At 54.9% G+C, this 57,671-nt stretch carries 53 protein-coding genes and 2 tRNA genes; 31 read left to right on the forward strand and 24 right to left on the reverse strand.

Annotated elements, in window-relative coordinates; genetic code table 11:
- Positions 1–492: 492 nt before the first annotated feature.
- From hisC to C4520_07245, 13 genes are all read right to left on the reverse strand, one after another.
- A complete protein-coding gene (gene hisC / locus C4520_07185; protein RJP22807.1) occupies positions 493–1,542 on the reverse strand; it encodes a histidinol-phosphate transaminase in 1,050 nt (349 codons plus the stop codon).
- Positions 1,539–2,837 carry a histidinol dehydrogenase gene (hisD, locus tag C4520_07190; protein RJP22808.1) on the reverse strand — a complete coding sequence of 433 codons (1,299 nt, stop codon included), beginning with the start codon at positions 2,835–2,837 and terminating at the stop codon, positions 1,539–1,541. Before hisD ends, hisC begins: the two co-directional genes overlap by 4 nt.
- A gap of 5 nt (positions 2,838–2,842) precedes the next feature.
- Positions 2,843–4,099 (reverse strand): UDP-N-acetylglucosamine 1-carboxyvinyltransferase, encoded by a 1,257-nt coding sequence (gene murA / locus C4520_07195; GenBank protein RJP22901.1) that lies wholly within the window; start codon positions 4,097–4,099, stop codon positions 2,843–2,845.
- A gap of 83 nt (positions 4,100–4,182) precedes the next feature.
- Positions 4,183–4,605: a preprotein translocase subunit SecG gene (gene secG / locus C4520_07200; protein RJP22902.1), complete on the reverse strand. Its 423-nt coding sequence runs from the start codon at positions 4,603–4,605 to the stop codon at positions 4,183–4,185.
- A 30-nt stretch (positions 4,606–4,635) separates the two neighbouring features.
- On the reverse strand, positions 4,636–5,397 hold the full coding sequence (locus C4520_07205; protein ID RJP22903.1) for a triose-phosphate isomerase: 762 nt from the start codon (positions 5,395–5,397) through the stop codon (positions 4,636–4,638).
- A gap of 62 nt (positions 5,398–5,459) precedes the next feature.
- Positions 5,460–6,401, reverse strand: coding sequence for a bifunctional riboflavin kinase/FAD synthetase (locus tag C4520_07210; protein ID RJP22809.1), 942 nt, complete (start codon positions 6,399–6,401; stop codon positions 5,460–5,462).
- Positions 6,402–6,431: 30 nt separating this feature from the next.
- Positions 6,432–7,340, reverse strand: coding sequence for a tRNA pseudouridine(55) synthase TruB (truB, locus tag C4520_07215; protein RJP22810.1), 909 nt, complete (start codon positions 7,338–7,340; stop codon positions 6,432–6,434).
- Entirely contained in the window at positions 7,337–8,320 is a 984-nt protein-coding gene (locus C4520_07220; GenBank protein ID RJP22811.1) for a bifunctional oligoribonuclease/PAP phosphatase NrnA, read from the reverse strand. Before C4520_07220 ends, truB begins: the two co-directional genes overlap by 4 nt.
- Complete coding sequence (rbfA, locus tag C4520_07225; GenBank protein ID RJP22812.1) at positions 8,310–8,675, reverse strand: 30S ribosome-binding factor RbfA; 366 nt, start codon at positions 8,673–8,675, stop codon at positions 8,310–8,312. Before rbfA ends, C4520_07220 begins: the two co-directional genes overlap by 11 nt.
- Positions 8,676–8,727: 52 nt before the next feature.
- The gene (locus tag C4520_07230) at positions 8,728–9,009 is read right to left on the reverse strand and encodes a DUF503 domain-containing protein (protein ID RJP22813.1); all 282 of its coding nucleotides are present in this window, start codon (positions 9,007–9,009) and stop codon (positions 8,728–8,730) included.
- Between the two features lie 3 nt (positions 9,010–9,012).
- Positions 9,013–11,361 carry a translation initiation factor IF-2 gene (locus tag C4520_07235; protein RJP22814.1) on the reverse strand — a complete coding sequence of 783 codons (2,349 nt, stop codon included), beginning with the start codon at positions 11,359–11,361 and terminating at the stop codon, positions 9,013–9,015.
- On the reverse strand, positions 11,354–12,637 hold the full coding sequence (nusA, locus tag C4520_07240; GenBank protein RJP22815.1) for a transcription termination/antitermination protein NusA: 1,284 nt from the start codon (positions 12,635–12,637) through the stop codon (positions 11,354–11,356). Before nusA ends, C4520_07235 begins: the two co-directional genes overlap by 8 nt.
- A 55-nt stretch (positions 12,638–12,692) precedes the next feature.
- A complete protein-coding gene (locus C4520_07245; protein ID RJP22816.1) occupies positions 12,693–13,169 on the reverse strand; it encodes a ribosome maturation factor RimP in 477 nt (158 codons plus the stop codon).
- Positions 13,170–13,472: 303 nt separating this feature from the next.
- Here C4520_07245 and C4520_07250 point away from each other — a divergent pair, with 303 nt between their 5' ends.
- Positions 13,473–14,402, forward strand: coding sequence for a PLP-dependent cysteine synthase family protein (locus tag C4520_07250; protein RJP22817.1), 930 nt, complete (start codon positions 13,473–13,475; stop codon positions 14,400–14,402).
- 21 nt (positions 14,403–14,423) lie between these two features.
- Positions 14,424–15,452: a glycosyltransferase family 9 protein gene (locus C4520_07255; protein RJP22818.1), complete on the forward strand. Its 1,029-nt coding sequence runs from the start codon at positions 14,424–14,426 to the stop codon at positions 15,450–15,452.
- Here the strand turns inward: C4520_07255 and C4520_07260 are convergent.
- Genes C4520_07260 through C4520_07275 form a run of 4 tightly spaced genes read right to left on the reverse strand, consistent with a single transcriptional unit; the run spans position 15,442 to position 18,407 of the window.
- On the reverse strand, positions 15,442–15,684 hold the full coding sequence (locus C4520_07260) for a DUF2905 domain-containing protein (GenBank protein ID RJP22819.1): 243 nt from the start codon (positions 15,682–15,684) through the stop codon (positions 15,442–15,444). The genes C4520_07255 and C4520_07260 overlap by 11 nt on opposite strands.
- Before the next feature lie 20 nt (positions 15,685–15,704).
- Entirely contained in the window at positions 15,705–16,655 is a 951-nt protein-coding gene (locus C4520_07265) for a hypothetical protein (protein ID RJP22820.1), read from the reverse strand.
- A 32-nt stretch (positions 16,656–16,687) separates the two neighbouring features.
- The gene (gene thiL, locus C4520_07270; protein RJP22821.1) at positions 16,688–17,839 is read right to left on the reverse strand and encodes a thiamine-phosphate kinase; all 1,152 of its coding nucleotides are present in this window, start codon (positions 17,837–17,839) and stop codon (positions 16,688–16,690) included.
- Entirely contained in the window at positions 17,724–18,407 is a 684-nt protein-coding gene (locus tag C4520_07275) for a DUF1318 domain-containing protein (protein RJP22822.1), read from the reverse strand. The genes thiL and C4520_07275 overlap by 116 nt, the downstream gene beginning before the upstream one ends.
- Positions 18,408–18,878: 471 nt before the next feature.
- Between C4520_07275 and C4520_07280 the strand changes: the two genes are divergently transcribed.
- Both C4520_07280 and C4520_07285 read left to right on the forward strand, forming a co-directional pair.
- Positions 18,879–18,952, forward strand: a tRNA-Arg gene (locus tag C4520_07280).
- A 118-nt stretch (positions 18,953–19,070) separates the two neighbouring features.
- A tRNA-His gene (locus tag C4520_07285) sits at positions 19,071–19,148 on the forward strand.
- Positions 19,149–19,216: 68 nt separating this feature from the next.
- On the opposite strand, the gene C4520_07290 is transcribed toward C4520_07285, so the two are convergent.
- Positions 19,217–22,144: an MFS transporter gene (locus C4520_07290; GenBank protein RJP22823.1), complete on the reverse strand. Its 2,928-nt coding sequence runs from the start codon at positions 22,142–22,144 to the stop codon at positions 19,217–19,219.
- A gap of 404 nt (positions 22,145–22,548) precedes the next feature.
- On the opposite strand from C4520_07290, the gene C4520_07295 reads away from it, so the two are divergent.
- The 26 genes from C4520_07295 (at position 22,549) to C4520_07420 (ending at position 47,535) form a co-directional block, all read left to right on the forward strand.
- Positions 22,549–23,673, forward strand: coding sequence for a GNAT family N-acetyltransferase (locus tag C4520_07295; protein RJP22824.1), 1,125 nt, complete (start codon positions 22,549–22,551; stop codon positions 23,671–23,673).
- A 218-nt stretch (positions 23,674–23,891) separates the two neighbouring features.
- Complete coding sequence (locus C4520_07300; GenBank protein RJP22825.1) at positions 23,892–24,641, forward strand: YebC/PmpR family DNA-binding transcriptional regulator; 750 nt, start codon at positions 23,892–23,894, stop codon at positions 24,639–24,641.
- A gap of 61 nt (positions 24,642–24,702) precedes the next feature.
- A complete protein-coding gene (gene ruvC / locus C4520_07305) occupies positions 24,703–25,209 on the forward strand; it encodes a crossover junction endodeoxyribonuclease RuvC (protein RJP22826.1) in 507 nt (168 codons plus the stop codon).
- Complete coding sequence (locus tag C4520_07310; protein RJP22827.1) at positions 25,206–25,841, forward strand: hypothetical protein; 636 nt, start codon at positions 25,206–25,208, stop codon at positions 25,839–25,841. Before ruvC ends, C4520_07310 begins: the two co-directional genes overlap by 4 nt.
- Before the next feature lie 8 nt (positions 25,842–25,849).
- A complete protein-coding gene (gene ruvB, locus C4520_07315) occupies positions 25,850–26,875 on the forward strand; it encodes a Holliday junction branch migration DNA helicase RuvB (protein RJP22828.1) in 1,026 nt (341 codons plus the stop codon).
- 79 nt (positions 26,876–26,954) lie between these two features.
- Positions 26,955–27,512 (forward strand): hypothetical protein, encoded by a 558-nt coding sequence (locus C4520_07320; protein RJP22829.1) that lies wholly within the window; start codon positions 26,955–26,957, stop codon positions 27,510–27,512.
- A 12-nt stretch (positions 27,513–27,524) separates the two neighbouring features.
- Positions 27,525–28,556 (forward strand): tRNA preQ1(34) S-adenosylmethionine ribosyltransferase-isomerase QueA, encoded by a 1,032-nt coding sequence (gene queA / locus C4520_07325; protein RJP22904.1) that lies wholly within the window; start codon positions 27,525–27,527, stop codon positions 28,554–28,556.
- 17 nt (positions 28,557–28,573) lie between these two features.
- Positions 28,574–29,701, forward strand: a complete 1,128-nt coding sequence (locus tag C4520_07330) for a tRNA guanosine(34) transglycosylase Tgt (protein RJP22830.1) — start codon at positions 28,574–28,576, stop codon at positions 29,699–29,701.
- Between the two features lie 20 nt (positions 29,702–29,721).
- Positions 29,722–30,066 (forward strand): preprotein translocase subunit YajC, encoded by a 345-nt coding sequence (yajC, locus tag C4520_07335; GenBank protein ID RJP22831.1) that lies wholly within the window; start codon positions 29,722–29,724, stop codon positions 30,064–30,066.
- Positions 30,067–30,214: 148 nt separating this feature from the next.
- A complete protein-coding gene (gene secD, locus C4520_07340; GenBank protein RJP22832.1) occupies positions 30,215–32,863 on the forward strand; it encodes a protein translocase subunit SecD in 2,649 nt (882 codons plus the stop codon).
- Between the two features lie 7 nt (positions 32,864–32,870).
- Positions 32,871–33,749 carry a carboxylating nicotinate-nucleotide diphosphorylase gene (gene nadC / locus C4520_07345; protein RJP22833.1) on the forward strand — a complete coding sequence of 293 codons (879 nt, stop codon included), beginning with the start codon at positions 32,871–32,873 and terminating at the stop codon, positions 33,747–33,749.
- Between the two features lie 11 nt (positions 33,750–33,760).
- The gene (locus tag C4520_07350; protein RJP22834.1) at positions 33,761–34,768 is read left to right on the forward strand and encodes a biotin--[acetyl-CoA-carboxylase] ligase; all 1,008 of its coding nucleotides are present in this window, start codon (positions 33,761–33,763) and stop codon (positions 34,766–34,768) included.
- A gap of 2 nt (positions 34,769–34,770) precedes the next feature.
- Entirely contained in the window at positions 34,771–35,538 is a 768-nt protein-coding gene (locus C4520_07355; protein RJP22835.1) for a type III pantothenate kinase, read from the forward strand.
- A gap of 95 nt (positions 35,539–35,633) precedes the next feature.
- On the forward strand, positions 35,634–36,284 hold the full coding sequence (lptC, locus tag C4520_07360; protein ID RJP22836.1) for an LPS export ABC transporter periplasmic protein LptC: 651 nt from the start codon (positions 35,634–35,636) through the stop codon (positions 36,282–36,284).
- Positions 36,281–36,817, forward strand: a complete 537-nt coding sequence (locus tag C4520_07365; GenBank protein RJP22837.1) for a hypothetical protein — start codon at positions 36,281–36,283, stop codon at positions 36,815–36,817. The genes lptC and C4520_07365 overlap by 4 nt, the downstream gene beginning before the upstream one ends.
- Positions 36,814–37,608: an LPS export ABC transporter ATP-binding protein gene (gene lptB / locus C4520_07370; protein ID RJP22838.1), complete on the forward strand. Its 795-nt coding sequence runs from the start codon at positions 36,814–36,816 to the stop codon at positions 37,606–37,608. The genes C4520_07365 and lptB overlap by 4 nt, the downstream gene beginning before the upstream one ends.
- Before the next feature lie 219 nt (positions 37,609–37,827).
- Positions 37,828–38,391, forward strand: a complete 564-nt coding sequence (raiA, locus tag C4520_07375; GenBank protein ID RJP22839.1) for a ribosome-associated translation inhibitor RaiA — start codon at positions 37,828–37,830, stop codon at positions 38,389–38,391.
- A gap of 18 nt (positions 38,392–38,409) precedes the next feature.
- Positions 38,410–39,372, forward strand: coding sequence for an HPr kinase/phosphorylase (locus C4520_07380; protein RJP22840.1), 963 nt, complete (start codon positions 38,410–38,412; stop codon positions 39,370–39,372).
- Positions 39,369–40,232, forward strand: coding sequence for an RNase adapter RapZ (rapZ, locus tag C4520_07385; protein RJP22841.1), 864 nt, complete (start codon positions 39,369–39,371; stop codon positions 40,230–40,232). Before C4520_07380 ends, rapZ begins: the two co-directional genes overlap by 4 nt.
- Before the next feature lie 26 nt (positions 40,233–40,258).
- The gene (locus C4520_07390) at positions 40,259–40,540 is read left to right on the forward strand and encodes an HPr family phosphocarrier protein (GenBank protein RJP22905.1); all 282 of its coding nucleotides are present in this window, start codon (positions 40,259–40,261) and stop codon (positions 40,538–40,540) included.
- Positions 40,537–42,303, forward strand: a complete 1,767-nt coding sequence (gene ptsP, locus C4520_07395; protein ID RJP22842.1) for a phosphoenolpyruvate--protein phosphotransferase — start codon at positions 40,537–40,539, stop codon at positions 42,301–42,303. Before C4520_07390 ends, ptsP begins: the two co-directional genes overlap by 4 nt.
- A gap of 20 nt (positions 42,304–42,323) precedes the next feature.
- Positions 42,324–43,223 (forward strand): alpha/beta fold hydrolase, encoded by a 900-nt coding sequence (locus C4520_07400; GenBank protein RJP22843.1) that lies wholly within the window; start codon positions 42,324–42,326, stop codon positions 43,221–43,223.
- Positions 43,213–44,214, forward strand: coding sequence for a hypothetical protein (locus C4520_07405; GenBank protein ID RJP22844.1), 1,002 nt, complete (start codon positions 43,213–43,215; stop codon positions 44,212–44,214). The genes C4520_07400 and C4520_07405 overlap by 11 nt, the downstream gene beginning before the upstream one ends.
- Before the next feature lies 1 nt (position 44,215).
- Positions 44,216–45,388 carry an ArsA family ATPase gene (locus C4520_07410; GenBank protein ID RJP22845.1) on the forward strand — a complete coding sequence of 391 codons (1,173 nt, stop codon included), beginning with the start codon at positions 44,216–44,218 and terminating at the stop codon, positions 45,386–45,388.
- A 4-nt stretch (positions 45,389–45,392) separates the two neighbouring features.
- On the forward strand, positions 45,393–45,851 hold the full coding sequence (locus C4520_07415; protein ID RJP22846.1) for a hypothetical protein: 459 nt from the start codon (positions 45,393–45,395) through the stop codon (positions 45,849–45,851).
- A complete protein-coding gene (locus tag C4520_07420) occupies positions 45,832–47,535 on the forward strand; it encodes a hypothetical protein (GenBank protein RJP22847.1) in 1,704 nt (567 codons plus the stop codon). The genes C4520_07415 and C4520_07420 overlap by 20 nt, the downstream gene beginning before the upstream one ends.
- A gap of 10 nt (positions 47,536–47,545) precedes the next feature.
- Here the strand turns inward: C4520_07420 and C4520_07425 are convergent, their stop codons facing one another.
- Positions 47,546–48,004 (reverse strand): cyclic nucleotide-binding domain-containing protein, encoded by a 459-nt coding sequence (locus C4520_07425; protein RJP22848.1) that lies wholly within the window; start codon positions 48,002–48,004, stop codon positions 47,546–47,548.
- Between the two features lie 409 nt (positions 48,005–48,413).
- A complete protein-coding gene (locus C4520_07430; protein RJP22849.1) occupies positions 48,414–50,639 on the reverse strand; it encodes a hypothetical protein in 2,226 nt (741 codons plus the stop codon).
- Between the two features lie 142 nt (positions 50,640–50,781).
- On the opposite strand from C4520_07430, the gene C4520_07435 reads away from it, so the two are divergent.
- Entirely contained in the window at positions 50,782–51,192 is a 411-nt protein-coding gene (locus C4520_07435) for a cobalamin B12-binding domain-containing protein (GenBank protein RJP22850.1), read from the forward strand.
- 16 nt (positions 51,193–51,208) lie between these two features.
- Here C4520_07435 and C4520_07440 read toward each other — a convergent pair whose 3' ends face one another.
- The 4 genes from C4520_07440 to C4520_07455 all read right to left on the reverse strand — a co-directional run bounded on the left by C4520_07440 (position 51,209) and on the right by C4520_07455 (position 57,576).
- Positions 51,209–52,156 carry a 2-dehydropantoate 2-reductase gene (locus C4520_07440; protein ID RJP22906.1) on the reverse strand — a complete coding sequence of 316 codons (948 nt, stop codon included), beginning with the start codon at positions 52,154–52,156 and terminating at the stop codon, positions 51,209–51,211.
- Positions 52,157–52,176: 20 nt separating this feature from the next.
- The gene (locus C4520_07445; GenBank protein ID RJP22851.1) at positions 52,177–54,303 is read right to left on the reverse strand and encodes a DUF1926 domain-containing protein; all 2,127 of its coding nucleotides are present in this window, start codon (positions 54,301–54,303) and stop codon (positions 52,177–52,179) included.
- Between the two features lie 76 nt (positions 54,304–54,379).
- Positions 54,380–56,560 (reverse strand): hypothetical protein, encoded by a 2,181-nt coding sequence (locus C4520_07450; GenBank protein ID RJP22852.1) that lies wholly within the window; start codon positions 56,558–56,560, stop codon positions 54,380–54,382.
- Positions 56,557–57,576 carry a DUF4931 domain-containing protein gene (locus tag C4520_07455; protein RJP22853.1) on the reverse strand — a complete coding sequence of 340 codons (1,020 nt, stop codon included), beginning with the start codon at positions 57,574–57,576 and terminating at the stop codon, positions 56,557–56,559. Before C4520_07455 ends, C4520_07450 begins: the two co-directional genes overlap by 4 nt.
- Positions 57,577–57,671: the final 95 nt, after the last annotated feature.

Genomic DNA, 57,671 nt, shown 5'->3' on the forward strand with positions numbered 1-57,671 from the left:
TGTCCTCCTCTCTTTGATTTCCCTACAACTACAACCAAAGATTGGAGCACAAAGCTGGCCGCTTTGTCTACTTTTACAGAAATTAGCCTACACTACCCACAAGGGATGTCTGGCGGCACTGATAGTCTTCGTAACGATCATCGCGTTTCTCGCTCTCATCCTTTTGGCCTAGATTGGTTTCATCTCCAAGTTCTTCCAGACGCCATAGTGTCCACCGGCCGGTGATTGCGTCCAAAAATTTTTTTCAAAGTGTTTCTTATCTCACTCAACAAGCCGCAAATTTCCTCATTTCCGGCATCTCATCACCCGAAATCGTACTTCCCACAGCAAGAGCCCTCGCGTACCAGGCGCCGAAATTTTAGACGCCGTAAGATGTCTGCAAATGGAGGCGCTGAGCAAGAAGGTTAGTAAAGAGGAGCAATCGAGACAGGGTCGCGCTACGATTGCTTTACATGCAGGCAGAGCGGATAAGATTGGAAACAATAAAGACTTTCACTGTCCGCTCCTCACAATGTCGCCTAATTCCGTCAGAAGCGCATCCACTTCGGCGTCAGTGCCGACAGAAATGCGCAGGCAATTCTCGAGCCGTCGGATCGGGAAATATCGCACCAGAATCTTTCTTCTCTTCAACTCTTCATATAAAGGGGATGCATTATCGTTGTATTTTGTCAGAACGAAATTGGCGCCGGAAGGATAGACGGTAAATCCTAATCCCCTGAGGCTTGCCGACATTCGCTCGCGAGTCTGAACAATCTTGCGCGCGTTCTCGCGCATATACTCAATGTCCTCGATGGCGGCCTCGGCCGCCAACTGGCTCAGGAGATTCACATTGTAGGAATCCTTCGTTTTCATGAGGTCGGCAATGACGTCCTCAGCCGCAAGCGCAAAGCCAACTCGAATTGACGCAAGCGAGAATGCCTTTGAAAACGTTCGCAGAATAACCAGGTTCGGGCACTCGGACAGGATTGGAATACTTGAGGTATCGCTGAAGTCGGCATATGCCTCATCCGCGACCACCAAACCGGCAAACGAATCGCACAGCCGCCTGATCACGTCGGATTTTACCGGCTTTCCCGTCGGCGAATTCGGATTGGCGATGAAGAAGAGCTTTCCGCTGCTGCGGAAAACCTCTTCCGACAGATCGAACTGTGCGTCGAGTTCGATCGCTTCGTGCTCGACCGCGTTCAGTCGCGCGAGCGTTTCGTAAAGCACGTATGTCGGGTACGTGAACAGAACCTTCTCATCCGGGTCCACAAAAGTTCGCACCAGCAGGCTCAGCACTTCATCAGAACCGTTGCCCACGAAGACCTGGGCCGGCCGGACACCGTACGCAAGGGCGATCTTCTGCCGCAACCGGCGGAAAACCGGGTCGGGATATTTGCGCATGCGATCGGGGCTTATCCGCGTCAAGACCTTGACGACGCGGGGAGATGGTGGGTACGGGTTTTCATTGGTGTTCAACTTAATGAAACCCTCTTCCTGCGGCTGCTCGCCCGGCACATAACCTTGCACGAGGTCGAGATGTCTTCGTCCAAATTTCATTTTTCGGTTCTTACCCTGATCGCGTTGGCGTGCGCGGTCAGTCCTTCAAGCTCGGCAATGAGGACGATGTCGCGAGCGTCGGCTCTCAATTTTTCGGAAGTATAGCTGACGACATTGGTGACCTTGAGAAAATCCTCAGCGGACAGCGGCGATGAGAATCTTGCGCGGCCGCCGGTGGGAAGCACGTGGTTTGGTCCGGCGAAATAATCGCCGACAGCATTCGGAGTGTGTTCTCCGAGGAAAACGACTCCGGCGTGCTCTATCTTTTCCAGCAGGCGCTGCGGGTTTCTGACGAGCAGCTCCAGGTGTTCCGGCGCTCGTCGATTTGCGAGCTCGACGGCCTCATCAATCGTTCGGCAAACGAGAACCAATCCGTTTCTGCGGAGCGACTCGCTGATGATGTGTCGCCGCTCCATCGCCTTCATTTGCATTCGGAGCTGGCGCAGCACGTTTTGAGCGAGCGCATCAGAGGTAGTAAGAAGGATGGCAGACGCCAGTTCATCGTGTTCGGCCTGTGAGAGCATGTCGGCGGCGACAAAGCGTGCCGAGGCCGAAGAATCGGCGATGATTACTATCTCGCTCGGGCCGGCCTCCATGTCAATGGCCACCTCTCCCGTCACAAGCCGCTTGGCATATGTTACGAAGATGTTTCCGGGCCCGACGATCTTATCTACTTTCGGAATTGTTTCGGTGCCGAATGCCAGAGCCGCGACAGCCTGCGCCCCGCCGACGCGGTAGATATCAGTTGCGCCCGCGATATCGGCTGCGACCAGGAGTGCCGGATGAATTGACCCTCCGCTCGATGGCGGGGAAACCATCACAATGCGGCTGCAGCCGGCCACCTTTGCCGGCACGACATTCATCAATACGGAAGACGGATAATACGCTTTCCCGCCGGGACAGTAGACGCCAACATTCGCGATCGCGGTTATCTTTTGTCCGAGAAATGAGTTGTCTCGTGCACGAGAGCCCCAGCTCGCGCGAAGCGATTTCTTATGAAACGCGGTTATATTGGCGTGCGCTCTCTTCAGCGCGCGACGGGTATCCGGCGGAATTTTCCCATAGGCCGCCTCAATCTCACGGTGCTCTATTCGAAATTGATCGGGCCTTAGCGTGATTCCGTCGAATTTTTTCGTCAGCCGAACGAGCGCCTTGTCGCCATCGCGCCGGACCGAGCGGACAACGGATTTTACGACCACTTCAATCCTGGCAGATTCCTCTTCGGCAAGTCTCGAGAAGAGTGCTTTTTCGAGATGCGAGCGCGACAGGTTTGACGTATCCAGTTTTGTCAGCATGCGATTCAGTCGGCCACCCGTCTTATGTCGGCCCCCAGCGATTTCAGTCGGCGCTCGATCTGATCGTATCCTCTATCGATGTGATAAATACGGGAGATCTTGGTCTCGCCGCGCGAGACCAGGCCCGCCAGCACGAGCGCCGCGCTTGCCCGCAGATCCGAGGCCATCACTTCCGCGCCGGAAAGATGACTGACTCCATTGATAATAGCGGTATTGCGCTCGATACGGATGTTCGCGCCCATCCGGTTTAATTCGGCAACCTGCATGAAGCGGTTCTCGAAAACCGTCTCGGTTATCGAGCTGATTCCCGGTGTTACCGACATCAGCGCCATAAACTGAGCCTGCATATCGGTGGGGAATCCGGGATACGGCATAGTTCGAATCTTCACCGGCTTCAGCCCGTCAGGCACGGAGACCGTGATCGAAGGCCCGTTGGCTTCGATATTCGCGCCGGCGTCGCCCAGCATCTTCAGAAATTCGCCCAGGTGTTCCTCGATCACTCCATCAACGGTGACGCGCCCATTGGTGATGGCGCCCGCCGTAAGATAAGTCCCGGCTTCGATGCGGTCGGGGATAATACAGTGCGTGGCAGAACCAAGGCCGCTGACGCCTTCTATCACTATTCGTGAAGTTCCCTCGCCCGTGATTTTCGCGCCGAGCGCCTTCAGAAATTTCGCCAGATCCTGCACCTCGGGCTCGCGGGCGGCATTTTCGATCACACTGGTGCCTTTGGCGAGAACGCATGCCATCAACAGATTCTCCGTCGCGCCGACACTCGCGTAGTCCAGGCAGATTTCCGCCCCGTGCAGCTTGCGGGCGGAAACCTGAACATAACCGCGGCCCGATTTCACCGATGCCCCGAGCGCCTCAATCCCTTTCAAGTGCAGGTCGATCGGGCGCAACCCGATGGCGCATCCGCCGGGAAGGGCGACTTTGGCTTTTCCCAGCTTGGCAAGGAGCGGGCCCATTACGAGCACGGAAGCGCGCATCGTCCGCACGAGTTCATACGGCGCGATGTGGTCCTTCAGGAGTTTGCAATCGACAGTGAGGGTTCCGGTGCCGACATCATGGACCGTTGCTCCCATATGCTCGAGCACTTTGCTCATGGTCACAATGTCACGCAGGACCGGTACATTTTCAATGACACATGGCTGATCGGCAAGAATCGAGGCGGTCATAATCGGGAGAACCGCATTCTTCGCCCCCCTGATTTTGACCCGCCCCTTGAGGGGCCGTCCACCGCGAATGAGAAAAGCATCCATAGAGATCGCCCGGCACGAATTGGACAGGTACAAAAACTGCGGGAAAGAAAGGTGACTTCCCATCCCGCATTCGAGTTCTTCGGTTATTCTTCGGCTTGCGCGGGTGCCGGCTGAGTTCCGGCGGCGGGCTGCTCCGGCGGCTGGGGAACGCTTTCTGCTCCGGGTTCCGCCGGCGGCGTCACGTCACCGGAGAAGGTTTCGATTGGCACACCCTGCAAAGGAGACGGGGGCACCGCCTCTTCCTGCAGAATATCGCTCTGCGGGACAGCAGTTTGATCGCCCCACGGCGAAATAATCGCCAACAGCAGCGAGGTCGTCATGAAAACAGCGGCAAGAACCCATGTGAGTCTGCCAATAAAGGTAGCACTCCTTGCGCCGAAGACAGTTTGGCTGGCGCCGCCCCCGAAGGCGGCTCCCAGCGACGCACCCTTGCCTGCCTGCAACAGGACGATGAGAATCAAACCGGTGCAGGCCAATACGTGTATGATCAAGAGAAGAATTCCAATCCAGGTCATCCTATACGCTCTCCATATGATTCATGATACGGCGGCTTCGCCCGCGCGTACTATTTGTACAAATGAGTCCGCAGTTAAACTCGCTCCGCCAATAAGGCCCCCATTGATATCCGGCTGCAGAAACAATTCCAATGCGTTTTCGGGTTTCACGCTCCCTCCGTACAGAATGGGAAGGTCGGACGCTGTGGCTGCCTTGAATCTATCCCGGACCAGCCGCCGGATTAGCGCGTGCACTTCTTGGGCCTGCCCGGGCGTTGCGTTCTTGCCAGTGCCGATGGCCCACACGGGTTCGTACGCAACAATCACCTGTGCAAATTGGTCCACCGCCACGTCATTCAACCCGCCTTCCACCTGTCTGACGATTACGGCTTCTGTCTGACCTTGTTCGCGTTGCGCTTCCGTCTCACCAACGCACATGATCGGCTTCAATCCAACTTTGAGGGCGGCATGAACCTTCTTGTTCACGGTCGCATCCGTTTCCCCGAAATACTGCCGCCGCTCCGAATGGCCAATGATCACGCAGGCGCAGCCGGCATCCTTCAGCATGGCGGCGGAGACTTCGCCGGTATAAGCTCCCTGTGTCTCCCAATGCATGTCCTGACCGCCCAGCAGGAGCCGCGAGCCTTTAATAATGGAAGCGACCTCGGCCAGGGCCGTAAAAGGCGGACACACGACAGGAGTAACAGCCGGTTTGATCTTGGAAAGTTGCTTTTTTAACTGCGTTGCCAGCTTGCCGGCTTCGTCAATGAGCTTGTACATTTTCCAATTGCCGGCCACTATCATCGGTTTCACGTCGCGCTTCTCCTCTGCGCCATCCGTTCCGGGTTCACAATCATAAAATTATATCACACGCTTTTGCTTTGTTCAACAAGGATGTTCCGGGCCTTCTCAACATCCTTTTTGATCTGTTCCACGAGGGCATCGACGGAAGGAAATTTCCTTTCGTCGCGCAGTTTCGCGACAAAAGTCACCTCGACCTTCTCATTATAGATGTCGTGATAGAAATCCATGATATGGACTTCAATCGTCCGCTTGCGCTCATTCGAGACGGTCGGGCGGAAGCCTATGTTCAGGGTGCCCGGCTTGCAGACATCCAGCACATTCACCCATACTGCATAGATACCATCGGGCGGAATAGCCTCGTGGCGCGGCTCGATATTGGCTGTCGGGAATCCCATCTCTCTTCCGAGACGTGCGCCTCCGACAATATCTCCGGTGATCGAGTACTTTCGCCCCAAGTACTTCTCGCTCGCTTGCAGATCGCCACAAAGCACGAGTTCTCGAATGAGCGTGCTGCTTATCGGCTGGCCTTCGATCTCCACCGGTTCGACTTGCTCGACTTCATACTGATATTTCCGGCTCAATTCGTCGAGCAATGCGATATTCCCTTTTCGGCCCTTGCCGAATACCCAGTTATAGCCTTCGATGATAGCCCTCATGCGGAGCGACCCAACAAGAAAATCCTCGACAAAAGCGCGCGCCTCGGTATTCGCGAATTCGGGCGTGAACCTGACCAGACACAGCGCGTCAATCCCGAGTTGCTCGATCAGTTGCGCCTTCTTATCGGTGGTCGTAAGCAAATTGGGAGCGTCATGCGGGCTGAGCACTTCGCGCGGATGAGGGTCGAATGTCACAACACAGCTCTCGCCGCCATACTTGCGAGCCTTCTCTAGTACCCGTCGAATGATTTTCTGATGCCCCAGGTGGACGCCGTCGAAAACCCCCAGCGTCACGCACGCGTTCTTCAATTGCGGAAGCGGATTGTCAAGATTAGAGAATATCAACATCGTTCCATTCGATTCTGCGACCTAAATTGCTCAGGAGCTCAATACCTTCCTCGGCTGGAAGAATATTTCTTCGCCTTCTCGTGTCAATTTTCCAACAGCGAGGACTCTGCCGTCGGGTGCGGAGGCGCTGACCCAGCCTTCATGAGCCTCAAACCGCCCGCCCGCCGGGATCCGCATGCCATGCAGGATCCGCTCGGATTGCTCATCCGTGCATACGACGTTCGGCAGATGCGCAAGTGCCTGCGGAAGCGGCAGCACATTCTTCACCACGTCGCCGGCTTCGGCAAGTTGAGCAAAGGGAACCGCATCGGCAACAGAGAAGCGGCCAATCGAGAGTCGTCGAAGAGATTGCATGCATCCGCCTGCGCCAAGCCGGTCGCCGAAATCGCTGCACAAGGTGCGCACATATGTCCCCTTTGAGCATTCGACGACAAATTCGATCGATGGAAGGCGAACCTCCTCGATCTGGAATCTTCTGATCTCGATCCTTCTCGGCTCCAGCGATACTTTTTCATGCCGCCTGGCGAGGCGGTAAGCCCGAATGCCGCCGATTTTTACCGCGGAGAACTGCGGAGGCTTCTGCGCAATCGACCCGGTGAAGAAGCGGGCGGCTTCCTCGATCCGCTCGATCGGAATCTGGCCTGCCGGCCGCTGCTCCAAAACCGCGCCCTCGATGTCCTGCGTTTCGGTCCGAACCCCCAGCAGGACCGAAGCTCGATAAACTTTGTGCTCCGATTGAAGCAGGTCCGCTATTCGGGTGGCTTTCCCGATGCACAGAATCAGCAAGCCGGTCGCCAGCGGATCGAGCGTGCCTGTGTGCCCAACGCGAACCGGCCGAATCAGCTTCCTCACGCCGGCTACCACGTCGTGGGAGGTCATTCCAGGGGGCTTATCAACAAGCAGGATCCCGCTGATGTCCAGGCCGCCGCTTTCCCTCATGATCGCGAAGCGGAATGTGATTTTTCCAGTGCGCGCTCGACCTCGGCAAAGATCAGCCGCCTGGCCTGCTCCATATCCGCCTGAATCGTGCAACCGGCGGCGCGAATATGACCGCCCCCGCCAAATCGGGCTGCGATCTCGCTCACATTGACTCGCGATTTCGATCTGAGGCTCACCTTGATTCCTTGCTCCATTTCGCGCAAAAGGACGGCCACCTCGATACTTTCTATATTCCTGCCATAATTCACAATCTCGTGTGTATCCTCGGCGGTGGCGCCCGTCTCCTTCAGCATTGCGCGCGTTACGGTAACGCACGAATAGCCGTCGAGTATCTCGAGCGTGGCGTGCGCCCTGGCGTTTATGAGAGCCGCAGGCTTGCTCAGATTTTCATATATCCGCTGGTAAATTTCGTGCGGTTCGATTCCCAGCCCGATGAGTTCGGCCGAGATCACGTGCGCCCGCGGCGTCGTATTGGGGAACCTGAAAGAGCCCGTATCAGTCATGATGGCTGCATACAGGGCCTCCGCGGTCATGCGGTCAAGCGGTTCCTGCAGAAGTTGGAAGACCTCGTACACCAGTTCGCCTGTCGCCGACAGCTGGGGATCAACAATGTTCAAGTGTCCAAAATTGCCGTTGTCCCTGTGATGATCGATATTGATCCACAGGGGAATCTTCTCGACCAGAGCCGCGGCATTTTCGCCCGCCCGCCCCACATTGGGACACTCGACAAAAATGGCGGCGTCAAATCCGTCAGGCGTTTCCAGCGACGAGTGAATGTTTTCGGAGCCTCTGAGGAAGCGGTAGATCTCCGGGACCCCGTCACGGTCATACGCAACGGCCCTTTTCCCCCTGCGCTCGAGCAGCGCGTGAAGAGCTATCAGAGACCCGACGGCGTCACCATCAGGATCAACGTGGGACAACAGGAGGAAACGGTCGTTCGAAAGCAGTGCTTCAGTTAGTTGCTTCAGTTTATTCCTCATCGGCGGGCTCGGTTTTCTTCTCCACCACCGAATCGATCAACTCGAGAATATGAGAGCCGTGCTCGATCGAATTATCATACAGCACGCTCAGTTCCGGCACGTACTTCAACCGAAGCCGGCTTCCGATTTCGCGGCGCATGAAGCCGAGCGCGCTTCGCAGGCCGGCTATCGTGGACTTGCGCTCGCTCTCAGTTCCCAGGACACTGATGAAGACTTTGGCGTGCCGAAGGTCGGAGCTTACTTCGACGTCCGTGATAGACACAAATCCAATGCGCGGGTCCTTGATTTCCCGCAGGATCAGGTCGCTGATTTCATGCTTCAGCAATTCGCTGAGGCGCTTCTGTCTGTTTTCCATCAATATCAACTCCAAAGAGAGAACGCAGCCTGTCCGGAGGCTTCGCTTCCGACTACAGGATTTCAATTTGGTAATCGAGGAGTTCGATCGGAAAATTGCTCTCGATGAACTTCACGACCTCCGAGAGCATCTGGTTGACGTGGATTTTGTCATTCGAGACACAGCAGACTGCAAGGACCGCGCGCTGCCACAGGTCGTGGTGATCCACTTCCGCGACCGAGATGTTGAATTTCCGCCGGGTTCGATCTTTGATGCTCTTCAGGGTCTGGCGCTTTTGCTTCAGCGATGTGTTGCCGCGCAACAAAAGATCTATTTGAAGGACGCCCACAAACATTATTTACAGCTTTCGAGCTATCTCCTCGATCCGATAGCTCTCGATCGCGTCCCCGATCTTGATATCGTTAAAGTTCTCTAGACTGAGCCCGCATTCCGTGCCTGCCGCACACTTCTGGACCGAATCCTTGTACCGCTTGATGGAGATGATCCTGCCGTCCCAGACTACAACGCCGTCCCGGATCAGCCGCGCCCTCTGGTTGTTCACAAGCTCTCCATCGCTCACCCTGCAGCCGGCGACCATTCCGACCGTGCTGATCTTGAAGGTCTGTATCACTTCCGCGCGGCCCACGAAGATCTCCTTGCGCTCCGGCTCCAGAAGGCCTTCCATGGCGGCGCGCACATCATCGATCACATCATAAATGACCCGGTAGAGGCGGTAATCCACGCCTTCTTTCTCGGCCAAATCGCGTGCCTTCGCGTCCGGTCTCACGTTAAAACCGATCAGAAGCGCGTTCGAAGCCGAGGCCAAAATAACGTCGGATTCATTGATTCCACCGACACCTGCGTGAATGACGTTCAGCTTCACGTTCTCCGTGGGCAGTTTCTGCAGCGAATCCTGCAATGCGGTAACCGATCCCTGCACGTCGCCCTTGAGAACGATGTTCAATTCCTTGATCTCGCCGGCCTGAATTTGCTGGTACAGGTCCTCGAGAGTCACACGCTTTTGCCGAATCATTTCCTTCTGCCGCTGCTTCAAGGCGCGGGCATCGGCTATTTGGCGCGCTTTTTTCTCGTCTTCAAGGGCAATAAATGCGTCGCCTGCCTGCGGGACGCCCGCGAATCCAAGCACTTCCACCGGCACGGACGGTCCGGCTTCGGGAAGAGGCTTTCCCTTGTCATCGATGAGTGCGCGAACCTTGCCGTATTGCGAGCCGGCGACGAACGCATCGCCCACGCGTAATGTACCCTCCTGAACCAGCAGGGTTGCAACCGCGCCGCGCCCGCGGTCGAGCTTGGCCTCAAGAACGATACCCCGAGCAGGCTTATCCGGATTCGCTTTCAGTTCCAGAAGCTCGGCTTCAAGCAAGAGCATCTCGAGAAGGTCATTCAAGCCTTCTCTTGACTTTGCGGATACGGGCACGGTAATCGTTTTCCCTCCCCAATCTTCGGGAAGCAGATCGATCTTTGCCAGTTGCTGTTTCACCCGATCGACGTTTGCCGTCGGCTTGTCAATCTTATTGATGGCGGCCACTATCGTGACGCCGGCCGCACGCGCATGATTGATCGCTTCAAGAGTCTGCGGCATGATTCCGTCATCGGCGGCAATTACCAGCACAACAACATCGGTCACCTGGGCACCCTGCGCCCGCATCGCAGTAAAAGCCTCATGGCCGGGAGTATCCAGAAAAACCACGTGCCCCTTATCGAGCTTAACATCATAAGCGCCGATGTGCTGGGTGATCCCGCCCGCTTCCTCTTCAATGACGTTTGTTCTGCGGATCGCATCGAGCAGTGCGGTCTTTCCATGATCGACGTGCCCCATAACCGTGACCACAGGCGCGCGCGGTTTCAATTTTTCCGGGGCCTCTTCCTCTTCGGCTTCCTCCAGCAGGTCTTCCGGCGACGTGGCGACCTGCACCTCATATCCATGTTTCTCGGCCAGTTGCCGCACGATATCCAATTCGAGCGGCTGGTTCTTTGTCGCCATGATATTCATCTGCATCAGTTCAAGGATGAGCGCCGACGCCTTGACCTTGAAGATCCTGGCCAATTCATCAACGGTGATGACCTCATCGACGGTAATAACCGGCACGCGCGGTCCGCGCGCTTTTCTTCGCAGGAGTCGCTCAGAAGGCGGCGGCGGCTCGGGCGCCTTCTTCTCTTCGAGCTTCTTGAGCCGTTCCTTTTCGCGTTCCCGCCTGCGCTTGCGGCGGTCGCGCCGTTTCGTCCTCCATTCGATGCGTCTTTTCTCTTCCTGAAGGAGATCGGTTTCATCCTCGATAGCCGTTCCGCCAGCCGCTGTATCTTCGACAAGAGGCCCCTTCTCTTCAACAATCTCAGGGGGAGGCTCGGCAAGCGGCGTTTTGACCGGTGCGTCGGCAACGGCGGCCGCCACCCGGACAGGCGCTTCCTCAGGCTTTTCCTGCGGCGGGACCTTCACCTGCTCCTTTTCCGGGGAGACAAGCGGCCTCTCCTGCTCTTTCTTTTTTTTCGGTTTCGCTTTCTTCGCTTCGACCTTTTTCGCCGTTCTCAGGTGTCCAAGCTTCTTTTCGAGGAGCTTTACTTCTTTTTCTTCCAAAGTAGACATATGGGAAGTGATGGCAAAGCCGAGTTCCTGAAGCTTTGCCATCAACTCTTTACTCGAGAGCCCCAGCTCTTTGGCAAGTTCGAAAACCCGCACTTTACTCATTCAATATCTCCTCCCCATCATCTTGATTCGGCGACGCCAGGCGTGCCGCAGCGGACTCGATCAGGCGTTCCGCCGTTTTCCTGCCGATGCCGGGCAGTGCTGCAATATCCTCAATGGACGCATTGGCGATTTTGCGGCAATTAAGGTAGCCGGCTTCCCGGAGAATTTGGGCGGTTTTCTCGCCAACACCGGGCAACTCCATCAGTTCGTCGATAATATCGCTCTCGAAGAGTGCGGTCTCTTCCTTCAACCGCTTCTCGTCGATAACATCAACCTTCCAGGCAGTCAGTTTCGAAGCCAGACGGGCATTCTGGCCCCGCTTCCCGATCGCAATGGATAATTGATCCGTCGGAACGGTCACCAGAATGCTCTTGGTTTTCTCGTCTATGATTATATTGGATATGGTCGCCGGACTCAATGCATTGGCGACAAAAGTCTTGATATCCTCGCTCCATTTGATGACGTCGATCTTCTCGCCGCGCAATTCATCCACGATTGTCCGGACACGCATGCCTTTCATGCCGACGCACGCGCCGACGGCGTCCACGTTTGTATCATGAGAGACGACCGCTATCTTGCTCCGGTATCCGGGTTCTCGAGCGAGCGAACGGATTTCTACAATGCCGTCATACACCTCCGGCACTTCCATCTCGAAGAGATGACGCACCAGTTCCGGCGCGGCGCGCGAAAGGATGATCTGGGAGCCGCGCTCGCTCTCGGAGACTTCCTGAACGTGAAACTTCATGCGCTGGCCGAACCGGTAAATATCGCGTGGTGACTGCTCTTTCGCAGGCAATACCCCCTCGGCTTTTCCAAGATCAACGATCACGCTTCCGTGAGCCTGCTTCTTTACTACCCCCGCTATGATGTCGCCCTCGCGCTTTTTGAATTCGGCAAAGATATTTTTTCGCTCCGCCTCTTTGAGCTTCTGGATAATCACCTGCTTGGCCGTCTGGGCGGCTATCCTGCCGAAATTGCCGGGGGCGATTTCGATCCGCACAAAGTCGCCTACACCCGCCTTCGGATCGAGCGCGCGGGCGGCATCAAGAGTAACCTCGGTTTTGGGGTTTTCCACCCTTTCTACGACCTGCTTCTTCTGATAGACACGAAAATCCCACTTGTTCTCATCAAAATCAATTTCAATGAGACCGTAGTTCTCAAAACTTTTTTTGCTTGCCGTCTCTATAGCCGAGCGAATCGCTTCTATCAGCACTTTTCGGTCTATGTTGCGCTCACTCTGCAATTGCTCGAAAATCGGCAATAAGTCTACCTTCATTAAAGCCCCTCCCTTTATTCAGAGCTTTTCAGCAGGACGTACTTCCCCGGGTCTTTCACAGAATCTGGAGATTGGCGCGCAGTATATTGCCGAACGCCACCCGTTGAGCCGGTTTGCCCGCATCCTCACTCACGACGACGTTCTCGCCTTCAACGCCCTCTATGATGCCGGTGATTTTCCTGCGCCCGTTCTGAGGAGTACGCAGGTGGATTTTGACTTTGGCGCCGGCGAATTTCTCGAAATCGCTCTTCTTCCTGATGCGCCGATTGATTCCGGGCGAGGAAACTTCGAGAAAATAGCGCCCCTGAATAATATCCTCTACGTCGAGCAGGGAACTGATCAACCGGCTGGCTTGTTCGCAGTCATTGAGGGTGATCCCTCCTTCGGGCCTGTCAATAAACAGCCGGAGCGTCCCGCCGCCCGCGCTGCTGATAAACTCAAGATCCACAAGGAGATACCCCTCCGCCTCAAGTGCCGGTTCAACCACTTCGGCAACCCTTTCAACGGTCGATTCCATTGCCAAAACATCCAACCCCGGAGTCTCTATAACAAAGGCGGCACCCGCCGCCTCCGAATACTTGTCCGCTAAACTTGTTTGAACGAGCCGTCCCCATCAATGCAAAAGAGTGGGACGAACCCACTCTCACGTACCGCGGCTCTTATTCAGTATACTACAGTTCTTCGACAAAATGCAAATCCCGCCAGAATCCGCGAAAAAGCAAAAAAATTGCGCCGGAAATCCTTTTTTGTCTATTTTCGCACCTCGTGCTATAATAGATTCTTGTTTCAAAATTTTCCGGAAGATTTAGCTGGACGAGGGGGGCAATCTTGAAGTATGGGAGTCTATGAAAACATCTTGGAAACAATCGGAGCAACGCCGCTTGTAAAGATCCGAAAGGTAGTAAAAAACACTAAAGCGATCCTTTACGTCAAATTGGAAGGACAGAATCCGGGCGGGTCGGTCAAAGATCGTATAGCGCTCAGCATGGTCGAGGCGGCAGAGAAGGATGGATCTTTGACAAAGGAAAAGATCATCCTCGAACCGACCAGCGGCAACACAGGCATCGGACTGGCAATGGTCGCTCTGGTGAAAGGTTATCGGCTTCATGTCACCATGTCTGCCGCCATGAGCGAAGAACGCAAGAAAACGCTTCTTGCGCTTGGAGCCACGCTGATTTTGACAGATCCGGGCAAGGGCACCGACGGCGCGATTCTGAAAGCGCAAGAACTCCTGAAAGAGAATCCGGATAAATACTGGCAGCCAAATCAATTCAATAATCCCGCCAACCCTGAGATTCATTATCGGACCACAGCCGAAGAAATCTGGCGCGACCTGAGCGGTAACGTCGATGTCTTCGTTGCCGGGCTGGGCACATCGGGTACTCTCATGGGTACGGGCAAGCGCCTGCGCGAGTTGAACCCAAAGATAAGGATCGTGGCAGTTGAACCGGTATTGGGCCACAAAATTCAGGGTTTAAAAAACATGAAGGAAGCTATCGTCCCCGGCATCTATTCAGAGGACGGATGGGACGAGAAGGTAACGGTGGACGATGTTACCTGCCACATCTATACCCGGAGATTATCGCGCGAAGAAGGCATTTTTGCGGGAATGAGCGCCGGAGCCGCGTTTTATGCCGCGGTTCAGATAACAGAACAACGGGAAAGCGGAAATGTTGTCTGCATTATTCCCGATCGAGGCGATAAATACCTCAGCACCGCCCTCTTCACCAAGGAGGACGTCGGCCGAATCATTCAGGCTTATTGAACCCCGCACGTCTCTTCGGAAATGGACCGCATCCTTGTCATACATAGAGGATCGCTGGGCGATTTTCTCCTGCTGACGCCGGCGCTCGCGCTGATGAAAAACAGAGCTCGCGGCTGCAAGATCGAGGCGCTCGGCCGCCCCGAGATTCACACTCTGGTGGTTCCAAAGCTCATAAAGGCTACTTATTCCGCAGAGCGCGCGCTTTTTCTTCCCGTTCTTGAAAATCTTGAGGGCATCCCTCCGGAAGCTGCAGCTTTTTTCCAGCAGTTTGAAGCAGTACTTGCTTTCGTCAGCGACCCTGCCGGGAATCTTGAGCGAAATCTGCGGCGAATATGCGTCAGGCATGTGCTCGTCCGCCCGCCTTTCCCGCCGGAGAACGAGCGCATGCATGTCGCTCTCTATTTGCTCAATGAGGTCTCATCTTTTCTCGGACAACAAACATTGGGCGAAAGTTCCGGCAATATTCCGCACGTGTCCGAAGACATTTTTGCAATTACCGAGCCCGAGCTTCAAGAAGCGGATTCAAGACTTGGACGACTTGGGTCACCGCCGGTTGCGCTTCATCCCGGCAGCGGCAGTAATCAAAAATGCTGGTCCATACAGCAATTTGGCGCGTGTGCGCGACGCCTGGCCAGGAACGGCCGAAACATGGTTTGGATCCTTGGGCCGGCCGACCAGCGGCTGAAGCTAACCGCGACGGCTCTGGCGAAAGAGACGAATTCGCCGATTGCCGATTCGCTCCCGATCAGGCAGGTAGCGGCTTTGCTTTCCAGATGCGGCGCATATGTGGGCAATGATTCCGGGGTGACTCATTTGGCGGCGCTGTCCGGCGTTCCAACAGTCGCAGTCTTCGGGCCGACCGATCCGGCGGTGTGGGGGCCGGTGGGGCCGAACGTCCGGATCATTCAAGCTGTCCCCCAATGCGGCCCGTGCACGCGTGCGAGCATGAACCGATGCAGCCGAAGGATTTGCTTCGAAACGCTGAGCGCGAATACGGTGGAAAAGGAACTGAAAAAATGCTACCGGCGCAAGGACTCGCTTACTTCTTGAAGAAAGCAACCAGGTTCAGGATCACTGTGAGCAGGATGCTCAGGATAATGCTGATGAGGATGGAAGTGGCGATGGGGAAATCGATCCGGTAGTTTTTACCCCTGATTTGGATGTCGCCGGGCAGCTTGCCGAGCCATGGTATCTTCGGCGCAATAAAGATAAGCACACCTATAACAAAGATGATCAGGCCGAAGATCATCAGGGATTTTGCTACGACTGATCGCGGTTCCATCTTTTTGTGGAGTTGCGGAATTACCGAAAGGAGTCCACATCGGGTCGAAATGACGCCATGCGCTCCTCTATATAGTCCAACAGCTTTTCGTACAGCTCCATATTGGCGGCGGCAACGCATGAGCGCAAATTTTCCGGCGACGCATCGAATATCTTCATGTCGTCGAGAGGCCGGCCGTACGCGTCACTGATGATGATTCCCGCCTGCTTTGCAATGAGATGGGCGGCGGCGATATCGTACGAACTGAATCCCGTGAGTCTGCCGCCGGCGATTCTGCGAAACAGGAATTCTGTCTGCGGGAAATCACGAGCGATTCGATTCGCGATGTCCAGATACGCGTCAAGCTGACCGGTCAAAATCCTGCTGATCGAGTAGCACGTGCTGTTGCATGAAAAAAACCCGCCTTTGACCGAACAGGAGTCGATCAGGTCGGCCGTCAATCCGAAAATAAGCGAGGCGGGCCGGCCGGGAACGGTCAAGCTCCACCTGAGCAGATCGAAGCTGGTTATGCTCGAAAGCACAGGCTTTTTCGGATTTCCATCAGCCAGAATCTCTGCTGACTGCCCTTTCTCCGCATAAAAGATATTTTCGCCGACAATCTCCCGCAACAGCCCGCAGGAGACATCGGCAAGCGTCACGTCGTCCCGGTACGGAGCAATTGCCAGCGAAACCATGCAGCCTTCGAAGCCGCTTTTGGCGTTGCGGCTGCCGTCGATGGGATCAACGATCAAGAGCCACTCCGGCTTGGCCGAGCGCGGCAAAACCAGTCCCTTGTCTTCTGAGAAGCACGCGATCCGCAAATGGGACTCTTGCAGAAACTCCAGCAGGCGATCCTCAGCGACCTCATCGACCCTGAACGTCGCGTCGCCGCTGTGCGCTCGACCGACTACCTCGCCTCCCCGCGCCTCGAGCACCCAGGGACGGACCGACTCCCGAATGGACTCCGACAATTGAAAGAGTAATTTTTTCATGCGATTTCGGGCCCTTCAAAATCGTATCCGGCTCACAGGCCCGGCTTGCTGTGCCGCGGGCCAAAATGATCGAACGAGAGCGCCGTCAATGGACGCTCCTGATTGTCAGCAGAGACAAGACGAATGACCCCGGCAGCACCGTCTATTTCACCGATATGAGAAAGGGGGACATCAAATTCATCATACCACTGCTTGCGAAGCCGGTCGAGCTCATTGGGATCGAGCGTGAACAGCAGCTCGTAATCTTCTCCGCCGGACAGAGCGAACTGGAGCGGGTCGAATGCGGCGGCGCGGCACATCTGCTCGAGGGACTGAGACAGCGGGATTTTATCACTCCAGATTCGGGCGCCGACTCCGCTCATCTCGCAGATGTGCCGGAGGTCGCCGGCCAGCCCGTCACTGACATCAATCATGGAATGCAACTCGAAATGCTGCGCGAGAAACAATCCTTCACGCGAACGCGGCTCCGGCGCCAGATGCGCCTCCACCAGGTGGCTGCGCCGCTCGGTGTCGCACTCGGAAATGTTGCCGTTCAGCAGCTCGAGCCCGGCCGCCGAATCGCCCAAGGCGCCGGTAACAACGATGGCGTCACCTGCTTTTGCGCCGGACCGAAGAATATATTTTCCGTGCGGGCACTCACCTATCATGGCAATGTCGATGACCACTTTGTCTGGGGACCGCACCGTATCGCCGCCAAGCACCGCGACATGATAGTCTCGGCAAATCGAGCGGATGCCGATATAAACATCCTGTGCGAATTCAACCGGCGTGGCCGAGGGCAGTGCGATCGATGTCAACGCAAAGAGCGGCTTCCCGCCCATGGCAGCGATGTCGCTCAGACTGCTGGCTATCGACTTGCATCCAATGAAGAAGCCGGAAGCCCATTTCCGGGAGAAATGAACGTCCTCGACCAGCATGTCGCAGGTCGAGAGGATATAGTTGCCTTTGGTAATCTCGTAGACAGAACAATCGTCGCCGACACCGACAATCGTTCGCTCATCGTAAACCGAGTCGCTGGTAAGAAGCCGGATCAGCTCGAATTCGCCTATCCCGCCTACCTGTTTCACGTCACTTTCTCTCCCAGCCGCCGGCCGCCGCCTCGAGCGGCGTTCCCGCCCATGCCTTTCGACGAATCTGCTCCGCGAATATCTCCTCAATGCCGACCAGACTTGAATCGCGCAGATGGAGCGCCTCGATGAACTCCTTATAGATGCTGCGCCGATCGCGATTCTCGAGCAGAATGATGTAAGAAATGCGGTCTCGTTCGCGTCCCCCGCCCGAACACGACTTCGCCTTCATATTCTCCAGATATCCCCTGCGGCCTTCGCCGAGGCACCCCCTTTGCTGAAACTCATAGACCGCCGGCCGACGCAATATTCTACCCCGTATGGCCGAGAGCATCACCTCTGTGTCCGCATGAAGTTGGGCCAGCGCCGGTACTTTCTGCCTTATCTCTTCGTCCCCGATTAGAAGCTCGATCGGCTTGAATTCACCGACAACTTCCCCCGTGTCCTCGTTGATCTGATAGTCAGTCACGGCTGCGGGTTTGGCTGAATCGATATACAGGACAGCTTCCTCTATTTGTCCGGCCACAAGAGCGATCTGCTCCTCGGGGATCTGAGCATCGGTCTGGGCAAAAAGACCGTTTGCACAGGAGGTAAGCGAGACGAACGGAAACAAAAGCATCACGAACTTGATTTTCAAATATGCCATTTCCTTCTCCTGCCGGGAAGCGATAACATTTATTCGCATCCCTCAGCATGCGACCATTTTAAATGTAAGTTATTCTATATCAACGACTTAAAAAACATTTCTCTATCCATTTTTTCTTGACGTGCTTGGCTCCGAATGCTAAAATTAAAGAGGAAAAAGTGGATTGCGGTGGAGTGTACGGATGCAAACACTAGAGATGGAGAAGGAGGCGCCGGCATGAAACGGTTAATAGACATATTCGATTTCCGGATCATGTTTTCGCTGGTGATTCTAGGATTATATTTCATGTTGCTGGGGTTTATCATTGCCTAGGCAAGAGAATCCTCCATCGCCGGCGGCAGTTCTTACTATAACCGGATTATACCATCGGCTGTGTTCGAATTCAACCGGAGGATAGTGCTAACAACAAGTTTTTCAAGTGCTTGAGGCTTGACAATCAAGGCAGCCGAACATATAATTAAAAAGGCAGTTAGCGGCTGCTTTTTCTTTTGTGTGGCCGCGGGAGGAAGAGCGCCAGTAGCTCAATCGGATAGAGCAACGGCCTTCTAAGCCGTAGGTTGAGGGTTCGATTCCCCCCTGGCGCGCGGAAAGTGAAAGCTGGCGTTTCACCTGCGTTTCCGTCTGCTAAGAAGAAGCCGACACATTCGGCGATAGAAGTTTGAAGGCCGCCGCTCCTCACATATTTGGCGGTCGATTTTAATGGTGGGTGTAGCTCAGTCCGGTAAGAGCACCAGGTTGTGGCCCTGGGGGCCGCGGGTTCAAATCCCGTCACTCACCCCACTTTCTTGCCTCTTTTCTCCCCCCTTATCCCCACCAATGAGAGCAAGGCGCAACGGCTGTGGAATGATTCAATTAGTTAATGCTGCCTTGCGGTGAAGCGATGCTGCTTTCGAATTGCCGATTGTCTCATAATAATCGGCGAGCTGCAGCCGCATCTCGCTCGAATCGGGGAACGATTGCAGCCCCTCTTCCATTACAGCAATAGCGGGCGCGAATTCTCCAAGCTGATAGTAAAAATCGGCGAGAAGAGAGAACCTGTCAGGTGAAGGTTTTTCGCGGATGGACGCGACTATCCGCTCCTGCTGTTTGCGAAGCAATACTTCCGAATAGGGAAGCAGCCATCGAGCCACAACATCCGAGGGATTCAGCTTGAGCGCCGCCTGATTGTACCGCCACCTTTGCACTGCTTCTTTTGCCTCATCACAATGAAGTGTAAGGATTATGTAATTTGCTATGTTGAGATGGTCCTCGATCTTTTTGCGAACGAGAGCCTCTTCCTCCGGAGTTTTTCCCAGATTCGTCAGTTTCGGCATCCCTTTTCGCTCGATGAGAGGCTGGCATCTCACCGTCTCCCCGGCATTATATTTGAAAAATTCAAGCACGGGCATGTCGTACGTGTTTAACTTTGGCGCCTCGGACGCCAGTTGCCGGAAAGCATCGGTATCTGCCGCGAAACAATAAAGAAATTGGGCCGGGTCAGTGAGATGGATGACACGCAAGTCGTCCGCGATCTGCGCATCCGACATCCGTTCACTCAAGCGCTGGTAATCGATCTCCAGTTCATGGTTGCTTCCGACCATCAAGAAATAGGTGAAGTGCCGGTTGAACCACAGGGTCGGATATTCGAAGACGGACGCAAAACTTGCAAAGACAGCGGAGAGTTCCCGGCACGTGAGCCAGCTGAATGGAAGCCACTGGACCATGATTCCGTCGGGATTCAAGCGCTGCCGGCACAGCTCATAGAAATCGCGGGAATACAGATTGCTGCTGCCATAATGTTTCGGATCGATGGTATCGACGGATAAAACGTCATATGTATCTTCCGACGTCAGAAGAAAGGTCCTGCCGTCATCCAAAGTGACGTTATAGATAGGCGACGAAAGCACTCCGTGGTTCACTTCATCGAAAAAAGGAGCTGCCTTGAGCACGGAGGGGACAAATTCCACGCAATCGATTCGATCGGGCTGATAAAGCGACATGCTGTAAGATGTGCCGCCCGCACCGAAACCAACTATCAGCACCGTCCGCGGATCGTCGTGAAGCAGCATGGGGAGATGCGCAAGCATCTTCTGGTTGGTCTGCATGATCTCACCGGTGCCCGCAAGGGTGTCCCCATCGATACTTAAGACCGTGCGCCCGTCTTCCGTCCGGAACACCTTAACAAGCGCCATGCTGTCTTCCTCATAAAAAAGCAAAGATTCCCATTGCTCCCAGGGCGCCCGCAAAACAACATCTCTTGAAGAAAATATCAAGACGATTGCCGCCGCGCCGCCCGTAGCCGCCAAAGCCAGCGCTTTCCGCCGAGCCGGAATCGTGCTCATGAATAATGCAACCATCGCAATAAGAATATTCACTGCCCCGATCAAAACGATCCCTTTTTGCGTGCCGAGCAGGGGAATAATGACCAGCCCTGCTGCCGCCGATCCGACTATGGCGCCCACTGTGTTCGCCGAATAAACAGCAGCGACATCCCGGCCGAGCTTTTTCAGATCCGATGTGAAAATCCGGCAAACAACGGGAAAAGCGGCTCCCATCAACGTAGTCGGCAGAATCATTACAAGAAATGCCTTTAAGAATTTATAGTGAAACGTGTACTCCCAGGACAGGTCGATGTTCACATAATATTCCCAACGCTCCTGCAGTTTATAGAAAGCCCAGGTGAACAGCGGAATGGAGAGAATCCCCCATAACCCAATGACAGCTTCGATTTTGAAGAACAGGAAATACCGGTCATTTGATTTGTCGGCTATTCGGGAGAACAAGAAACTTCCAAGCGCAAGCCCCAGCAGAAAAGTCGTGAGCATCGCGCTGAACGCATACGTCGAAAAACCCATGAAGAATACCAACGCCCTGGTCCAGAGGACTTCATAGCAGAGCGAGGCGAATCCGGCAAGGGCAAAACAGAAAACAATAATGCGCGATTTACCCGAGTCATAATTTTCCAGCGGCCTTTCAGCGACCGGCGCCGCCTCACCTCCCATCGTATCTTCATTCGCAACTCGCACGTACAGGAAATGCGCTAGACAAGCGGCTCCCATGATCACCAGGTTTACGAGCACGGCAACATGCATCGTTCGCGTCACGCCTAACGAGGCTATGAGATGAAAGCCCGCAAGATAGCAGCCGATCACCGCTCCGGCTGTGTTCGTTGCATACAGAATTCCGAGGCCGCGGCCGACTGTTTTGAATTGCCTTACCAGAAATTTGGCAAGCAACGGCAGGGTGGCGCCCATCATCGTCGTTGGCAGCAACAGTATGACCAGGCAGATGACGAACCGAATGAGAATGAAGAGCCAGGAGCCGGGCTCATAATTCCTGTAAATGGCGACGTGCAGAGACTCAACTGAGGAAAGCAGGTGTGGCAGGGCAAAAGCATACGCGCCAATGGCTCCCTCAAGAATACCGTAAAAAAGAAGCGATTGCCTCTTATAACGGTCCGCCACAACTCCAAAGACATAACTGCCAAGAGCCAATCCCGCCATGAAAGCAGCGAGCACGGTGGAAACGGCTATGGTCGTGCTTCCAAATATGTGCGTGAACATTCGCACCCATGCAACTTGATAAATCAATCCGGAAGCGCCTGAGAAGAAAAACAGCAAAAAGACGAAGAGCTTTTCCGTTGTTGCCGTAGAAGAAGCGACTTCCGCTCCGATATCTTTTCTTCCTGCAACAAGGCAAGCCTGAGGCGAGTTAACCACCGCTCCTTCCTCCCTTTTCGAATTCCCACATGCCAGTATTTCAGGAAGGGTGGCTCCATTGCCGGCGAGAGCTGTCAAGGTTCTGCTGACAAAACTTTTCCAACGAGTCCCGCGGCACGTTAGCCGAACATAAATGATTAGAAATTGAGTGCCTTAATCGGAAGTATTATAAAACTTTCTGACCGAAAGTCAACTGAAAAATCTGATCTCGAAGCACCAAACGCTGCTGCACGTAGAACCAATCAATATAATTGATTCGCGACAACCGGAAGCTCTTTGCAAGCATCCCTTATCTTAGCCGAACATAAGCCCTGTTGTGTCTCATTGACTTTATGCTAATTTTATCGTCACTTGATTTGATTTCCTGTTTCACATATAATTAACCTATCGGTAATATTAAACCGGTTTCGTAATGCCAATCGTTTCTATCCAATCAGGAAACGTCGCTTGCTCCCATGCGATGGAAGGAGGCAGTGTGACTTATGCAGAAACCGGATGTCACGCCACTTAAGACTCATGAACAATTAGAAGACTTTCTGGAGCAGTGGGGAGTGCGGGAATATCGCCCGGGCGACGAAATCCAGATGAACGAGCTGTTCAACAAGATTTTTAACGAAAACCGATCGCTGGATTACTGGTACTGGAAATACACCGACACTCCGTGGTTTAAAGACAAAGTCATGGCCCTCAGAGAAGTCGACGGTAAAATTTTCGGGCAGTTCTGCAACGTAGGGGTGAAGTTCAAGGTCAAAGATTCCGAATACGTATTCGCACAAACGGTGGAGAACTGTGTCGACTTCGACCACTGGGGAAAAGGGATCATCAAATCCCTCTACTGCGGCGTCCTGGGCGTGGGGTACTTCTACAAGATTAATCTGGCAATGGGTTTTCCGAACGAAATGTACTATCCCATAGTGACATCGATCTTCAACAGCGTGGATCTCGTTTCGCTGCCGGTTTTTTTCTGCAGAACCACCTGGAGGTCTGCGGTCGAAAAACGCTTTTCTTCAGCGTTCTTGTCAGACCTGATCTCCGGTATCTCACGTCTGCTGATTCGTCTGCAACTGTTCTTTAAAAAGCCCATCCTGAAGAAGAACCTGAGGATAGAAGTGTCAAAGGATTTCGATGACGACTTCACCCTGCTCTGGAAATCCCTCGCGCCCTCCTTGGCGATTTGCGGCATTCGCGACAGGGAATATCTCGAGTGGCGCTACAAACGGAACCCACTCGCGATCTTTCACGTCCTCAAATGTTCCGACGAGCAAATGATGGTGGGATACGCAGTGCTTGCTGTTGAGGAATCGAAGTCAGGCCACCGCATCGGCCACATTATGGATATTTTCTGCTACGACTCAGAACGAGTCATCGGCTGTATTGTGAAAGCAGCTCTGCGATTCTTTCTGCGCAACCATGCCGACTACGTCAAGTGTGGTGTTCTCGAGCACGCGCCGCAGCACAAGGTATTGCGAAAATACGGTTTTTCTTTTCGCGGGGAGAAAAAACCGTTCGTTCTCCAAGAGGTTGACCCGGCGTTTCCACATTACGGATTTTTCGAGACCGCGCAGAATTGGTATCTTACTCTCGGCGATACTGATTTTCTGGGATAGCTAAAACTCGGAGGCGCCTCACCTCCCGGTCAATGCCCTGGTACATCACTCCGCTCGTCAATTTGCCTTCGAAACGCCGCCCAACCTCATTGAAAAACTCCGCCCTATCTGCTATAATTCAGCGTGAAAGATTGCTGTTATGGTGTGCATGACGGCGGTTTTGCGGCGCGTATGCCGTGGAGGCGGGTTTTTAAATCTCGTCGGAGGAAGGGACTTGTATGTCGGGTCATTCAAAATGGAGTAAAGTTAAGCACGTCAAGGCGAAAGAGGATGCCAAGCGAGGAAAGGTATTTTCGAAGCTCATCCGGGAACTGATGGTAGCGGCACGCGATGCCGGAGGCGACCCCGCATTCAACCCGCGCTTACGAACCATTATCGCCACCGCAAAAGCCGCGAATATGCCGAACGACAACATCGATCGCGCAATAAAGAAGGGAACCGGCGAACTCGGCGGCGCCTCGTTCGAGGAAATCACGTACGAAGGCTACGGGCCCGGCGGAATTGCGATCCTGGTGGACGTGCTGACCGACAACAAGAACCGAACCGTCTCGGAGATCAGGCACATCATGACTCGCAACAACGGCAACCTCGGCGAGACCGGCTGCGTCTCGTGGAATTTCGAGAAAAAGGGCCTGATCATGGTGGACGTCTCGAAGATTTCCGAGGAAAAACTGTTTGACGCCGCGCTTGAAGCGGGTGCCGAAGATATTCGTACCGAAGGCGATACCTATGAAATCGTGACGGCGGCAAATGATGTTATGGACATCAAGGATGCCTTGGAGGCCAAGCAAATCCCCATATCAAGCGCCGAACAGACAAAGTTGCCGAAAAGCACGGTGCAGGTGGACGGAAAAACGGCCGAGGCGGCTTTGAGGCTGGTGGATGCTCTCGAAGAGCACGACGACGTGCAGCACGTATACTCCAATTTCGATATCCCCGAAGAGATCATGGCCAAAATCGGAGCGTAGCGCGCTCCCGAAAGGCGGCTGCCCAATCGCTCATATTAAACGCGCGCCGACTTATAGAATTATGGGCATCGATCCGGGCCTTGCCGCGACCGGCTACGGCATCATTGAAACCTGCGGCCGCGTTCCCTCCCTCATCGAAGCCGGGGTCGTGCGTGCTCGCGCGAAAGACCCCCTCGAGAAACGACTTCTCGATTTGTTCACTGGAACAACCGAGATCATCGCCGAATTTGAGCCCACCGTCGTCGTAATAGAGGAACTCTACAGCACGTATGCGCACCCGCGTACTGCTATCATGATGGGACACGCTCGCGGAGCGATTTTTACGGCGGCGGCATCACGAGGCCTTCCCGTCGTCAGTTATGCGTCAACCCGCATCAAAAATTCGCTAACCGGTCACGGCAGGGCCAGCAAGGAACAGGTCCAGAAAATGGTTCAGCATGCATTCGGGCTGCCCGAACTGCCGAATCCGCCCGATGTGGCCGATGCCCTCGCCGTCGCTCTATGTCATCATAACGCGCTCCTGCACCAACTTCAGGCCCGCGGCGCCGCCGCGCGGAGAGGCCGATGATTGCGAGAATTACAGGAAAATTGATTGGGCTGCGAGAAGACCGGGCGACGGTCGAGCATAATGGGATCGCCTATGACCTGTTGATCCCAAGCGCCTCAATGCACCGGTTGCGCGAACTGCGCGGAAAACAAGCCGTTTTCTATACGTTCCACTACCTCGAAGGCGGCATGGGCGTCTCCAACGCGATCCCGCGTCTGGCTGGATTCTCCTGCGAACTTGACCGGGAATTCTTCGAGAAGCTGATCACGGTGCCCGGAATGGGAATCAAGGGGGCGCTCAAGGCCATGTCGGCGCCGGTGCAGTCGATAGCGCGCGCAATAGAAGGCAAAGATGTCGCGGCTCTGTGCTCGCTTCCCGGCATTGGCAGGCGCACAGCGGAAAAGGTCATCGCGGAACTCAATGGAAAACTGGCCAAATTCGCCCTCATCCGTGATGAAGGGGTGGTAAGCGGCCCCGTCGAAGAACCCGACTTCAAGGATGAGGTCGTCGAGGTGCTTCTGCAGCTCGGCTATTCCACCGGTGAAGCAGACGTGCTGCTCCGGCAGGCGCTCGGTTTGGGCGAACGTATAGAGACGGCAGAAGAAATGATCCAGTTGATCTTCAAACAACTCCACGGAAAGAAAGAAAAGTAACCCCCAAAATGACGCGCGAGCGAATCGTGGACGGCCGGCCGGTTTCACCGGTCGACGAGACGTTTAATTGGAGCCTGCGTCCGAAAACGCTTTCGGACTACATCGGGCAGAAGCTCGTGATCGAGAAGCTGAACATCTCGATACAGGCGTCGAAAGCGCGAGGGGAGCCGCACGAGCACGTCCTCTTTTATGGTCCGCCCGGCCTCGGCAAAACCACGCTTGCAAACATCATCGCGAACGAGATGGAAACGAAGCTGGTGGCAACCTCCGGGCCGGCCCTCGAGCGCACCGGAGACCTGATGGGGCTCCTCACGAACCTCGAAACGGGCGATGTCCTCTTCATTGACGAAATCCATCGGCTGCCGCGCATCATCGAGGAGTTCATCTATCCCGCGATGGAGGATTTCCAAGTCGATTTCCTGGTGGATAAAGGAGCTTTCGCAAAGACGATCAAGGTGCAGCTCAAGCGCTTTACGCTGGTTGGCGCGACCACGCGTGCCGGCTTCCTCACCGCGCCATTCAGGGAACGGTTTGGTATCTATCACTATTTGGATTTTTATCCGCCCGATGAGATCGCGCTGATCATCGAGCGCTCTGCGCGCATTCTCGGAATCGAAATAGATCAAGCGGCTATAGCCCAGGTGGCGGAGCGCTCCAGAGGCACACCGCGCGTGGCGAACCGGCTGCTGAGGCGCGTGCGCGATTTCGCCGACGTCAGACACGACGGGCGGGTGAACGAGCGCGTGGCTGTCGAGGCGCTCGAGCTCGAAGGAATAGACAGAAGAGGACTTGACGAACTTGACCGCAAGTTCCTGAATATAATCATCAAGCACTACAGCGGCGGCCCCGTCGGAATAACCGCGCTCTCGGCGTCATTAAATGAAGAGGTGGATACCCTGGAGGATATGGTCGAGCCTTACCTGCTGAAAATCGGATTTCTTCAGCGCACTCGGCAGGGAAGAGTTGCGACCGGAAACGCCTTTGAGCATCTTGGACATAAGAAAGACGGAACACAACAGAAGGAACTTTTTTAGATTTGCCGGGTTCGCAGCCTGATAACAATCACCCCTTTAAGCCGTTCCTCGTTTTATCTGTAATTGGAATTTTTCACCTATGAAGCTTTTACTCCACATCTGTTGCGGCCCCTGCGCCACCTATCCGGCCGCCGCCCTGCTCGAAGCGGGACATGAAGTTTCCGGATTCTTCTACAACCCAAACATTCACCCGCTGGCTGAATACAACCTGCGACTGACCTCGGCACGCTCACTGCTCACTCACATGAATATCCCGGCGATCATCGCCGAAGAATACGACATCGAAGAGTACTTCAGGGCGGTCGCCTATCGCGAGCGGAATCGATGCGCGGCCTGTTACTATCTGCGGCTTAAAAAAGCCGCCGAACATGCGCGCTCGCGGAATCTCGATGCATTTTCAACGTCTTTGCTGGTCAGCCCATATCAGAAACACGATCTGATCAGGGAAATCGGGCGGAACATTGGGCTGGAGTGCGCAATCGAGTTCTATTATGAGGATTTTCGGCCCGGCTGGCCGCAGACGCGGCGACTGTCACGTCAATTGGAGTTATATCGCCAGAAGTATTGCGGCTGCATCTATAGTGAGCGCGAGCGGTTCCTCTCTTCGGAATCCGGTTCCGGGTCACAAAACCTTTAAACGAAATTCATGCTGAAACTTTCCGACTTCGATTATGAGCTTCCGCAGGAGCTGATCGCGCAGCATCCGCGCCAGACCAGAGGGCAGTCGCGCCTGATGGTGATCAATCGTTCCGATGGCTCGATTCGTGTGGGAACGTTCAACGACATCCTCACATATCTCCAACCGGGCGACGCTCTCGTTCTGAACGACACAAAGGTGTTCCCTGCGCGCCTGAGAGCCCGGAAATCGTCGACCGGCGCCGCAATCGAGTTGCTCTTGCTCAACGAGGTGAAGCCGGGCGAATGGGAAGCTCTCGTTCGGCCGGGAAGACGCGTAGAGGTGGGCACCCGGCTCTCCCTTATCGGCGCGCGGCAGGCGGATACAGTGGAGGTCGCTGCGGATTGCGGAAAGACCAAAATCCTTCGGTTTTACGTCGAAGACGTCAGGAGGCTGTGCTGGAGAATCGGTGAAATCCCGTTGCCGCCATATATCAAACGCAGGACGGAACCCGCGGATCATGCAAGATATCAAACAGTCTTCGCGAAACGGGTCGGCGCCGCCGCCGCGCCGACGGCGGGCCTTCACTTCACCACCGAACTTCTGAAGGAACTTCGTGATCGCGATGTCCAACTCGAGTATGTCACGCTCCACATCGGACTAGGGACCTTTCAACCGCTCGAATACGAAGAAGTCGAGAAGAACATGCTCCACCAGGAAGCCTATGCGCTGACGGAAAAAACGGCCAGCCGCCTCAACGAGGCCAGGAAACGGAAAAAGAAAATAGTGGCCGTGGGAACGACAACGCTCAGACTGCTTGAGACCGTGGTAAATGAGAACTGCCTGTTTGAACCAAAAAATGGATTTTCCGACATATTCATCTATCCCGGACACACATGCAGATCGGCCGACGCGCTGGTGACCAATTTCCATCTGCCCCGAAGCTCGCTCCTGCTGCTGGTGAGCGCGTTTGCCGGACGCGACCTCATATTGCGCGCGTACAAAAGGGCCATCCAGGAACGCTTCTTGTTTTACAGCTACGGCGATGCAATGCTGATCCTCTGAAACAACTCCCTTGGAAAATGAAAGAAGACTTTGCCTTTCAGATTTTAAAAACCGACAGCCGCACGAGGGCGCGCGCAGGCAGATTTATTACGCCGCATGGCGCAGTTGATACGCCACAATTTATGCCGGTGGGCACCCAGGCAACGGTGAAAACGCTCACCTCTGAAGACCTGCACCTGCTGGGCGCCCAGATCATCCTGAGCAACACCTATCACCTCTATTTGCGGCCCGGCCATCAGATCATTCAGGCGGCCGGCGGATTACATTCTTTTATGAACTGGCCCAAACCGATCCTGACCGACAGCGGCGGATTCCAGGTCTTCAGCCTCGCGGAACTGAACAAGGTGACCGAGGACGGCGTCCATTTTCAGTCCCACATCGACGGTTCCCGCCACTTCTTTACGCCTGAATTATGCATGGAAATCCAGAATGCCCTCGGCGCCGATATCATCATGGTCTTTGACGAATGCCTCCCGTACCCGGTGGAGAAAGACTACGCCCGCTCTTCGCTCCAGCTCACTCTCCAGTGGGCGCAACGATGCAAGGCCGCTCATAACAATCGCCGGCAGGCCCTGTTTGGGATTGTACAAGGGGCGACTTTTCACGATCTGCGCATTGAAGCGGCCCGGCGTCTGGTTGACATGGATTTCCCGGGATACGCCGTTGGCGGGTTGAGCGTCGGCGAAACACCGCAGACGATGTACGAGATACTCGATTACACCGTCGAGGAGTTGCCGCCGCAAAAACCAAGGTACCTGATGGGAAGCGGTCCGCCCGCGGATATATTTGAAGCGGTTGAACGCGGCATCGATATGTTTGACTGCGTTATGCCCACCCGCAACGCGCGCAATGCCTCGCTGATGACATCGCAGGGTGTCGTCATCGTGAAGAATGCGGAATACGCCTCGGATTTTTCGCCGCTCGACTCCGAATGCGACTGCCTCACCTGCCGAAATTATACCCGCGCATATCTGCGTCATTTGTTCAAAGCGGGTGAGATAACGGCCATGCGGCTGGCCACTTTACATAATGTTCGTTTTATGGTAACATTACTTGATAATATTCGCTCGGCAATCCTTTCAGACAGCTACAGCGAATTTAAGCGTTCTTTCCTGGAAAAATATCAGCGCAAAGTTCGTCCTTAACCCATTTTGAGAGAGAATCGATGACCTTAGGCCTGTTTCAATCACTTGCATACGCACAAGGAAACGAGGGGGGCGTCACCTCCCCCATAGGCGGATTCCTGTTTCCACTCATCCTGATGTTCATCATCTTCTACTTCCTGCTGATCCGGCCGCAGTCAAGAAAGCAGAAGCAGCATCAGGAGATGTTGAGGAATCTGAAAAAAGGCGACAAGGTTATAACCTCGGGCGGCCTGTACGGTGTTGTGGTAAAGGTCAGCGAGAAGGATGTTATTATCGAGGTGGCCGAAAAGGTGAATCTCCGGTTTACTCTCGGCGCCATAGCGACGGTGAGAGAAAGGGAGGAAACCGAGAAAAAAGGATCGTAAAAGCAGATAATATCCCTGCTCTATTATCCGCATACGTTGTGCGACTAAGACGATCCTGACGTTTGATGGGAGCAGGGTTTCGTTTTACCGGAAGCACGTCCTGCCCTTGAAACGTGACGCTGTCCGGTCTTTCTTTTGGAGGGATTCCATGCGCAAGAAATTAGGCTGGCGATTCGGCATTATCATCGCGGCCGTCCTGCTGACGTTCTGGTATATCTATCCGACATTCAAATGGGCCTCGCTTGACAAGTCAGAGCGAGAAGCTCTGATGGATCAATACCGGCTCTACGACTCCGAGCATCCGAATCCAAGCTTTGGCGAAGAGATAGGGACATACTTCAAACGCTGGTATCAGGGCGACAAGACGAAAGCCCTGAACCTGGGGCTGGATCTCCAGGGTGGCATGCACCTTGTGCTGCAGGTGGATTCCGATGCGGCGATTACCAACGAACTCGTCCGCCTCAAGAATAACTTGCGCAAATATTTTATTGATAACGGCGTCATCGTCGGCTCGATGACAGTCCAGAACCAGCGGATTGTCATCCCTCTCTCCGGCTCGTCCAGCGCCGAGGTGGAAAAAGCCGTCGATGACTTCGCCGAAAACCTTCTCAATGTAACCGCATTTGAAAACAGGGTCCTGGTTTCCCTCCCTGAGGATCGCGTCGAAGGCATTCGGTCGATGTCGGTCAAGCAAGCGCTCGAGACCATCCGCAATCGCATTGATGAGTTCGGAGTGGCCGAGCCGATCATTCAACGGCAGGGAGATGACCGCATCGTCGTGCAACTGCCGGGTGTGGAGGATCCGGATCGGGTAAAGGATCTTCTGGGAAGGACCGCGCAGCTTTCTTTTCATATCGTCGTCGCCGGTCCGGCGCCCAGAGAGAATCTGCTTGCGCAGTATAACCAGAATCTCCCATCAAATACCTTCCTTGCTCCGCTCCGCGGCCAGCGCGAGCGCGGCCAGGAGCTTTATTATTTGCTCCAGCGCGAGGCGCCGGTTACGGGAGCCGACCTGACGGATGCCCGCATCAGCCAGGACGAACTCGGCGCTCCGGCGGTGAACTTCCAGCTTAACAGGGCCGGAGGGGTCGCCTTCGGAAAACTGACCGAGGCAAATATCAATAAGCAGCTCGCCATCGTGCTCGATGAGGAGGTCGAATCGGCGCCCACTATCCGCTCGCGCATTACGACTAACGGGCAAATTACCGGCAGCTTCACCCCGCAAGAGGTGGAAGACCTCGCCATCGCTCTCCGATCGGGCGCCTTGCCTGCGCCGGTGAACATCATTGAACAGCGAACGGTCGGACCGACTCTCGGGATCGAATCCATCAACGAGGGATTCAAAGCCGCGGTATTAAGCCTGATCATAGTCAGCCTGTTCATGATTGTCTACTATCGAACGGCCGGGGCCATCGCCGACCTGGCGCTTTTCATGAACATCTTCATGCTGCTGGCATTCCTTTCCTATTTCCGGGCCACCCTCACGCTGCCCGGCATCGGCGGCCTCATTCTCACGATCGGCATGGCGGTGGACGCAAATGTGCTCGTCTTCGAGCGGATCCGCGAAGAATTGAAGAAGGGCAAAACACTACGCTCGGCCGTGGACACGGGATATTCGAAGGCTTTCCTTACCATCCTCGATGCCAACGTCACGACGTTGATAACCGGCGCCGTCCTCTTCCAGTTTGGGACAGGGCCCGTCAGAGGATTTGCGGTCGTCCTGTGCGTCGGCATTCTCATCAGCATGTTCACCGCTCTGTTTGTTACACGAACGATCTTCAACCTGCTCACCCAGCGCAAATGGCTCAAGAAAATCAACATGATGCAAGTGATGGGTGAGACACACCTCGCCTTTATTCCCAGAAGATTTGTCGCAATAGGAGTTTCACTCGTTGCAATTGTAATCGGCATGGGAACGTTCGCCGTGCGCGGCGACGACAATTTCGGAATCGACTTCACCCAGGGCACGATCCTGCAGGTACGCTTCGATAACCCGGTAACAACGGGCGAAGTACGCAACGCGCTGACGAGCGGCGGACTCGGTGAAACCATTGTGCAACAATATGGCAGCCCAAGGGATATCCTCATTCGCACATCGCTCGAATCGGTTAATGGCGACCAAAGCGAAGAGAAAGGAACCGCCGCCCTTGTCGGCGAGAAGATCGAGGAAATCCTGCGGCAAAACCTGAATAACCCATTCGAGGTCGAGCGGACGGAAGAGGTGGGCGCGGCAATGAGCGCAGACCTGCGCAATAAGGCGGTGCTTTCCATCCTTTACTCGGCAATCGGCATCCTCATCTATATCTCACTGCGATTCGAATTTAGATTTGCGCTCGGAGCGGTGGTTGCAGTCTTCCACGATGTCCTCATCACCATGGGGGCGCTCGCCCTTGCCGGCAGAGAAATTCAACTGCCGGTCGTGGCGGCCTTGCTTACTATCTTCGGTTATTCAATCAACGACACCATCGTCGTCTTTGACCGCATCCGGGAGAACATGCGCCTGAGGCGCGGACAGGATTTCAAGAAACTGGTCGACAGCAGTATCAATGAAACGCTTTCGCGCACCATTATCACAGCTCTGACCACCATGTTTGCCGTCGTTGTTCTTTATTTCGTCGGAAGCGAGGTCACGCGCGATTTCGCTTTTGCCCTCTTCTTCGGAATCGCTGTGGGAACATATTCCTCCATCTTCATAGCAAGCCCAATCCTGATTTTCTGGCAGGACCTTTTCGGGCGGGGCCGATTGCGCTCCACGGAGCAGAAGCCTCAGAAAAGAAAAAACGCACTGAAGGTCTAGAATTTGAATGAATCTTCTGCAGGTAAGCCAGATAATCGATCAGGCGCTCTCCGAGGACATAGGCGCCGGTGATCTTACCACCGATTCGGTCATTGCGCCCGACGCCCTGGCGACCGGTGAAATCATCTGCCGCGCCGCGGGAGTCGCCGCCGGCATCCCGATAGCAGGTCTCTGTTTCCGGCGGCTCGATTCGCGCATCACCTTCGAGCAGCTTGTTGATGACGGCGCCAGGGTCACCCGCAATCGCGTTCTCGCGCGCATCTCGGGATCCGCCCAGCCCATCTTGAAGGCGGAACGAGTCGCATTGAACTTTATTCAGCGGCTATCCGGTATCGCGACGCTCACTGCGCGATACGTTGCCGCCGTCAGTGATTATCCGGTCAAAATCCTCGATACCCGCAAAACGACCCCCGGCCTGCGAGTGCTTGAAAAATATGCGGTCCGCGCCGGCGGCGGGTTCAACCACAGATTCGCACTGTTCGACGGCATCCTCATTAAGGATAACCACCTGATCTTTCAGCACGAAGACGGCTCGCAAAGCGGCTCCAATCAGATCGAGAGAGCGGTTGCTCGCGCCAAACGTCTGGCGGGCCACCTTCGTAAGATCGAAGTCGAAGCGGAAACCCTCGACCAGGTCAAACAGGCGCTTCGAGCCGGCGCCGATGCGATTCTGCTGGACAATATGGATGTTGCTACGCTTGCCAAGGCGGTGGAAATCACCCGGAATTCGCGCCGACCGGTAATCCTGGAGGCATCCGGCAACGTCTCTTTGAGTAACATCAAGAAGATAGCCGCCGCCGGAGTCGACGTTATCTCAATCGGCGCGCTTACTCATTCCGCCCCCGCCCTGGATGTCTCTCTCGAGCTTCAATCCGTCGTGGGATAGTCTGCAACCATATGGAGAAACAAATCCTGCAAATGCTGCGTCAACATGGCGACGCCTATGTTTCCGGGCAGATGATGAGCCGCGAGCTCGGCGTCTCGCGCACCATGGTCTGGAAGACGATCGAGGCGCTGCGAAAGCAGGGATTTGTCATTGATTCCTCGGCTAACCGGGGATATAAACTCGTAAGAGGCCCGAATAAGCTCCTTGGCTTCGCTCTCGAAGTCGGATTGAATACGAAGGCGATCGGCAAGTCGATTGTTTCTTTCGATTCGATACCGTCTACGATAGACGCCGCCGGCTCGCTCGCCGCAGGAGGCGCGGAGGAGGGAACTGTCGTCGTGGCTGAATCGCAAACAGGAGGTCGCGGTCGACTGGGGCGCGCGTGGAGCTCCCCGCGCGGCGCCGGCATCTGGACCTCGATTATCCTGCGGCCGCCGATCCCGCCGCGAGATGCGCCGAAACTGACGCTGCTTGCCGCCGTTGCGGTCGCCGCCGTTTTGCAGGAAACCTATCACATCGACGCCCGGATCAAATGGCCGAACGACGTCATCGTCAATAACAGGAAAATCTGTGGCGCGCTCACCGAGCTTGTCGCAGAGCAGGATCAAGTAAAGTATGCCATCGTCAGCTTCGGCCTCAATGTCAACCAGATTCCTTCCACGTTCCCGCCCGATGTCGCCGATCTGGCCACATCGATGAGAATGGAGACCGGAAAACGGCTCGAACGGGCAGAGGTATTCACGCACGTCATGAGCGAGCTCGACCGTCTGTATCTCACCTTCAGACAGGATAACGGGATCGATATCATGAATCGCTGGCGAGCGCGTTCCTGCACGCTGGGCAAACAGGTAACCGTCCGTTTGCGTGATGAACTGGTGGAAGGAATCGCACGCGATCTCGCTGAGGACGGTTCGCTGGTTGTCGAAGTCGCCGGCGGACGGCTGCGGCACATTTCCTATGGTGATGTCACGATACTGCGTGATATGAAAAACGGCGAAAGCCGGGAGAAGGAGCGATAGTTATGTTGCTCGTCCTCGACGTTGGAAACACACAGACAGTTCTGGGCGTCTATGAGGATAGCCGCCTGCGCGTCAGCTGGCGCATTTCAACTGATATCCGCAAGTCGAGCGATGAGTTCTGGGTCATTCTGCGCAGTCTCTTCAGGGAATCCGATCTGGACACCGGCCTCATCGACGGAGTATGCATCTCTTCTGTCGTCCCGCCCCTGCAGAGCATGCTCGAGGAGGTCTGCGACAAGTACTTTAAGACCGAGCCTGTCGTCGTCGAGCCGGGCATCAAGACCGGGCTATCCATTTTATACGACAACCCGCGCGAGGTCGGAGCCGACAGAATCGTCAATTCGGTCGCCGGCATCAGCCTGTACGGCTGCCCCCTGATCATCGTGGATTTCGGCACTGCCACCACCTTCGATGCGGTCTCCGGCAAGGCGCAGTATCTGGGAGGAGCGATATTCCCCGGCATCGGAATATCGGCCGAGGCGCTGTTTCAAAGAACGGCCAAACTTCCCCGAGTCGAATTGGTCGCCCCGAAAACGGTTATCGGCAAAGACACCGCTTCCAGCATCAAATCCGGCATGATATTCGGGTATGCCGAAATGGTGGATGGGATGGTGCGGCGGATTAAGAAAGAAATGGAAGGAGCGCCGAAAGTGATCGCCACAGGCGGTCTTTCGGCGGTAATAGCAGAGCATTCTCAGGAAATTGAAACCGTCGATCCTTTACTGACGCTGGAAGGCTTGCGGATCATTTTCGCCAAGAACAGGGGCTGAAGAGAACTTGTAATGCCGAGTTCAACGCCGTCTCATCAATATTGCCCACAGCGGTCAGCCATGCGCTCTTGTTCTCTATAGAACGCTCTCGTAGGATGTGTCCCGGTTTATATCAAGTCGTCCTCCTGAGGTCCGTCTCGCTTGCTAAAGCTAAAGCCATTGTTTACAATAAGCTCATGGCAAAAATACTGTCGATCGCAAGTATAATTTTAAGCGCGGCATTGGCGCCGACTTTTGCGACGTGCGGAAATGCGCCCGACAAATTGGCCGCTGAATCGACCGAAGTCGCCCCCGGCGACAACAGCATGCAGGAACTGGCGCAGGAACTAAGCAATATCAAGTACACCCAGAACAAGGACGGCAGATTGCAATGGGAATTGACGGCGGCCGGCGCTCAACAGGCGCTTGACGGGCCGGCCAAACTCCAGCAAGTTAAGATCACCTATTTCTCCGCCAACGGGAAAACGACGGTAGTGACCGGCGATGCCGGAACTTACGACACCGCCACGAATTCCGCGCAGTTGCTCGGAAATGTGTTGGTGAGTAGTTCTGACGGAATGTCTCTTTCCACTGATAGTCTGCAGTGGGATCAAAAAACCGAATTGTTGTCAGGCAGCGGAGAGGTCCGAATTTCCCGCGACCAATCCGTAGTGAGGGGAAGAGGATTTGAGTTGTCACCTGAGGACGAAAGTCTTAAGATATTTGAGGTGAACGGCGTCATCCACAAGAAGGAGATGAATTTATGAGGATCCGCCTTTGGGTGGGAGTGTTCGGCTTCCTGATGCTCTTTCTGTCGCAGGCAGCCGCTGCGGCAGAACAGAAGCAAACGGACGCGCCTGCAGATGCGGTTTTGCCGGAAATCGAAGAGTTTCGCCTGATTCACGCGGAAACGATGACTCTGACACGGCAGAAATCCAAACCGCAGGTGTTCGAGGGCGATGTTGACATTATTATGACGGATGAGGCCGGAAATGAAACGCAAATTCAGGCCCAGAAAATCACCATCTATTATAAACAGGATCAGAAAAAACTCGACCGAATGGAGGCCGAGGGACAGGTCAAAATTAAACGCGCCGGCACCGTGGCCACCACCGAACTGGCGGTATATCGGGGAGACAGCGACTTGATAGAGCTTCTGATTGATCCTCATGTGAAAGATGCGCGCGGAGAGGTAATTGCAAATAAGATATCCATCTTTATGAAAACAGACGAAGTCGTCGCCACAGGTAATGTGAGAGGCCTTCTCCATCCAAAAACCTTTGAACAAGCATCCAAATGAACGTCTCTTCAAAAGCATCCCTCGTCGCCACATCACTTGTCAAGCGTTTTAAGAAGCGAACGGTGGTGAATTCGGTCTCGCTCGAACTGCGTTCGGGCGAAATAGTCGGCCTGCTTGGACCGAATGGAGCCGGAAAGACCACCACCTTCAATATGGTCATCGGGCTGACCACGCCCGACGGCGGCGATATCTTCTTGAATGGCCGCGTAATCACGCGAGATCCCATATACAAGCGAGCGCGCATGGGCATCGGCTACCTCCCGCAGGAATCCTCGGTTTTCCGAAAGCTGACCGTCGAGCAAAACCTCCTTGCCATCCTGGAATATTCCGATATCTCTTACCGCCAGAGGCGCGAGCGTACGGACGCGCTCCTTCACGAGTACTCGCTCGCTCACCTCTCCAAGCAGCCTGCCTACACACTCTCCGGCGGAGAACGAAGAAGACTTGAAATATGCCGCTCGCTCATCAATTCTCCCCTTTTTATCATGCTCGACGAACCATTCTCCGGCGTCGATCCCATCTCGGTCGCCGGCCTGCAGGAGCTGATCATCAAACTCAGAAACAGCGGCATCGGCATTCTGCTGACCGACCACAGTGTGCGCGAAACCCTGGAGGTAGTCGATCGCGCCTACCTTATCTATGAAGGGCGGGTGGAAGTCTCAGGCACCTCGAATGAGCTGGTAACCAATCAGCGAGCGCGCAAACTGTACCTGGGGGAACGATTCGAATTTCAGGCGCCGGCGAGCCGGAGCGACCTTTGGCAGTACCGGCCCAAAAAACCCGAAAAATAGGGTTCTCCCCTGTTCTTTATTACCTCACTCTGCAACCGTTTCAAATTGACATGCCTTTTTAGGAAGTGCTATAATTTGTTGTAGGTTAGGAAGTTCTGTGACCGCCTTTCTTTCAAAAATGTTCACCTATCCTCCCGGATAGGCAGAATTTTTCTTTGTTTTTTCACCAACGGCATGTGAGCCGGGACGCGCGGGAAACTAATCTAAAGGAGCACAGGCATGCAATTGATGATAACCGGAAGGCATGTGGATATCACCGAACCTTTGCGTACGCACATCGAAAAGAAGATGCAGAAAATCAAGGCGTATTTCGACCGCATAATTGAGGTACGCGTTGTGCTCTCAGTTGAAAAATACCGGCAGTTTGCCGAAATCACCATTCTCGGAAGTGGAATCCACTTCCACAGCACTGAGTCGACGGAAGATATGTATGCGTCTATAGATAAGGCCCTTGAAAAGATCGAGCGCCAGTTGCGCCGCCGAACGACCAAAGTGCGCCAGTCCAAGCGTAAAAAGGGCGCGGAGCCCGCAGTAGCCGCAGCGGAGCTCGAAGAGGAAGTCGCCGAGGCGCCCGAGCAAGAACTGATTGAGCAATACGGCCAGTATCGAGTAACAGTAGCCAACTCGATTTTGCCTAAGCCTGTTTCGGTGGAAGAGGCGATCATGCAGCTTGACGTATCAGATGGCGAATTTCTCGCTTTCGTGAACCAACAGACCGACGAGGTCAATGTCGTGTTCAGAAAGAAAGAGGGCGGATACGGCCTTCTCAGACGTCCGTTTTGATGACCGGGGGTCATTCCCATGATCAAGAGCTTGAGTGTCGGCGAATTCATCGAGAGGACAAAAGAAAACCTCAAAATCCAGATTGTAGCTGGTGAAAGCGGGCTGGATCGCACTATCGCGATCTCTGACATTAACCGGCCAGGTCTCGCTCTGACCGGCTATCTGGATTTTTTTGCTTTTGACCGGGTGCAGGTCATGGGACTGACGGAGATAAACTACATGCGCCAGCTCGAAAAAAAGACGTTGATCGAGCGGCTGCAGCGCGTTTTCAAATACGAGATCCCGTGTTTCATTATCACACGCGGGTTGACCGCTTCCGACGAATTCCTCGAACAGGCGGAGCGCGCCTCGGTGCCTATCCTGAGGTCGCTCTTGACGACCACAAAAGTCGTCAGTAAAATCATCGTCTTTCTCGACAACCAATTCTCGCCGGAAACCAGTCTGCACGGGGTCCTTGTGGACGTTTACGGAGTGGGAGTGCTGATAATGGGACGCGCCGGAGTGGGCAAGAGCGAGTGCGCTCTGGAACTTATCGAGCGCGGCCATCGCCTCGTTGCCGACGACGTCGTCTTTATCCGACGAAGGGGCGACCGTTATCTGTATGGGGAAGGCTCAAGCCTGCTGCGCCATCACATGGAGATCCGCGGCTTGGGCATCTTCGACGTGAAGAATATTTTTGGAGTCGGCGCGATCAGGAACACGAAGCGCATCGGCCTGATTATGGAATTGGAGGACTGGGACGCCTCGAAGGAATATGACCGCGTGGGCGTCACTCAGGATTCACATACCGTACTCGAAGTGAAGCTTCCGAAGATAACGGTGCCGGTAAGGCCGGGAAGGAACATGGCTATCATCGCCGAGGTCGCCGCTCTGAATCATCGACTCAAGGAGATGGGGATGGATAGCGAACAGCTTCTGAGCGATCGCCTTACGCAGGCGCTAACGGCCGGCGAGAAAGCTTCGGAAGATTTCGACCTATGAGACGGAGCCACTTTATCGTTGTCACCGGCCTCTCCGGCGCGGGAAAAAGCCAGGCTATCAAATGTCTCGAGGATCTTGGCTTTTTCTGCGTGGACAATCTGCCGACGATGCTGATCCCCAAGTTCGCCGAGGTGTGCACGGAGTCCGGCGGACGCCTGAAACGAGTGGCACTGGGCATCGACATTCGAGAAGGCGGTTTTTTGAACCGGCTCTTCGATGAGCTGAAATACCTGAAGAAAGAAGAATTCAGTTACGAGATTCTTTTCCTGGAGGCGCGCGCGGAAGTTCTTGTCAATCGATACAGTGAGACGAGGCGAAAGCATCCTCTCAGCGGCCACACGTCGCTGCCGGCAGCGATCGAGGGCGAGCGCAGGAAGATGGCGAAATTGCGCCGGCTCGCCGATTACATCGTCGATACGAGCGACCTGAATATCCATCAGTTGAAGGACCGCCTCTTCAAGATTTTCTCAGCGAATGAGATGCGGCCCATCATCGTGAATGTGCTCTCGTTCGGATATCGATACGGCGTTCCGCAGGAAGTGGATATGCTTTTTGATGTCAGATTCCTGCCGAACCCGAACTACGTCCCCGCTCTCAAACACTGCACGGGGAATCAGAAAAACGTCGCCAAATACGTCCTCGATTCGGCGGCGGGCGAAAAGTTCGGTCAGAAGCTGGAGGACATACTTGATTTTCTCCTGCCTCTCTTCGAACGGGAAGGCAAGAGCTATTTGACAGTCGCGTTCGGGTGCACGGGCGGCCGCCACAGGTCGGTTGTCTTTGCTAACAAGATGGGCAGATTCCTCAAGGAAAAAGGGATCGAGGCCAGCGTGATACATCGGGATATACGGAAGAAATGAGAAGACCACGGAAACCGGAAAACAAAATCCTCAAACGAAAGGTAATCGTCCGAAACGAAGTTGGCCTGCATGCCCGGCCGGCTAAGAATCTTGTCACCGAGCTCAATAAATACAGCTCAGACGTTTTTATCGAGAAAGACGATTACAGGGTGAATGCCAAGAGCATCATCGGCGTGCTCACGCTTGCGGCGGTGAAAGGGACCGAATTGCTCATCACCGCAGAAGGCGACGACGCCGAAGAAGTGCTCGATCTTGTCGAGCGCATGTTCCAGGAATGTCTTGGTGAGAATCCGCAGGTGGTTACGTGAAAAAGTTAAACGGTATAGGGGCATCCCCCGGTATAGTGATCGGAAAGGCGTTCGTCATTTCCAGTGAGGGATTTCAGATCATCTCGCGCGACCTCTCGGAAGACGAAGTGGAACGCGAGATTGAAAGATTTCAGCAGGCAATATCTGAAAGCAAGCAGGAAATCCTCTCGATCAAAAGGCAATTCGGGCAGGACTCGAACGAGCCCGGACTCGCCGAGATATTCGACACCCACGTCCATCTGCTGGAAGACGTGCTGCTGATGGGGGAAACCATTGAACACATCCGCAGAGAACGCAAGAACGCCGAACACGTCTTTGCCCGAACTGTCCAGGCCCTCGAGGAAAAATTCAATTCGGTGGATGATGAGTATTTCCGGCAAAGAGTCCATGATATTCAGGATGTTAGCGGTCGCATCCTCAGGAAGCTTCTCGGGAAGGAACGGCGGACGCTTGCGAATCTTCGGGAAAAGGCCATCCTCATCACGCGCAACCTGACTCCGGCCGAGACCGCCAGCATGGATCGACGCAACGTGCTCGCCTTCGCCACCGATTTCGGCGGACGGACTTCGCATGCATCTATCATGGCCAAGGCGCTTGGCATTCCGGCCGTGGTCGGCCTGCAAAATATCACGGCACAGGTGCGTAACGACGACGTCCTCATTATCGACGGCCAGCACGGAATAGCCATTATCGATCCCGACGAACAGACCCTCAACGAGTATCAGATGCGGAGGGAACGCGTCCTTGAATCGGAACGGCTCCTCGCGCAGTTGCGACATCTGCCGGCGCAGACGCTCGATGGGGTTACGGTCGTCCTTTCCGCCAACATCGATTTGCCCGAGGAAGTCGAGCGGGCGATGGAGCACGGCGCCGAAGGCGTCGGCCTTTTGCGCAGTGAGTTTCTGTATCTGAACAGAACGCTTCCGCCAGACGAAGACGAGCAGGTCGAGGCATATGCCAAAGTCGTGAAAGCGGTTGCCCCCAACAGCGTCATCATCCGCACACTGGACCTCGGCGGCGACAAGGTCCCGGGACATTTCCCCTATCATGAAGCAAATCCCTTCATGGGGTGCCGCGCCATCAGGTTATGTCTCAACCACCCTGAAATCTTCAAGCCTCAGCTCAGGGCTATCCTGCGCGCCGGCGCGGCCGGAAACGTGAAGTTGCTCTTCCCGATGATCACGGGTCTCAATGAGCTGAGGCAGGCAAAGCAGATTCTCGACGAGGTGAAGCAGGAACTGCGCGCCGAGGGCGCCGCCTTCAATGAAAACACACCCGTCGGCGTTATGATTGAGACGCCGTCGGCCGGCATCATCGCCGACCTGCTGGCGCCGGAAGTGGATTTTTTCAGCATCGGCTCGAATGATCTGATCCAGTACATGCTGGCGATCGACCGGGTAAACGAGCGCATCGCGCACTTGTACGAGCCCACCCACCCGGCCGTGCTGCGCATGCTCAAATCGATCATTGATGCGTCCGAACGCGCGGGAGTAGAACTCAGCATCTGCGGCGAAATCGCAGGCGATCTGCCGCTGGCGCTCGTGCTGCTGGGGTTCGGCATAAGGAAGTTCAGCATGGCCGCAACCATCATTCCTGAAGTAAAAAAACTGATTCGCTCGATCTCGTTCGGGGATGTCAAGAACATGGCTCACCGCCTGCTCACATTTTCGACCCCGGACGAAGTGCGAAGTGAAATTCAGCGGAGCATGGCGAAACTGGTAACCAACTACAGCGACTACGAACTCTTTGTCTCTCGAACCTGAGGAACGCCCGGCATTTCTCGATGCAAAGCATCCGGAAACTCCTGAAAATCAGTGCTCTCGTCCTGCTGGGCGTCTTGTTGGCAATGATAAGCGCCACGCTCGCAACGGCGGGTTCTTTTCTTATTCTTGCATCGGTCTCCGGTTCTTATATCATCCGGCGCTATGAGATCCTGAATACGCCGCCCCCCAATTTCAGCTTTGCCGGAACTGATCCGCGTGAAAGATTCCTCGGGGTGATCGGAGAAGCGGCCGCGGCATTCGCATGCGCACTCCTTTATCCGTTTGGCTACTTCACGAGCGCGTACTCCCGAAATCGGCTTGTGCCCGGCGAGCGCCCGCTCATCCTGTGCCACGGCTATATGGCCAATCGCTCAAACCTGCTGTGGCTCGGCTGGCGACTCAGGAGAGCCGGCCGGCATAACGTGTTTATCCCCAACTTTCGCCCGGCATCAGCTCCCATCTCGCAATTCGCCGAAATGTTATCGCGTGAGGTAACAGCCGCGCTCGAGATGACGGGCGCCGAGAAAGTGGATCTTGTCGGGCACAGCATGGGCGGATTGGTGATTCGATATTATATTGAGCGCCTGGGCGGAGCGCGATTTGTTGAAAACGCGATAACGATCGGCGCGCCGCATTGCGGCACGAAAACCGCCGTCTTGAGCCTGTTCAGAACCGCCAGCCAGTTCTGCCCAAATGCCCCCTTTATTGAAGAATTCAACGCCGCCGCCCCCGCCGGTTCGGTGAATATGGTTGCGATTTGGTCGGAATTTGATAATATTGTTCTTCCGCCGCAGAACGCGATGCTGCCGGAGCCCTACAAGAACGCTATGGTGAAAAACGTCGGACATGTGGCATTGCTGTTCTCCGGACAGGTTTTCTCTCAGGTGCGCCGCGCTCTGAACGAAAAACATGAAACATAAGATAATAATGAACACAAAAATCTTCGAAAAACGCCTGTTGCTGATCTCGGGAAAGGGCGGCGTCGGCAAGAGCACTGTCTGTGCCTCGTTCGCCCTTACTGCGTCAAGAATGGGCAAAAAGGTGCTGGTCGTTGAGATGGACGAGAAGGAGCGCATCTCGCGCCTCTTCGGCCATGCCAACGTCGGATACGAAGGCGCAGCCGTATATCCGAATATTCATGTCAAGAATCTCCTGCCGGACCTGGCCCTCAATGAGTTCGTCGAAGTGCAGGTGAAACCGAAAGCGGTGGCGAGACAGATAATCAACAGCCAAATTTACAAGTACTTTGCCGCCGCCGCCCCCGGCCTGAAGGAGTTCGTGACGCTGGGGAAAGTGATGCTGCTCGAGGACGAGACCGGACGGGGCGGCCGGCCGATCTATGACCTTATCGTCGTGGATGCGCCTGCGACCGGTCACGGGGTGCAGTTCCTCCGCGTTCCCTTCGCGGCCGCCGAATTAGTGAAAATGGGATGGGTCCGCAAACAGGCGGAACGCATTATCGACCTCCTTACCGATCCGGAACGCACTCTGCTTAACATTGTCACGCTTCCCGAGGAGATGCCGGTGAACGAGACGGTGGAGCTGTGTCAGAGTGTTGACCGGCTGCTGGGTATCCCGATCGGGTACATCATCATCAACTCGGTCTTTCCGCAGGTGCTGAAGAAAAAGAACCTGAAAGTGTTCGAGGCAATGAAGCAGCGGGCGGGAGCCAACAGCCGCAGAAAACTGTCGCGCGAGGAACAGGAAGCGGCCGGCATGATGTTCACCTGCTATGAGGCCGCAAACCGGCGAAGACAACTGAATGAGTTTTATATCACCAGACTCAAGCGGCAGCTCAAATACGATTGTCTAAGGATCCCCTTTGTCTTCACAAAAGCATTCGATTTCAATCTGATCGATGAGGTGAGCTCACACCTGGTGCGGGCGCTTCAGAAAGATGGCGGGGAGTAGGATGGAACTGGACGAACTGGTCGACCGGCGCGAGATCATCATTTGCTGCGGCAGCGGCGGAGTCGGCAAGACGACGACCGCGGCGGCAATCGCCATGCACGCCGCCATCAAAGGTAGAAAAACGATCGTGCTCACGATCGATCCTGCGAAACGCCTTGCGAATTCGCTCGGCTTGCCCGAATTGGGAAACGAGGAGCGCAAAATCCCTCCGCACAAGTTCGTTGAGGCCGGCATTCGACCGAAAGGCGAATTGTATGCGATGATGCTCGACACGAAGCGCACCTTCGACGATCTCATCGCGAGATTCTCCCTGAACCCCGACATGCGGGAGAAAATCCTGTCGAATCCGCTCTATAGAAGTATTTCAGATACCTTCGTCGGCTCGCAGGAATACATGGCGATGGAAAAACTCTACGAGATCTATTCGGAAGGCGACTACGATCTCATTGTCCTCGATACCCCGCCCACCAAACACGCGCTCGATTTTCTCGATGCGCCCAGACGCCTCACCGATTTCCTCGACGGCCGCATCCTCAAATGGTTTCTCAAACCATATTTTTCGGCGGGACGCGCAGGCATCCGCCTGTTCCAGCGCGGAACTTCCGTTATCCTGCGAACACTCGAGAGAGTCACCGGCATCACCGCCCTCAAAATAGTTTCCGATTTCTTCATCGCATTCGAAGGCTTGTACGACGGCTTTAAAGAGCGTGCCGAGGCGGTCTACGACCTGCTGCACGATCGGGTGACCGCATTCGTTCTGGTCACCAGTCCGGAAGACCTCACCATCGAGGAAGCCATCTATTTCCACGACAAGCTGATCGAGTACGAAATGCCTTTTTGCGGTCTCATCATCAACAAGGTGCACAATGACTTTTCCGCCGAAAACGTCAAAGAGGCGGACGTTCGGCGCCTCGCGCGAAGGGTAGTCGCCGCGCTGGCCAGAAACGAGGATGAGAGGAAGGCGATGCAAACGGTTGCCGAAGACCTGGCGGAGAACCTGCAGAATTTCCGCAATCTCGCCGCCATCGACCAGGAAAATATCCGCAGCTTGACCGACAGCATTGATTCGCAAGCATCGGTCCGCATTGTACCGTTCTTCGATACCGACGTCTATGATATACAAGGATTGCTGCTCATCAACGAATACCTTTTCGGCCCCGACGGAAAAAAGTGAGAGGATGCGGGAGGGGAATATGACAAAGGCAACGTTCAAGAGCAAGAAAGAATTCAAGGAAGTGATGGATAAGCTGTTCACCATCATGAGCACCGATCCGAAGGTCGGCCCCAAACTTGCCGTCGCGCGCGTGCCGCAACGGTGGGAGTTCACCGACATGGGACTCGTGCTCAACGCGACTTTCGCTGACGAGAAAGCCGCCCGGAAAGGACATTTCCTCAAGTGGGTTTGGGGCGATGAGGAGTGCGACTGGGAATCTGAAGTCGAGATGAAAATGAAATCGGATGTCGCAAATAAGTACTTCCAGGGAAAAGAGAATGTGCCCGTTGCCGTCGCCACGGGCCGTATCAAGACCAGGGGCAATTTCGCCAAGGCGCTCAAGCTTATCCCGATAACCAAGCCCATCTATGAAAAATATCGGCGGATGCTGGAAGAAGAAGGGTATGAGCACCTTCTCCTCTAATCAGGAAGTACTTCCGCAAACGCCTGGCCGGGACGACGGTCGGTCAGAAGTGCACAGTTCGTCTACATCTCGCTTTCTGCGGCCGCTCTTGTTTTTTCTTATAATCCCTGCTCTGCTGTTTCTCGTCCTCTACTCCCCGAACGTGCACGGGCCGGTCGACCTGTTTCACGAAGGCGAGGCGCTCGCGCCTGCATTTGAAATCTCGCACGGGAAACTGCCGTTCCGCGACGTATACCTGCAGCACGGGTGGGGTGTCAATGCCTTTCGAGCACAGCTTGCTTTCCTCCTTTTTGGCGAGTCCGTGGCCGCACACCGAAGGCTTTCCTATGGCGCAAGCGGCCTTCTTGTTCCCATAGCCTGGATCGGGGTGTACCTGCTCCTCTATTCGCTATTCGAGAAGAAAGTGTGGATTCTGCCCATATTACTTCTGCTCGCGCTTGCAGATGTTCTGATCACCGATCGCCACCTGCTGCCCTTCCTCAGCTTCGCATTGCTCATGTCCGCCGTCCGAGGTCGGCGAAGATTTCTTTTGATTGCGGGAGCACTGGCCGGTGCAGCTATCTTTTACAGCCTCGACACCGGCGTTTATGCCTTTGTGATAGGTATCTTATTTCTTGCCGCCTGTTCTATCGGCGACAGGTCCCGTTCCGCTTCAGACTTCGGAAAGTCAATTGTTGTTTTTCTCGCGGGCGCAATCGCGGCCAGTCTTCCGTTTCTCCTCTATCTCCTGGGGCATGGGCTGCTCGATGATTTCTTCAGCAACATCTACCTGCAACTCCGGTATCAGCAGGAGACATGGGGAATTGCGCCGCCGTCTGCCGCATCGCTGCTCGGTCCTTTTGAAAATGCCACAGTCCGTAATAGAACTTTTTATGTTTTCATCAAGTGGTACTTCCCGGCGCTCGTCTATGTCATCACCCTGATCGCATTGCTGCCGGTATTGCGTTCCCGCTCGCTCCACAAGAAAGACCTCCCCATCGCTCTCGTCCTGCTCATGGGAATCGTTTTCTACCCGTCGGCGCTGGGGCGCGCGGATGAAGGGCACCTGATGTACGCTGTCGCGCCGTTTTGGATATTGGGCGTCTGCTTTCTGAGCCGAGCAGGAGGACTGAAGAATGAAGAGGTGAACGCGCAATCTGCTTTTCGATACCGGCGCCTTCTTTTTTCCCGAACTGCCGCAATCCTTGTTATTGTGGGATTTGCCCTCTACTTCTGGGCCACGTGCCGCAACGGAGGCGCACTGCAGCAACGGTATCACTTGGCGAGATGGAAACAGTCAGGAATGCCGGGATTTGTCGAATTGAATATAGAACGAAGCGGTGGAATCAAGGTTCCCGCGCAACAGGCTAAGGATATCGAAGAAACAGTTGCCTTTATTAACCAACATACTCAGCCCGATGATCCGGTTTTCGATTTCTCGAACCAGGGCATCTACTACTTCCTCAGCGGCCGCCAAAACTCCACCATGTTTTGTCAGACAGCCTATGCAATACCCGCCAGATTACAGGCGAAAGCTCTCGAACAGTTGCGGGCGTCACCCCCCGCCGTAGTCATCATGCGAGAGGAAGCCGCTTACAACCCTCGCCGGCGACAGCCCGCCATTGACGAATGGCTTCAAACGGAATACGAAGAGGCCGCGCGCATCGGGCCAAACATCATCCTCCTGCCGGCCCAAAGGTCTTAGCCGGTTCTTTTCAACCCATCCACTCGACCTCTTTCGGATATGATTCGCCGTACTTCGCCTTCATGTACATCATGTTCGTCAGGCGGAGGCGGTGGCAGAGAACACCGATAATATTGGTCAAGAAGCCTTTCGGTATTTTCTTCTCAAGCATCTTGTTCAGCACGTCTTCACTCAGCACGAGCACCTGTGACGGCTCCCTCACCAGCGCATGGGCTGACCGGATATGCCTCCCAAACATCGCCATTTCCCCAAAAATCTCACCCGCACCAAGCTCGGCCAACACTTTCTTATGTGTATCGTATTCGTCAATGATGTCTATTTTCCCTTTGATCAGGATGAACATCTCATGGGCGACGTCGCCCTTCTTAAACAACAACTTTCCCTTGTCGATTGGGCGGATCATCCCCAGGTCGATAATGCTGTTGATTTCCGATTTACTCAGCCCTTTGAATACATCAAAACCCGGCATAGCTCTCTCTCCTGAGGATGTTAGGAATGTCTGCAGTTTCAAAAATTATATGAACTCGTGCAGGCGGATGTCAATCATTTTCCGGCGGGATCATCCGCCTGCACGAGAGTGAAGGGCCACGAGCCCAGCGAAGGGAACTGGCTCCATTTACGGAATCCACGCCTTCTTGGATTCTAGAACGGGGCCTGTCCCCCAAGCAAGAGCCAGCGCTTGATGATCGAACAGCATCCCCCCCTTCCACGACGATAGCGATGGGACTGTCCCAAGAATTACGGGCCGCGTCTTTTCGGCCGTAGATTCGGGGCCGTCCCCATCGCAACGAAACCGCCCGAATCAACCTTCGGACAGGCTTCCTGTCCCCAAAGCAAGAACCGGCCGCGATCGTCCGACACTCTCTCCGGCCTCGAAGTTATTCCTTCCGGAATCGCCACACTTCCTCGCTCGGTATGATCACATGAGCGGTCTGATCCCGGTCCGTCCCCTGGACCCTCCAGTATATCCAGATGCCGGAAGGAATCCGGTTCCATATGGCAGCGGGCATTGTCCAGAAGTTCTCCGTTATGACCAGATGAAGATCCTCAAAGGTCGACCATATCCGGCCGCCCGGCGAAACCGCAAATTCGACCGAAAAAGCATTTCGCGAACCCCCATCCACAATCCACGAGAAAGTTGGAGCCGCGGGGAGAACCGCGTTGTTCGCAGGCGCAAGAAGAGTGATCGTCTCAAGGATCGGGTTTTTGCACAGTTCCACGATTCGCAGATAACCGAAGCCGGTAACATAAAGATATTGAGGCGTAATGGCAATTCCATAAAGCTCATCACCCAAGCCAAGCGATCCTAAAGAAACGGGAAGCACAGGATCGCTTATGTCCAAAAATATCAGATCCCCGTAATTTAGAACGTACGCCTGCGATCCAAGGACGGCTATATCTGTCGCGTAAGCCCCTATCTCCAGAGAATGCAGGAAAATAGGGGAGGCCGGATCGGAAATGTCGATGACCGCAACTCCTGAGAAAAGATCGGCCACATATGCGGTCGACCCGGAAATCGCAATATCGAGCGCCAGTCCGGGTGTCTCGACAGAACCCATCATCACCGGAGAGAGCGGGTTCGAGACGTCGATTATGTGCATGCCATATGCCTGATCGGCGACGTAAACCAGGGAACCTGCCATGGTCACGCCGCTCGCAATCCCCGGCGTATCCACTACAGCCGCTAGCTGCGGGGCCACCGGATCGGAAATATCGGCAACCACTAAACCCGCCCCCTCGCAGGCTATGTACGCATAATCACCCGCTGTCGTTATCGCCGCCGCCGGACCGGGTGTCGCCAGCATGCCGGCGCCGTCAGGCGCCGATGGGTCCGAAATATCAACCACCAGCATCCCCCAATCATAATCGGCAACGTACGCGTAGGAACCGGAAACGGCCACACCGGTTGAGGGCGCAGGCAAGGAGATCCATCCAACGGTAATGGGATTGGCGGCATCAGATACATCTTCTATCACAAGCGTAAATGACGAGGCTATGACGGCGTAGTTCCCGTTAATGACGACGTCACTGCTCATATCAGGAAAACTCTGCGAGCCGACCACGAAGGGAGAAGATGGAGCCGACACATCGATGAGATCCAATCCTCCCCAACTGCAGGCGACGTAAGCTACAGAACCGGATACTATTACATTTTCCGCAAAACTCGAAGTGTTTGACGATCCAATTTGAGCCGGCGACGTGGGATCGGATACATCCAGAATCTGCAGGTGCAGGAAACTGTCTGCAACGTAAGCATATGGATCCGATACATATACACCGGACGCAAAGCCGGGGGTTTCAATTGAACCCACCAGCACAGGATGGGCAGGATCCGATACATCGACAACTCGTAAACCGGCGTCGTCCGTCAGGTATGCATACGCACCCGACAAACAAACATCGTTTGCTCCCGGAATACTGGCGACCCCAACAACATGAGCTGTCAAGGGGTCGGAAACATCGACGATCTCTAATCCGCTCAACCTGCATGCCACATATGCACATGAGCCCGAGACCGCAACCGATGCTGAGTATTGCGGCAAACTCACCGACTTCACCAGAGTGGGCGAAACCGGATTGGATACGTCGACTATCTCCAGCCCTTGATACAAGTTGGCCACATATGCATAGGAACCGGACACGGCGACATCATCGGCTACTGCGGGTGAGCCCGGCATCACAATAGAACCGACTATCTGTGGGTCTGAAGGCGCCGAAATATCAACGATCTGCAGACCGGCAGAGGCGTTGGCAATATAGGCATATTCCCCCTGGACCACTATCCCAAGCGCCTCATCCGGCGTCCCAAGTGTACCCACGGTGGCAGGCGACGCCGAATCCTCAATGTTAACAACAAACAGCCCCGCATCCCGGTCCGTCAGATAAGCATAATTTCCCGCCACTGCGACGTCCCAGGCGTTGCCGGTTTCGACAGAACTCAGTATCTCAGGGATACTGATCGGGCAACCGCCGAACGCGGCCGCCGGAAGAAAAAAAAGAATCAAGAGAAATGATAGAATCATCCTGGCGAATCTCATACAGCCCCTCCTTTGATTAATAATGTTTCGCCTCAACAAATGATAGATTTGGCGAAATGTTATCATCAAGTGAAAAATTTGTCAATAAAAGGAAACGGGAAAGAAAATATTTTAAGATTTTGACAGAAGGCTTTTCTTTTGACAAAGCAACCAAAATCTGCTATATTCCCTTATCATCCTGACCTTATTTTATTCGGAACTGGAGCACATGCCGGAATCGGAAAGAAAGATACGCGTGCTGGTTGCGAAGCCGGGGTTGGACGGGCATGATCGCGGAGTGAAAGTGGTGGCCGCGGCGCTGCGGGATGCGGGCATGGAAGTGATCTATTCCGGACTGCACCAGACGCCGGAAATGGTGGTCGAGACGGCGATTCAGGAGGATGTGGACGTTATCGGCCTGTCGGTGCTTTCGGGCGCCCACATGACGCTGTTTCGGAAAGTGCAGAACCTTCTTGCCGCCCAAGGGGCTCAGAATATCATCCTCATCGGCGGCGGGATCATTCCTGAGGAAGACCAGGAAGAGCTTCTCAAATCCGGGGTTGCAGCTCTCTTTGGCCCCGGCGCCACTACAAGAGACATCATCGAATTCATCCGGCGCGCGTGCGCCGGCAAGTCTTGAAGCACGCGCACATAACCTATTGATTTAACCGCACATCGTAGCTTTGCTCGATCGCGTGCACGAGCAAGGTAAGCAATTCATTGGTCGGCGTGTCGATGCCGACTCCGCCCCCCAGCCATGCCACCGCTCCATTGATCGCGTCAATCTCGGTCCTTCTCTTTGCGACTACGTCCTGCAGCATCGAAGAAACGTTCCTGGCCGTGAGCCGGCACACTTCCTCAACTTGAGCAAGCGGGTTCTCATGCGCCGGTTGAATGTTCTTTGCCCGGCATACCGCAACCGCTTCCTCGACCGCCTGTCTCATGATCCGGCGGCTCCCCTCGAAATCAAGCAATCGTCCATTATGCACCCTCAGGATCGCCGTCAGTGCGTTGATGCCGACATTGATGATGAGCTTGCCCCAGATCGTCGCCTCGAGATTGAACGAGATCTGCGGTTCGAATCCGGCTGATTCCAAAATCGCTTTCGTTTTTTCAAGATATGCCGTCGGCCGATTTGCAGGAGTCCCGATGACCGTCTTCCCGGTCCCGGCATGGATGATGGAACCCGGCCCGACCAGCGTCGCTCCCTGCGACGTGATGCCGCCGATGGTTTTGTCGCTCCCGACGGTGCGACTGATCATTTCGACGTTTCCCAAACCGTTTTGCAGAGTTAAGACCGGCGTATTCGGGCCCACCGCGCCCGCAACATCAAGGATTGCCTTTTCGGTGTCATACGACTTCGTCGCAATAATAACCAGATCCGAATCCGGCAACTCGACCGGACGAGCGGTGGCGCGTACCTTTATCGTACGATTGCCTGAAATCCCCTCAATGCGAATGCCGTCGCGGTCAATCTTCTCGGCCCGCAAAGGTTCATGATCGAGCATAACCACCTCATGGCCCGCCTCCCGTATGATCCCTCCAAAAAGGCATCCGATGGCGCCGGGTCCAACCACGATAACGGTATACGCTTTCTTTGCCATCGGCATGTCACCTCCCCTATCTAGACTTCTTCAACTCTCAGGTTTACCGCCCGCTCGACTTCGTGGCCCGCCTCCAACGTCAGCGGCCATACCGCAACAATGCATGAACCCTGGTAGGTCCTCTCGAAACCCGCCTCCGATTGGGAAACAGTCTCGATCGGAAACCACCACACATCGGCGGCCGGCTTGAATTCCAGAATAATAATCACACCCATCCACCGATCCACCATTTTGACGGCCGGCACATCGTCCAGTTCATTGGTGCTGTTCATGCGGTTGCTGCCAATCCTGCGACCCGCTACCTCATAATACCGATCGTCCGCATCGCCCGCCAAAAGCGTGAGGTTCATCTCGACCGCAAAGGTCGTGCGCCCCGCAGGGATCTCTCCACACCTGATAAGATATTCTGTTTCAATCCCTGCCTCAGAGCTAATTGTATATCGTTTTTCCACCGATAGCTGAATCCTGCCATTCGACCTCAACAGACGACCATTTCGCTTAAATGTGAGCGCCAGCTTCTTTTGCAGGCTGCGCTTGCCGGCAAACTCGTAGGGTTGATCGATAAAATCGCCCTCTTCCCGATAGGCGGCCCCCGCAAAATCCGCAATGCCTGTCTCAGGATGCAGGAAATGGTCCTGAAAATTGCGCCGATCATATACATCGTAATGAAGCAGGGTCTCCAATCCCCTTTCCTTCGCGCGGACAAGATCGTGAATCGATCGTACCGCGCCGGAGCCCGATTCGGCCGATGGCGCTCCGACTATTTTTCGGTGGTAAGCTTCCGGATGCCGGCTCATCACGTCGGTGACATTGAAAAACTTCGGCCGGTAATCGATCTCGGCAACCGAGCCGCCATAGGCCGGGCTTATATAAACCGCATAGCCGGGATTTGTAATCAGCAACTCCTTGAAGCCGTCGCAGTCGTAATCGATCCGCTCGAACTGCACGTCGCTGTCGTCGCCAGGATTCTCCGCTATCCGTTCTGCCTGGAGCAGGTGATGATAATTCGCGTGCCTGAGATAATTCAGGTACAGGCCGCCGAACAGGCCATGCCAGTACGGGCAGTTGCATTGCCCGCGCCATAATTCGCGTTTCGCCTCGGCGGCGCGCTTGCCGGTTAACCGGTTCACTTTCCTGCTCACCACGATCATCTTCTTGTGCATGCGGTTCGCTTCGGGATACTTGACCAGGTAATTGCGCCAGAATCCGCCGCGAATGAAGGGCCTGTATGCAGGATAGGAGCCTTCCTTCTTCAGCCTTTCGACCATCTCCTGGTACCTGATTCCAGCCTCTACCGGCATCGACCACTCCATCATCTCCTCATAAGAGGCGGCGGGAAGATATACTCTGCCCGCCGGAGCTGAGGAATCAATGAACTCGGAGAATGTCGGCATCTTGATCCAATCGGCGTTCTCCTCGATCTGAGAAAACAGCCGCTCGAGATATTTCTCCTCGTAAACCCATTTGTACGTTTCAGGCCAGACGCCGAACTTCTCGGCGTCATCGCCATAGGTGATCCCTTTCGGGGCGCCCTCAAGACAAAGCCGGCGCAAATGGGATATCGTGTCTTCCGGCAGTTTGAAGGGGATGTAGTACCGCAACGTCTTGTCAATAGGAAAAACCGCTGTCTTGGCGCCAGAGTTCTCGACAAAATAATACCCGAATAAGTGCTCCGGTCTGAGCCCCGCATAAATGAAATGAGTATCGTCAAGAAGGGTGTAGTCAAGCCCCGCTTCGGCTATGACCGACGGCAGATGCGGCTCCCACACGCGCTCTGCAAGCCACAAGCCGCGCGCTCTTTGGCCGAACCGGCGGCGAATGTAGTCATTCATCATCCGGATTTGCCCGATCGCATCCTGAAGCGGGATGACCGGCAGAATCGGCTCGTAGAATCCGCCGCTGAGCAGTTCAATTTGGCCGCGCTCGGCCATGCGCGCGATCAGGTCGATATATGCGGGTTCATTCGCCTCGATCCACTCGAGTAAACAGCCGGAGAAATGGAGAGATGACCGAATACCTGGATGCTCGGATAAGGCCCTGAGGAAAGGATGATAACACCGCTGGAATGCTTTTCTGAAAACATGATCGAAATTGCCAATGGGTTGGTGCGAGTGAATCCCGAACATCAAGCTGATACCGGCTTCCATAGGACCTCCCCTTAGATCGGGTTCACATGTGCGCGCGCTTGTTAAAGAGGCCTTTCCTCCAGTCGACGCTCCCCTGTCACACCATCCACATTTCGCTGTCAAAATTCTCGTGAGGCACCGTAAACTTCAGCGTGCTCTCGCGGGGCAGGCGAATGATTTCAATCTTGTCGTTCTTCAGGCTGGTGAAAAATTCGACCTCCTGTCCCGGCCGGAATCCCAGGTCTTCAAACGGGACCGCGAGTTCGAGGATCTTGTCCAGGGCGACAGTGTCATAATCCCGTATTTTGTGGAACAGGCCGCCGTCGACAAGACGCTCGAGGAAGAATTTCTTCTCCGCCGCGAGATTGAGATACAGCGGCAGCGAAAGTCGCTGAAACTGGCCGCTGTTGAACAGGACGTGGAGCCGGATACCGGCGTCTTCCGGCCGGATCTCGCTGCTGGTATCGAGATCGAAACGCAGGTACAGGTTTTGCAGATCGAATCCATAATAAACGTGCGTCACGTACCTGCAGCCGAGGGCGATCGCCTTGTCGCCTCGGGCGCATTCATAGTACCCCGCGCCTTTCCACTCGAAGTAATCCGAAACGCGCCCGTTGATCTTCGGCTTGATCAGCGAAACCGGCTCACTCCCCACCGCCGGCCTTCTCTCGAGCAGGAGCGGCAACAAAAGGTCGTGGGGAATCTCCTCGTTCAACGCCTTATAGACATTCTGCAGGTGCGATCGGAAGAGCCGGTCGAATTCCGCGTCATTGTCAGTGGAAAAGTCCGGGCCATACCACCAGAACCAGTCGCTCCCTTCCGCCGCATACAATGACTCCCATGCCTCCTGCAGGCGCGCCTCTGTGTCCGATTTTTTCATGCGAGAAAGAAAGCGTCTGGTGCGATTGATGCAATCCCAGGCATTGTTTTCTTCCGGCTCGCCGATCCAGATATCGAAGTTGTGCCCGATCCATGAGCCTGAGTACAGATTATCAAGCGTCTGTTGCGGCGGATGCTGCTCGAGAAAATCGCCGAAAGTCACCGTCGAGAGCGATTCGTCTGCGCTCAATTTCTCATAGAGCCGCGAGAGGAATTCCCGCCCGCCGCATGGATAGTACTCCCAGGCGTTCTCCCCGTCTAGAATGATGGAAACCAGCGGTTGCCGGTCCGGCCGCCAATGGTGGTTCGCGATCGAATGAAGACGATTCACCAGATCGCTGCTGGCATCCGCCGGGTTGTTCCGCGAATATCCGAACGAAATCAGGTCCGACAGGCCGCGATCCCTGAACACAATGTTCATTCCGGACTCGCCGTTGCGCGCGCGGTAGGGCTGGTAGAGGTGGTCATAGATGTTCCACGCCTGCAGCGTATGCGCGAGAATCGCCTCGTCCGTCGCCATCCACCTGATTCCGGCCTCGCTCGCCATCGGTATAATTTCAGGACAAACCGATCCCTCCGACGGCCACATTCCGCGCGGGGGCCGGCCGAACAGTTCGGTATGAAACGAGACCGCTTTTTGTATCTGTGCGCGGGCATCTTCCGGATGTGTAAACCGGTCTGGCAGCTTCGCCCCCGGCATCGAGCGCCATGCAAACTCGGAATCGCACAGCAGCGGCAGAATCGGATGGTAAAACGGGCTGGTGGTTAGCTCCACCTGCCCCGCTTCCTGCATGCGCCGGTACAGCGGAACCAACTCGCCGATGACCTGCATCTGGAGCGAGAGCACCTCCTGCTTGTCCTCTTCCGAAAAGTAACCGCCCTTGCGAATGAATTCGGCCAGGGCCGGATGCTTTTCCCGTGCTCTGTACCCGAACCACGCCAGATTAAACCATACCTGCATGTCGCGATATGCGTTCGTGTTAAACTTGGCCGCCGTCGTGTCGGCGACCGGACCGGGCGGCAGGTGCAGCCCGCGCTCATTCATCAATTCCCAGTACCGGCGGTGCGGCCGAATCATGTTGTCCCAATTCGCCTGGAAGAACTCCCGCAGGATGAATTTCCTCTGGTCGAGTGTCAGCTCGTCGGCGGGTACCAGCGTGTATTGGTAATGAAGGTCCTTCGAGCGGTTCGAGAGTAGCGCGAGCAATTGGGAAATCAGCGAGGGAACAAGGTTGAATGTCGCCTTGATCTTCGGAAACTCGTCCAGCAGCGACACCATGTCGTAGTACCCCTTGATCGCGTGCAGGCGTACCCACGGCATGGTGACTTCTCCGGTCATGCGGTCAAGATAAAACGGCTGGTGCATGTGCCAGAGAAAAGCCACAGAGGCGGAACTCAAATCTGAATCTCCCGTAAGAACCTCGCGGCCTCCTCAGGAATGGTGGGATTGATATAAAAGCCGGTTCCCCACTCGAAACCGGCGACGTGGGTGAGCTTCGGCATGATTTCGATATGCCAGTGGTAATCCACGTCGAGTGTTACCCAATATCCCATGCGCGCCCAGCGCACCGGCCCGGTGTGCAACACAAAATTGTACTGCGGCGTGTTGAGCGCCAGCGCCAGTTTCTGCATGACGCCGATTACCGCATCGCTCAGCGACAACAGTTCTTCATGGTCAATGTTGTAAAAATCGGGGCTGTGCCGCTTCGGGAGCACCCATATCTCGAACGGAAACCGGGAGGCAAATGGACAAAAGCTTATGAAGCTGCGGTTCTCATAGATGATCCTGATCTCCTGAGATATCTCCTCTCTGATGATGTCGCAGAATACACAACGATCCTTATAGTTGAAATAATCCTTCGCGCCTATCAGCTCCTCTTTAACACGTTTCGGAGTGATAGGTGTCGCAATAAGCTGCGAATGCGGATGACTCAGCGAGGCGCCTGCCTGGCGCCCTTCGTTCTTGAAAATCAGGATGTATTTGAGCCGGTTGTCCTTGTTGAGATCTATCAGGCGGTCCTTGTATGCCTGGAACACCTTCGAGAGGCTCTCGCGCGTGTGCATGTGCATCTTCCGGAAATGGTCCGGCGTCTCGATGATCACTTCGTGTGCACCGATGCCGTTCATCTTGTCGTACATGCCAACTCCGGCCTTGCCCATTTCTCCTTCAATGCGCAGGGCAGGGAACTTGTTGGGGACGACGCGGATCTCCCACCCCGGCCCGTTGGCGGCGTGATGATTGCCTCGATATGCAAGGATCTCGGGCGGAGTCTTATCTTCATGGCCTTCGCAGAACGGGCAGAATCCCGTGTCGTTTTGAACCGGTTCCGGATTAAAATCGGTCGGCCGTTTCCCGCGCTCGGTTGCTATGATTACCCACCGGCCAACGACCGGGTCCTTACGTAATTCCGGCATTAGTTAATTCTCCTCCTAAGAGCCGGTCAAGCAGCCAGTCCGCCCGAAAACGCTCTCGTCCACGCGACGTTTCGCGCCCATTGGCAATCAGCGCG

The organism is Candidatus Abyssobacteria bacterium SURF_5, from assembly GCA_003598085.1.
Taxonomy (GTDB): Bacteria; Abyssobacteria; SURF-5; order SURF-5; family SURF-5; genus SURF-5.

Bases quoted from the DNA above. Each gene is read 5' to 3' on its own strand.
- hisC (RJP22807.1), bottom strand. From the start codon at position 1,542: ATGAAATTTGGACGAAGACATCTCGACCTCGTGCAAGGTTATGTGCCG.
- hisD (RJP22808.1), bottom strand. From the start codon at position 2,837: ATGCTGACAAAACTGGATACGTCAAACCTGTCGCGCTCGCATCTCGAA.
- murA (RJP22901.1), bottom strand. From the start codon at position 4,099: ATGGATGCTTTTCTCATTCGCGGTGGACGGCCCCTCAAGGGGCGGGTC.
- C4520_07205 (RJP22903.1), bottom strand. From the start codon at position 5,397: ATGATAGTGGCCGGCAATTGGAAAATGTACAAGCTCATTGACGAAGCC.
- C4520_07210 (RJP22809.1), bottom strand. From the start codon at position 6,401: ATGTTGATATTCTCTAATCTTGACAATCCGCTTCCGCAATTGAAGAAC.
- truB (RJP22810.1), bottom strand. From the start codon at position 7,340: ATGAGGGAAAGCGGCGGCCTGGACATCAGCGGGATCCTGCTTGTTGAT.
- C4520_07220 (RJP22811.1), bottom strand. From the start codon at position 8,320: ATGAGGAATAAACTGAAGCAACTAACTGAAGCACTGCTTTCGAACGAC.
- rbfA (RJP22812.1), bottom strand. From the start codon at position 8,675: ATGGAAAACAGACAGAAGCGCCTCAGCGAATTGCTGAAGCATGAAATC.
- C4520_07230 (RJP22813.1), bottom strand. From the start codon at position 9,009: ATGTTTGTGGGCGTCCTTCAAATAGATCTTTTGTTGCGCGGCAACACA.
- C4520_07235 (RJP22814.1), bottom strand. From the start codon at position 11,361: ATGAGTAAAGTGCGGGTTTTCGAACTTGCCAAAGAGCTGGGGCTCTCG.
- nusA (RJP22815.1), bottom strand. From the start codon at position 12,637: ATGAAGGTAGACTTATTGCCGATTTTCGAGCAATTGCAGAGTGAGCGC.
- C4520_07250 (RJP22817.1), top strand. From the start codon at position 13,473: ATGGGAGTCTATGAAAACATCTTGGAAACAATCGGAGCAACGCCGCTT.
- C4520_07255 (RJP22818.1), top strand. From the start codon at position 14,424: ATGGACCGCATCCTTGTCATACATAGAGGATCGCTGGGCGATTTTCTC.
- C4520_07260 (RJP22819.1), bottom strand. From the start codon at position 15,684: ATGGAACCGCGATCAGTCGTAGCAAAATCCCTGATGATCTTCGGCCTG.
- C4520_07265 (RJP22820.1), bottom strand. From the start codon at position 16,655: ATGAAAAAATTACTCTTTCAATTGTCGGAGTCCATTCGGGAGTCGGTC.
- C4520_07275 (RJP22822.1), bottom strand. From the start codon at position 18,407: ATGCGAATAAATGTTATCGCTTCCCGGCAGGAGAAGGAAATGGCATAT.
- C4520_07295 (RJP22824.1), top strand. From the start codon at position 22,549: ATGCAGAAACCGGATGTCACGCCACTTAAGACTCATGAACAATTAGAA.
- C4520_07300 (RJP22825.1), top strand. From the start codon at position 23,892: ATGTCGGGTCATTCAAAATGGAGTAAAGTTAAGCACGTCAAGGCGAAA.
- ruvC (RJP22826.1), top strand. From the start codon at position 24,703: ATGGGCATCGATCCGGGCCTTGCCGCGACCGGCTACGGCATCATTGAA.
- C4520_07310 (RJP22827.1), top strand. From the start codon at position 25,206: ATGATTGCGAGAATTACAGGAAAATTGATTGGGCTGCGAGAAGACCGG.
- ruvB (RJP22828.1), top strand. From the start codon at position 25,850: ATGACGCGCGAGCGAATCGTGGACGGCCGGCCGGTTTCACCGGTCGAC.
- C4520_07320 (RJP22829.1), top strand. From the start codon at position 26,955: ATGAAGCTTTTACTCCACATCTGTTGCGGCCCCTGCGCCACCTATCCG.
- C4520_07330 (RJP22830.1), top strand. From the start codon at position 28,574: ATGAAAGAAGACTTTGCCTTTCAGATTTTAAAAACCGACAGCCGCACG.
- yajC (RJP22831.1), top strand. From the start codon at position 29,722: ATGACCTTAGGCCTGTTTCAATCACTTGCATACGCACAAGGAAACGAG.
- secD (RJP22832.1), top strand. From the start codon at position 30,215: ATGCGCAAGAAATTAGGCTGGCGATTCGGCATTATCATCGCGGCCGTC.
- nadC (RJP22833.1), top strand. From the start codon at position 32,871: ATGAATCTTCTGCAGGTAAGCCAGATAATCGATCAGGCGCTCTCCGAG.
- C4520_07350 (RJP22834.1), top strand. From the start codon at position 33,761: ATGGAGAAACAAATCCTGCAAATGCTGCGTCAACATGGCGACGCCTAT.
- C4520_07355 (RJP22835.1), top strand. From the start codon at position 34,771: ATGTTGCTCGTCCTCGACGTTGGAAACACACAGACAGTTCTGGGCGTC.
- lptC (RJP22836.1), top strand. From the start codon at position 35,634: ATGTGTCCCGGTTTATATCAAGTCGTCCTCCTGAGGTCCGTCTCGCTT.
- C4520_07365 (RJP22837.1), top strand. From the start codon at position 36,281: ATGAGGATCCGCCTTTGGGTGGGAGTGTTCGGCTTCCTGATGCTCTTT.
- lptB (RJP22838.1), top strand. From the start codon at position 36,814: ATGAACGTCTCTTCAAAAGCATCCCTCGTCGCCACATCACTTGTCAAG.
- raiA (RJP22839.1), top strand. From the start codon at position 37,828: ATGCAATTGATGATAACCGGAAGGCATGTGGATATCACCGAACCTTTG.
- C4520_07380 (RJP22840.1), top strand. From the start codon at position 38,410: ATGATCAAGAGCTTGAGTGTCGGCGAATTCATCGAGAGGACAAAAGAA.
- rapZ (RJP22841.1), top strand. From the start codon at position 39,369: ATGAGACGGAGCCACTTTATCGTTGTCACCGGCCTCTCCGGCGCGGGA.
- C4520_07400 (RJP22843.1), top strand. From the start codon at position 42,324: ATGCAAAGCATCCGGAAACTCCTGAAAATCAGTGCTCTCGTCCTGCTG.
- C4520_07405 (RJP22844.1), top strand. From the start codon at position 43,213: ATGAAACATAAGATAATAATGAACACAAAAATCTTCGAAAAACGCCTG.
- C4520_07410 (RJP22845.1), top strand. From the start codon at position 44,216: ATGGAACTGGACGAACTGGTCGACCGGCGCGAGATCATCATTTGCTGC.
- C4520_07415 (RJP22846.1), top strand. From the start codon at position 45,393: ATGCGGGAGGGGAATATGACAAAGGCAACGTTCAAGAGCAAGAAAGAA.
- C4520_07420 (RJP22847.1), top strand. From the start codon at position 45,832: ATGAGCACCTTCTCCTCTAATCAGGAAGTACTTCCGCAAACGCCTGGC.
- C4520_07425 (RJP22848.1), bottom strand. From the start codon at position 48,004: ATGCCGGGTTTTGATGTATTCAAAGGGCTGAGTAAATCGGAAATCAAC.
- C4520_07430 (RJP22849.1), bottom strand. From the start codon at position 50,639: ATGATAACATTTCGCCAAATCTATCATTTGTTGAGGCGAAACATTATT.
- C4520_07435 (RJP22850.1), top strand. From the start codon at position 50,782: ATGCCGGAATCGGAAAGAAAGATACGCGTGCTGGTTGCGAAGCCGGGG.
- C4520_07440 (RJP22906.1), bottom strand. From the start codon at position 52,156: ATGGCAAAGAAAGCGTATACCGTTATCGTGGTTGGACCCGGCGCCATC.
- C4520_07445 (RJP22851.1), bottom strand. From the start codon at position 54,303: ATGGAAGCCGGTATCAGCTTGATGTTCGGGATTCACTCGCACCAACCC.
- C4520_07455 (RJP22853.1), bottom strand. From the start codon at position 57,576: ATGCCGGAATTACGTAAGGACCCGGTCGTTGGCCGGTGGGTAATCATA.